At 60.3% G+C, this 57,196-nt stretch carries 54 protein-coding genes and 1 tRNA gene (2 of these 55 only partly in view); 35 read left to right on the top strand and 20 right to left on the bottom strand.

Features of this window, described 5'->3' with window-relative positions; translation table 11 throughout:
* The 14 genes from ATI02_RS28220 to ATI02_RS28285 all read left to right on the top strand — a co-directional run.
* Positions 1-869 carry the 3' portion of a baseplate assembly protein gene (locus ATI02_RS28220; protein WP_095189974.1) on the top strand. The gene continues 19 nt to the left of window position 1, outside the view, so 869 of the gene's 888 nt are visible here — the last part of the coding sequence; the start codon falls outside the window, past its left edge; it ends in the stop codon at positions 867-869.
* A gap of 1 nt (position 870) precedes the next feature.
* Complete coding sequence (locus tag ATI02_RS28225; protein ID WP_095189973.1) at positions 871-1,479, top strand: phage tail protein I; 609 nt, start codon at positions 871-873, stop codon at positions 1,477-1,479.
* The gene (locus tag ATI02_RS28230) at positions 1,472-3,040 is read left to right on the top strand and encodes a phage tail-collar fiber domain-containing protein (RefSeq protein WP_238156286.1); all 1,569 of its coding nucleotides are present in this window, start codon (positions 1,472-1,474) and stop codon (positions 3,038-3,040) included. Before ATI02_RS28225 ends, ATI02_RS28230 begins: the two co-directional genes overlap by 8 nt.
* A 10-nt stretch (positions 3,041-3,050) precedes the next feature.
* Entirely contained in the window at positions 3,051-3,479 is a 429-nt protein-coding gene (locus tag ATI02_RS28235) for a tail fiber assembly protein (protein ID WP_100847987.1), read from the top strand.
* Positions 3,480-3,582: 103 nt separating this feature from the next.
* Positions 3,583-4,749 (top strand): phage tail sheath subtilisin-like domain-containing protein, encoded by a 1,167-nt coding sequence (locus ATI02_RS28240; protein WP_100847988.1) that lies wholly within the window; start codon positions 3,583-3,585, stop codon positions 4,747-4,749.
* A gap of 13 nt (positions 4,750-4,762) precedes the next feature.
* Positions 4,763-5,266, top strand: coding sequence for a phage major tail tube protein (locus ATI02_RS28245; RefSeq protein ID WP_073473004.1), 504 nt, complete (start codon positions 4,763-4,765; stop codon positions 5,264-5,266).
* Positions 5,267-5,279: 13 nt separating this feature from the next.
* Complete coding sequence (locus ATI02_RS33155) at positions 5,280-5,879, top strand: phage tail assembly protein (RefSeq protein WP_100847989.1); 600 nt, start codon at positions 5,280-5,282, stop codon at positions 5,877-5,879.
* A 150-nt stretch (positions 5,880-6,029) separates the two neighbouring features.
* Positions 6,030-8,648, top strand: coding sequence for a phage tail tape measure protein (locus ATI02_RS28255; RefSeq protein WP_100847990.1), 2,619 nt, complete (start codon positions 6,030-6,032; stop codon positions 8,646-8,648).
* Positions 8,649-8,657: 9 nt separating this feature from the next.
* The gene (locus ATI02_RS28260) at positions 8,658-9,503 is read left to right on the top strand and encodes a phage tail protein (protein WP_100847991.1); all 846 of its coding nucleotides are present in this window, start codon (positions 8,658-8,660) and stop codon (positions 9,501-9,503) included.
* Positions 9,478-9,684, top strand: coding sequence for a tail protein X (locus ATI02_RS28265; RefSeq protein ID WP_100847413.1), 207 nt, complete (start codon positions 9,478-9,480; stop codon positions 9,682-9,684). Before ATI02_RS28260 ends, ATI02_RS28265 begins: the two co-directional genes overlap by 26 nt.
* Positions 9,685-9,775: 91 nt before the next feature.
* Positions 9,776-10,825, top strand: a complete 1,050-nt coding sequence (locus ATI02_RS28270) for a phage late control D family protein (RefSeq protein WP_100847992.1) — start codon at positions 9,776-9,778, stop codon at positions 10,823-10,825.
* 50 nt (positions 10,826-10,875) lie between these two features.
* Entirely contained in the window at positions 10,876-11,439 is a 564-nt protein-coding gene (locus ATI02_RS28275; RefSeq protein WP_100847993.1) for a glycoside hydrolase family 19 protein, read from the top strand.
* Entirely contained in the window at positions 11,421-11,963 is a 543-nt protein-coding gene (locus tag ATI02_RS28280; RefSeq protein WP_100847994.1) for a lysis system spanin subunit, read from the top strand. Before ATI02_RS28275 ends, ATI02_RS28280 begins: the two co-directional genes overlap by 19 nt.
* Positions 11,964-12,389: 426 nt before the next feature.
* A complete protein-coding gene (locus tag ATI02_RS28285; RefSeq protein WP_100847995.1) occupies positions 12,390-13,121 on the top strand; it encodes a hypothetical protein in 732 nt (243 codons plus the stop codon).
* A 125-nt stretch (positions 13,122-13,246) separates the two neighbouring features.
* On the opposite strand, the gene ATI02_RS28290 is transcribed toward ATI02_RS28285, so the two are convergent.
* From ATI02_RS28290 to ATI02_RS28300, 3 genes are all read right to left on the bottom strand, one after another.
* A complete protein-coding gene (locus ATI02_RS28290) occupies positions 13,247-13,465 on the bottom strand; it encodes a hypothetical protein (protein ID WP_100847996.1) in 219 nt (72 codons plus the stop codon).
* A 481-nt stretch (positions 13,466-13,946) separates the two neighbouring features.
* Positions 13,947-14,156, bottom strand: coding sequence for a hypothetical protein (locus tag ATI02_RS28295; protein WP_034156506.1), 210 nt, complete (start codon positions 14,154-14,156; stop codon positions 13,947-13,949).
* A 199-nt stretch (positions 14,157-14,355) separates the two neighbouring features.
* A tRNA-Ser gene (locus ATI02_RS28300) sits at positions 14,356-14,443 on the bottom strand.
* A gap of 122 nt (positions 14,444-14,565) precedes the next feature.
* Between ATI02_RS28300 and ATI02_RS28305 the strand changes: the two genes are divergently transcribed.
* A complete protein-coding gene (locus ATI02_RS28305; protein ID WP_007915443.1) occupies positions 14,566-15,237 on the top strand; it encodes a Bax inhibitor-1/YccA family protein in 672 nt (223 codons plus the stop codon).
* A 61-nt stretch (positions 15,238-15,298) separates the two neighbouring features.
* Here the strand turns inward: ATI02_RS28305 and ATI02_RS28310 are convergent, their stop codons facing one another.
* Together ATI02_RS28310 and ATI02_RS28315 are read right to left on the bottom strand one after the other, a co-directional pair.
* Positions 15,299-15,625, bottom strand: a complete 327-nt coding sequence (locus tag ATI02_RS28310) for a YceK/YidQ family lipoprotein (protein WP_100847997.1) — start codon at positions 15,623-15,625, stop codon at positions 15,299-15,301.
* A gap of 57 nt (positions 15,626-15,682) precedes the next feature.
* Positions 15,683-16,120: an Lrp/AsnC family transcriptional regulator gene (locus ATI02_RS28315; RefSeq protein WP_095189963.1), complete on the bottom strand. Its 438-nt coding sequence runs from the start codon at positions 16,118-16,120 to the stop codon at positions 15,683-15,685.
* Positions 16,121-16,258: 138 nt separating this feature from the next.
* On the opposite strand from ATI02_RS28315, the gene ATI02_RS28320 reads away from it, so the two are divergent.
* Positions 16,259-17,158 carry a DMT family transporter gene (locus tag ATI02_RS28320; RefSeq protein ID WP_100847998.1) on the top strand — a complete coding sequence of 300 codons (900 nt, stop codon included), beginning with the start codon at positions 16,259-16,261 and terminating at the stop codon, positions 17,156-17,158.
* Here ATI02_RS28320 and ATI02_RS28325 read toward each other — a convergent pair.
* The 3 genes from ATI02_RS28325 to ATI02_RS28335 all read right to left on the bottom strand — a co-directional run bounded on the left by ATI02_RS28325 (position 17,155) and on the right by ATI02_RS28335 (position 21,847).
* Positions 17,155-19,056: an acyltransferase family protein gene (locus ATI02_RS28325; protein WP_100847999.1), complete on the bottom strand. Its 1,902-nt coding sequence runs from the start codon at positions 19,054-19,056 to the stop codon at positions 17,155-17,157. The two genes, ATI02_RS28320 and ATI02_RS28325, sit on opposite strands and share 4 nt — an antisense overlap.
* A 78-nt stretch (positions 19,057-19,134) precedes the next feature.
* Positions 19,135-20,172, bottom strand: coding sequence for an FUSC family protein (locus ATI02_RS28330; RefSeq protein ID WP_192886598.1), 1,038 nt, complete (start codon positions 20,170-20,172; stop codon positions 19,135-19,137).
* 49 nt (positions 20,173-20,221) lie between these two features.
* Entirely contained in the window at positions 20,222-21,847 is a 1,626-nt protein-coding gene (locus ATI02_RS28335) for an NADP-dependent glyceraldehyde-3-phosphate dehydrogenase (RefSeq protein WP_100848000.1), read from the bottom strand.
* Between the two features lie 374 nt (positions 21,848-22,221).
* Here ATI02_RS28335 and ATI02_RS28340 point away from each other — a divergent pair, with 374 nt between their 5' ends.
* The 14 genes from ATI02_RS28340 (at position 22,222) to ATI02_RS28405 (ending at position 36,430) form a co-directional block, all read left to right on the top strand.
* Positions 22,222-22,575 (top strand): c-type cytochrome, encoded by a 354-nt coding sequence (locus ATI02_RS28340; protein ID WP_100848001.1) that lies wholly within the window; start codon positions 22,222-22,224, stop codon positions 22,573-22,575.
* 76 nt (positions 22,576-22,651) lie between these two features.
* Positions 22,652-23,980 carry a D-arabinono-1,4-lactone oxidase gene (locus tag ATI02_RS28345; RefSeq protein WP_167394925.1) on the top strand — a complete coding sequence of 443 codons (1,329 nt, stop codon included), beginning with the start codon at positions 22,652-22,654 and terminating at the stop codon, positions 23,978-23,980.
* Positions 23,980-25,263 (top strand): DSD1 family PLP-dependent enzyme, encoded by a 1,284-nt coding sequence (locus ATI02_RS28350; protein WP_100848003.1) that lies wholly within the window; start codon positions 23,980-23,982, stop codon positions 25,261-25,263. The genes ATI02_RS28345 and ATI02_RS28350 overlap by 1 nt, the downstream gene beginning before the upstream one ends.
* A gap of 272 nt (positions 25,264-25,535) precedes the next feature.
* Positions 25,536-26,147: a transposase gene (locus tag ATI02_RS33415; RefSeq protein WP_100848004.1), complete on the top strand. Its 612-nt coding sequence runs from the start codon at positions 25,536-25,538 to the stop codon at positions 26,145-26,147.
* 55 nt (positions 26,148-26,202) lie between these two features.
* Complete coding sequence (locus ATI02_RS28360) at positions 26,203-27,801, top strand: ShlB/FhaC/HecB family hemolysin secretion/activation protein (protein ID WP_100848005.1); 1,599 nt, start codon at positions 26,203-26,205, stop codon at positions 27,799-27,801.
* A 12-nt stretch (positions 27,802-27,813) separates the two neighbouring features.
* A complete protein-coding gene (locus ATI02_RS28365; protein ID WP_100848006.1) occupies positions 27,814-29,613 on the top strand; it encodes a DUF2341 domain-containing protein in 1,800 nt (599 codons plus the stop codon).
* An 11-nt stretch (positions 29,614-29,624) separates the two neighbouring features.
* Positions 29,625-30,050: an ExbD/TolR family protein gene (locus ATI02_RS28370; protein ID WP_003224462.1), complete on the top strand. Its 426-nt coding sequence runs from the start codon at positions 29,625-29,627 to the stop codon at positions 30,048-30,050.
* A gap of 3 nt (positions 30,051-30,053) precedes the next feature.
* Positions 30,054-30,752 (top strand): energy transducer TonB, encoded by a 699-nt coding sequence (locus ATI02_RS28375; RefSeq protein ID WP_100848007.1) that lies wholly within the window; start codon positions 30,054-30,056, stop codon positions 30,750-30,752.
* Positions 30,753-30,791: 39 nt separating this feature from the next.
* Positions 30,792-32,489: a putative porin gene (locus ATI02_RS28380; protein ID WP_095189952.1), complete on the top strand. Its 1,698-nt coding sequence runs from the start codon at positions 30,792-30,794 to the stop codon at positions 32,487-32,489.
* A gap of 18 nt (positions 32,490-32,507) precedes the next feature.
* On the top strand, positions 32,508-33,137 hold the full coding sequence (locus ATI02_RS28385) for a DNA repair protein (RefSeq protein WP_100848008.1): 630 nt from the start codon (positions 32,508-32,510) through the stop codon (positions 33,135-33,137).
* A gap of 29 nt (positions 33,138-33,166) precedes the next feature.
* The gene (locus ATI02_RS28390; protein WP_100848009.1) at positions 33,167-33,637 is read left to right on the top strand and encodes a YbjN domain-containing protein; all 471 of its coding nucleotides are present in this window, start codon (positions 33,167-33,169) and stop codon (positions 33,635-33,637) included.
* Complete coding sequence (locus ATI02_RS28395; RefSeq protein ID WP_100848010.1) at positions 33,634-34,581, top strand: peptidylprolyl isomerase; 948 nt, start codon at positions 33,634-33,636, stop codon at positions 34,579-34,581. The genes ATI02_RS28390 and ATI02_RS28395 overlap by 4 nt, the downstream gene beginning before the upstream one ends.
* Before the next feature lie 159 nt (positions 34,582-34,740).
* Complete coding sequence (locus ATI02_RS28400; RefSeq protein WP_095189948.1) at positions 34,741-35,721, top strand: LysR substrate-binding domain-containing protein; 981 nt, start codon at positions 34,741-34,743, stop codon at positions 35,719-35,721.
* A gap of 190 nt (positions 35,722-35,911) precedes the next feature.
* Positions 35,912-36,430 carry a GNAT family N-acetyltransferase gene (locus tag ATI02_RS28405; protein WP_095189947.1) on the top strand — a complete coding sequence of 173 codons (519 nt, stop codon included), beginning with the start codon at positions 35,912-35,914 and terminating at the stop codon, positions 36,428-36,430.
* A 1-nt stretch (position 36,431) separates the two neighbouring features.
* Here ATI02_RS28405 and ATI02_RS28410 read toward each other — a convergent pair whose 3' ends face one another.
* Positions 36,432-37,124 (bottom strand): aspartate/glutamate racemase family protein, encoded by a 693-nt coding sequence (locus ATI02_RS28410; RefSeq protein WP_100848011.1) that lies wholly within the window; start codon positions 37,122-37,124, stop codon positions 36,432-36,434.
* A 195-nt stretch (positions 37,125-37,319) separates the two neighbouring features.
* Here ATI02_RS28410 and ATI02_RS28415 point away from each other — a divergent pair, with 195 nt between their 5' ends.
* Positions 37,320-37,811 carry a hypothetical protein gene (locus ATI02_RS28415; RefSeq protein ID WP_095189945.1) on the top strand — a complete coding sequence of 164 codons (492 nt, stop codon included), beginning with the start codon at positions 37,320-37,322 and terminating at the stop codon, positions 37,809-37,811.
* A 116-nt stretch (positions 37,812-37,927) separates the two neighbouring features.
* On the opposite strand, the gene ATI02_RS28425 is transcribed toward ATI02_RS28415, so the two are convergent.
* Both ATI02_RS28425 and ccoN read right to left on the bottom strand, forming a co-directional pair.
* Positions 37,928-38,149 (bottom strand): CcoQ/FixQ family Cbb3-type cytochrome c oxidase assembly chaperone, encoded by a 222-nt coding sequence (locus ATI02_RS28425; RefSeq protein ID WP_095191670.1) that lies wholly within the window; start codon positions 38,147-38,149, stop codon positions 37,928-37,930.
* A gap of 15 nt (positions 38,150-38,164) precedes the next feature.
* The gene (gene ccoN, locus ATI02_RS28430; RefSeq protein ID WP_100848517.1) at positions 38,165-39,592 is read right to left on the bottom strand and encodes a cytochrome-c oxidase, cbb3-type subunit I; all 1,428 of its coding nucleotides are present in this window, start codon (positions 39,590-39,592) and stop codon (positions 38,165-38,167) included.
* A gap of 264 nt (positions 39,593-39,856) precedes the next feature.
* Between ccoN and ATI02_RS28440 the strand changes: the two genes are divergently transcribed.
* The 3 genes from ATI02_RS28440 to ATI02_RS28450 all read left to right on the top strand — a co-directional run bounded on the left by ATI02_RS28440 (position 39,857) and on the right by ATI02_RS28450 (position 43,134).
* On the top strand, positions 39,857-41,530 hold the full coding sequence (locus ATI02_RS28440; RefSeq protein ID WP_100848012.1) for a nitrite reductase NirA: 1,674 nt from the start codon (positions 39,857-39,859) through the stop codon (positions 41,528-41,530).
* The gene (locus ATI02_RS28445) at positions 41,527-42,006 is read left to right on the top strand and encodes a DUF934 domain-containing protein (RefSeq protein WP_100848013.1); all 480 of its coding nucleotides are present in this window, start codon (positions 41,527-41,529) and stop codon (positions 42,004-42,006) included. The genes ATI02_RS28440 and ATI02_RS28445 overlap by 4 nt, the downstream gene beginning before the upstream one ends.
* A 153-nt stretch (positions 42,007-42,159) precedes the next feature.
* Positions 42,160-43,134, top strand: coding sequence for a hypothetical protein (locus ATI02_RS28450; protein ID WP_100848014.1), 975 nt, complete (start codon positions 42,160-42,162; stop codon positions 43,132-43,134).
* 67 nt (positions 43,135-43,201) lie between these two features.
* On the opposite strand, the gene ATI02_RS28455 is transcribed toward ATI02_RS28450, so the two are convergent.
* Positions 43,202-45,562 (bottom strand): tetratricopeptide repeat protein, encoded by a 2,361-nt coding sequence (locus ATI02_RS28455; protein WP_100848015.1) that lies wholly within the window; start codon positions 45,560-45,562, stop codon positions 43,202-43,204.
* Positions 45,563-45,774: 212 nt separating this feature from the next.
* Between ATI02_RS28455 and ATI02_RS28460 the strand changes: the two genes are divergently transcribed.
* Positions 45,775-46,452, top strand: a complete 678-nt coding sequence (locus ATI02_RS28460; protein WP_095191675.1) for a DUF3313 domain-containing protein — start codon at positions 45,775-45,777, stop codon at positions 46,450-46,452.
* A 133-nt stretch (positions 46,453-46,585) separates the two neighbouring features.
* Here the strand turns inward: ATI02_RS28460 and ATI02_RS28465 are convergent, their stop codons facing one another.
* The 8 genes from ATI02_RS28465 to ATI02_RS28500 all read right to left on the bottom strand — a co-directional run.
* Positions 46,586-49,090, bottom strand: a complete 2,505-nt coding sequence (locus ATI02_RS28465; RefSeq protein ID WP_100848016.1) for a fused MFS/spermidine synthase — start codon at positions 49,088-49,090, stop codon at positions 46,586-46,588.
* 189 nt (positions 49,091-49,279) lie between these two features.
* On the bottom strand, positions 49,280-50,869 hold the full coding sequence (locus tag ATI02_RS28470; protein WP_095191677.1) for an arylsulfatase: 1,590 nt from the start codon (positions 50,867-50,869) through the stop codon (positions 49,280-49,282).
* 71 nt (positions 50,870-50,940) lie between these two features.
* Positions 50,941-51,963, bottom strand: coding sequence for an HAD family hydrolase (locus ATI02_RS28475; protein ID WP_100848017.1), 1,023 nt, complete (start codon positions 51,961-51,963; stop codon positions 50,941-50,943).
* On the bottom strand, positions 51,960-53,375 hold the full coding sequence (locus ATI02_RS28480) for a BatD family protein (protein WP_100848018.1): 1,416 nt from the start codon (positions 53,373-53,375) through the stop codon (positions 51,960-51,962). The genes ATI02_RS28475 and ATI02_RS28480 overlap by 4 nt, the downstream gene beginning before the upstream one ends.
* The gene (locus ATI02_RS28485) at positions 53,372-54,952 is read right to left on the bottom strand and encodes a VWA domain-containing protein (protein ID WP_100848019.1); all 1,581 of its coding nucleotides are present in this window, start codon (positions 54,950-54,952) and stop codon (positions 53,372-53,374) included. Before ATI02_RS28485 ends, ATI02_RS28480 begins: the two co-directional genes overlap by 4 nt.
* A 1-nt stretch (position 54,953) precedes the next feature.
* The gene (locus ATI02_RS28490) at positions 54,954-55,946 is read right to left on the bottom strand and encodes a vWA domain-containing protein (protein WP_100848020.1); all 993 of its coding nucleotides are present in this window, start codon (positions 55,944-55,946) and stop codon (positions 54,954-54,956) included.
* Positions 55,933-56,532, bottom strand: coding sequence for a DUF4381 domain-containing protein (locus tag ATI02_RS28495; RefSeq protein ID WP_100848021.1), 600 nt, complete (start codon positions 56,530-56,532; stop codon positions 55,933-55,935). The genes ATI02_RS28490 and ATI02_RS28495 overlap by 14 nt, the downstream gene beginning before the upstream one ends.
* On the bottom strand, positions 56,529-57,196 hold the 3' portion of the coding sequence (locus ATI02_RS28500; protein WP_100848022.1) for a DUF58 domain-containing protein. 268 nt of this gene lie beyond the right edge of the window; only the last 668 of its 936 coding nucleotides appear in the window; its start codon lies beyond the right edge, outside the window; it ends in the stop codon at positions 56,529-56,531. The genes ATI02_RS28495 and ATI02_RS28500 overlap by 4 nt, the downstream gene beginning before the upstream one ends.

The following is a 57,196-nucleotide window of genomic DNA, read 5'->3' on the forward strand; positions in this document are numbered from 1 at the left end:
CGGCGTTGCCGGCGCCGACCGTGCTGGAGCCGCTCGACTTCGAGGACACCTATCAAGACACGCTAGGGGTCTTTCGCGGATACATGGGCGACAACTGGACAGCCTCGTTGGAGAGTGATCCGGTGGTCAAAGTTCTGGAGACGGGCGCCTATATCAAGGTCGGAAACCGCGCCCGGGTCAACGACGCCGGCAAGGGTCTGCTGCTGGCGTACGCCATTCGAGGCGACCTCGATCACCTCGGGGCCAACGTCAATTTGAAGCGCCTGGTGATTCAGGCGGCGGATCTGCAAGCCGTGCCACCGGTGCCCGAGGTCAAGGAAGAAGACGACCCGTTTCGCGAGCGCATCCAGTTGGCCTATGAAGGCCTGACCACGGCCGGCCCGCGTAACAGCTACATCCTGCACGCGCGCAATGCTTCGGGGCTGGTGGCGGATGCGTCAGCCGAAAGCCCGGAGCCTTGTTACGTTACGGTAACGGTGCTGAGTTCTGAGGGTGATGGGCGCGGTGTGGCCAGTCCTGAGTTGTTGGCTACGGTGCGGGCTGAGCTAAACGACGACGACGTGCGTCCGGTCGGTGATCGGGTCACGGTCAAGAGTGCGGAAATCATTGATTACCGCATTGACGCCATTCTGCACATGGCCGGCGCCGGCCCCGAAATGGATGCCAGTTTGGCGGAAGCCAAAGCCCGGCTAGCGGCGTGGATCAATCCCCGCAAGCGCCTGGGCGTGGAGGTCGCACGTTCTGCGGTCGACGCTCAATTGCACGTTGCCGGCGTTTCCCGGGTGGAGTTGCCCGACTGGGTGGATCTGGCCCCGACGAAAGAGCAGGCGGCGTACTGCGTGGGCTACACCGTGACGATGGCGGGCTGACATGAAGAGCTTTCTGCCGATCAACAGCACGCAACTGGAACGGGCCATGGAGGCCGGTTTTTTCGAGAAAACGATTGTCCCACTACGCGACCTCTACAACGCCGATACCTGTCCGGTGCATCTGCTGCCGCATCTGGCCTGGGCGTGGTCGGTGGATCGCTGGGATTACCGCTGGACTGAAGCCACCAAGCGCGCCGCTATCAAGGCGTCGTATTACATCCACAAGCACAAGGGCACCATCGGCGCGCTGCGCCGGGTGGTCGAGCCGCTGGGCTATCTGATTGAGATTGTCGAGTGGTTCCAGACGGTGCCGGAGGGCGTGCCGGGCACCTTCGCGTTGAAGGTCGGCGTTCTCGATACCGGCATCACTGAGGAAATGTATCAGGAGCTAGAGCGCCTGATCGACGACGCCAAGCCCGTCACCCGGCACCTGACCGGGCTGGCGATCAGCCTGGAAACCCAAGGCAATTTAAACATCGCCGTGTCCCTCTACGAGGGCGACGAAATCGACGTTTACCCGCCCGTTATGCGTGACATCGAGGTCACCGGCAGCTTCGGCGTGGTCGGTCGCGAACACACCATAGACACCCTGGACGTTTATTATGATTGATGCGAATTCGCAGTTTTTCGCGATCCTCACGGACGTGGGGATGGCCAAGCAGGCGAACGCCGACGCGCTCGGCATTCCCTGGCTGATCACCCAGATGGGCGTGGGGGATGCCAATGGCACCGAGCCGATCCCGAGCGTGACACAGACAAAGCTGATCAGCGAGTGGCGCCGAAAGCCGCTGAATCAACTGAAGATCGATCCGGTCAACCCGGCAGTGATCATTGCTGAACAGATTATTCCGGCCGATGAGGGCGGTAAGTGGATTCGCGAAATCGGCCTATACGATGCGGACGGTGATCTGGTGGCGGTGGCCAACTGCGCGCCGAGCTTCAAGCCGTTGCTGTCGCAGGGTTCGGGCCGCACGCAAATCGTGCGGATTAATTTCGTCGTCACCAGCACCGGAAATATTCAGCTCAAGATCGATCCGGCGGTTGTTCTGGCCTCGCGGGCCTACGTCGACGCGGCGATTCTTGAAGTGCTGCCGAAGAACAAAGCGGCAGGCCAATACACTCGCGTCAAGGTCAATGATCGCGGGATTTTCGTCTCTGGTGATAACCCGGAAACACTCGCCGGGATGGGCATCAAGGACACTTACACCAAGACCGAAATCGAGGCGATGATTGCCCAGGCCTCGGCGCTGCCGGTCGGCGCAACGGTATCCTTTCCGCTGGACAAGATCGCGCCCGGCTTTCTGGAGCTGGACGGCAGCGTCAAGAGCATTGCCGTCTATCCCGATCTGGCGGCATTCCTCGGCACGGCGTTCAACAAGGGCGATGAAGGGGCCGGCAATTTCCGCCTGCCGGAATCACGCGGCGAGTTCCTGCGCGGCTGGGATCATGGGCGCGGGGTTGATCCAGGCCGAGCGATCGGCAGTTGGGCTGATGACTCGTTCAAGTCTCACACTCATGCGGCCACCAGAGCGGGCTTTATGTCGAATGAGTTTCCGAACTCGCAGGGCACTATGGGGACGGGCGGCAATGTCACGTATGCGGGTCAGGGGGTGCAGATGGCAGCCACCGCCGCAACTGGCGGAACTGAAACTCGTCCGCGCAGCGTAGCGGTGATGTGGTGCGTCAAGGCGTGGAACGCGCCGATCAATCAGGGAAACATCGACATTGCTGCGCTCGCGGCATTGGCGGCGCAGGCCACGGAAATCAAGCTCGGCACGGCCAAGATCGCCACGCAGGCGCTGACGGATGCCGGCGTTGATGACGCCACGATCGTTACGCCAAAAAAGCTACGAGCAGGCTTCTTGTCGAGCTTCACAGCCAACGGCTACTTGGCGTTCCCGTCGTGGTTGGGAGGGCTCGTTATCCAATTGGGTGGCTTGAGCGTTAACGGCACTGCGACTGTTCCGCTTCCCATGGCTTGGCCCGCCGCTAAATGCTTCGGTGTGTGGGGCACGGGACAGACGGGCGTTGATGGCGCATCGGGCGGTTCTGCATGGGTTGAGTCGGCTGTGGTGAGTAATTCACAGATATTTTTAAAGGTTGTCACGTCGAGTTCGTCGGGGAACGTCCAGGGAAGTCGGGGTGTTTCTTGGCTGGCCATCGGCAAATAAAGGAGTTGGCATGCGCTATTACAGTCCGACCACGGGCAGCACCTACCTAAAGGGAGTTCACGCGATGATCCCCGACGATGCGATCCCTATTACTGAGGAGCGCTATTTGTCGGTGATTGCTTGCCGAGTAGATGGGAAAGTTCGCAGTCATGACGCTGAGGGGTTGCCGATATTGATTGATCCGCCGCCGCCAACCGCCGAAACCCTTGAGGGGATCGAGCGGGCTTGGCGTGACGCTCAGTTGATGCAAACCGACAACCTGGTGATCCGTCACAGGGACGAACACGAGGACGGCAGTGCAACAACCCTTAGTGCTGAGCAATACGCCGAACTGCAAGCGTTCCGCCGTGCGCTTCGAAACTGGCCGGAGGGTGAAGAGTTCCCGCTTGTCGATCACCGTCCGGTAGTGCCTTCTTGGCTGGCCGGTCAGACCCAATAAACGCCCCGCACTGACGGGGCGTTTTCTTTTCCGTTACGCGTAACACGAACACCCTCACAGCCTCGCTTATGCGGGGCTTTTTCGTTTCTGGAGATTGGACTTTATGAGTTTCTTTCACGGCGTCACGACCACTGAAGTCAAGACGGGAGCGCGCACCATCTCGCTGCCGTCGTCTTCGATCATCGGTCTTTGCGACACCTTCACCCCGGGCATTCTTGGCGGCGGGACGGCCAAGGCCGGCGAGCTGAAGTTGATCACCACCGAGCGCGAAGCCATTGCAGCCTTTGGCCCTGACTCGGCAATCACCAAGGCCTGTAAGGCGATCTACGTCAAAGCCAAGGCGGTGATCGTCGCCATCGGCGTACCCAAGCTGGAAGACGCAGCGCTGCAAACCTCGGCGATCATCGGCGGCGAACTGCTCTCGGGTCAGCGTACCGGCCTGCAGGCGCTGCTCGACGGTAAAAGCCTGTTCAACGCACAGCCGCGGTTGTTGATCGCGCCGGGCCATACGGCGACGCAGGCGGTGGCTACGGCCATCGACAGCGTGGCACAGAAACTGCGCGCCATCGGCATCATCGACGGCCCGGGTACGACCGACGAGGCTGCTATTGCCTACGCCGAAAACTTCGGCAGTCGCAACTTGTTCATGGTCGACCCGGGCGTGAAGTACTGGGACACCGTCACCAGCACCACGGTCGACGCGCCTGGCTCGGCTTGGGCGGCAGGCCTGTTTGCCTGGACGGATGCTGAATACGGTTTCTGGGCATCGCCATCGAACAAGGAATTGACTGGCATCACCGGCACCGGCCGCGCTGTCGAGTACTTGGACGGCGACGAGACCTGCCGGGCCAACCTGCTCAATAACGCCAATATCACCACGATCATTCGCGACGACGGTTACCGCCTGTGGGGTAACCGAACGCTGTCGAGCGATCCGAAGTGGGCATTCGTTACCCGCGTTCGCACGCTGTTCATCCTCATGGACGCGGTGCAGGCCGGGCACAAGTGGGCCGTCGACCGTTCGATCACCAAGACCTACGTGACCGATGTCACCAACGGTCTGGATGCGTTCATGCGCGACCTGAAAGCCCAGGGCGCAATCATCAACTTTGAAGTGTTCCCCGACACCGAACTGAACACGGCCAGCCAGATTGCCCAGGGCAAGGTGTACTGGCGTATCCGTTTCACCGACGTGCCGCCGGCAGAAAACCCGAATTTCCTTTTCGAAGTCACCGATCAGTGGATGACCGAAGTGCTTGAAGCAGCCTAAGGGGGCGTAGCCAATGATTCCTCAGACTTTGTACAACACCAACCTGTTCGTCGACGGCGTGAACTTCTCCGGCGACGTGCCGAGCCTGACGCTGCCCAAGCTGACCACCAAGACTGACGAGTATCGAGGGGGCGGCATGGCCGGCCCCATCGAGATGGATCAGGGGCTTGAGAAAATGGAAGCCTCGTTTGTCACCAAAGGCGTGCGTCGTGAGTCGCTTAAATACTTCGGCCTGGCTGATGGCACGGCGTTTAACGCGACGTTCCGAGGTGCTTTTAAGGGCCAAAAGGGCGCGGTGACAGCGGTCGTTGCCACCCTGCGCGGTCGCCTCAAAGAGGTCGATCTCGGTGACTGGAAAGCCGGTGATGCTGCCGAGATCAAACACGCCGTTGCGGTCACCTACTACAAGCTCGAAATCGACGGGCGCCTGATGTACGAGATCGACATGGTTGCCGGCATTCAGGTGATCGACGGCAAAGACCAACTGCTCGAAGTGCGCCAGGCACTCGGCCTGTAAGGAATAGATTCAGATGACTCAAGCAATCGCTAAAAACCTGCCGGCCTGGCTGTCGCTCAGTTCAGTCGGTGCCGTCGTAACGCTGACCCGCCCAAGCCAAGCCAATAGCATCGACGTCGAGACGTTGAACCTGCGCAACCCGACCGTGCGTGAAGTGCGCGCGGCTGATCGTGCTGCCAACGGCGACGACGAACAGCGCGAACTGATGCTGTTCGCAGGTCTCGCCGAAGTCGGACTGAAGGATCTGGAAGGCCTCAAGCTGACGGATTATCGCCGCGTACAAACGGCGTATTCGCACCTGGTACCGAAAACTGATTATTCGGACTCGATGCCGGCGTGGTTGTCACTGACCACCGACCAGGTGCTGGTGACGCTGTCGTGCCCGAGCGAGATCAACGGCGTGACCGTCGACAAGCTGGCCTTGCGTTCGCCGACCGTGGGCGACGTGCGTGCCGCTAACCGTGAGGTGGGTGGCGACGATGAGCAGCGCGAGCTGGTGTTGTTTGCTGCGTTGTCCGGTGCGCCTGTCGCGGATCTGGAGGGGCTGAAGCTGGTGGATTTTAACCGCTTGCAGGCCGGCTATTTTCGCATGGACAACGACGACGGGCTTTAACCCCAGCGTTATCAAGTCGGCGGCGAAACGTCTGGCGGCGGAAACCGGATTTTCCGCCGCCGAGATCCAGTCGATGCCGTTTGCGGAAATGGTGTGGTGGCTCACGGATTGAGCCGCCATCGGTAGTGCTGGGCACATGAGGGCCATGACATGGCAAACAAACTCGCCCTCGGGCTGGTGATCGGCGGCGCCGTCAGTTCCACGGTCGGTGCCGCGTTCAAGGACGTGACCGGGCGCATCAAGCGCCTTGAGGCTGAAGGCAACAAAGCGCGCGTGCTGCAGCGCACGATTGGCGACACCATCCGCCTGCGCGAAGAATGGAAAAAGGCTCACGACACCGGCGCTGCCGGTGCGTCCAAATTACTCAGCCGTTTGAACTCGAACCTCGACAGCCTGAAAAAGCAGGGGGTCGAGGTCGGCCGGCTGGAAAAAGCCTATCGCTCGATGGGGCAGACGGCCAACAAAGCCGAGCTGAAAGCCAAGGGTCATCAGCAGATCGATTCTGGCGTAAAGGGCATGAAGGGCGCCGTCGGTGCTGCGGTCGTCGGTGTCGGTGCCATGGCGGTACCGGCCAAGGTCAGCGCTGATTTTGGCGCCATTGTGCGAGACATCGCGATCAAGGCCGGCATTGCCAACAAGCCGCAAGAGCAGGAGATGTCGCGCAAGATCATCGACACTTCACGCGACACCGGCATGGCGCGCAACGATGTGGCCGACGTGGTCAATCAGTTGGTCGGCGCCGGTATGGATCTGAGCAAGGCGCTGGAGTACGCGCCTGTCGCGGCCAAGTTTGTCGTGGGGCAGGGATCTAGCGGCGTCGACACGGCCAAAATGATCAATGCCCTGGGGCAGAACGCCAAGATCGCCGACCCCAAGCAGATGCAGCAGGCGCTGGAGGCGATCGCTTACCAAGGGCAGGCGGGCAGCTTTGAAGCGGCCGACATGGCCAAGTGGTTTCCGGAGCTGTTGGCCAACATGGCCAGCAACGGCATCACTGGCTTGGATGCGGTGACGCAATTGGGCGCGATGCTGCAGGTGCAGATGAAGCAGGCTGGCAGCTCGGACGAAGCGGCCAACAACCTGAAAAACTGGATGGGCAAAATCGGTTCGACCGATACGGTCAAGGCTTACGAAAAAGCCGGGATTGATTACAAGGGATCGATGCAGACCGGTTTGCAAAACGGTATGTCGACGCTTGAGACCAGCATGGCGCTGGCTCAGAAATACATTCAGGCGACCGATCCTAAGCGCGCGGCGGCCATGGCCGAAGCGATGTCAAAAATCAGCAAGGAAGCCAATCCAGAAAAGGCCAAGGCCATGATGGCCTCGCTGGAAGAATCCTTGCGCACCGGTGATCTGTTCGCCGACATGCAGGTCAAGGCGGCGCTGTCGGCCTACATGCAGAACAAGGCGCTGTACAGCCAGCTCAAAAACGATTCGCGCGAAGCGACCGGGATCCTCGACAAGAACCTCGCCGAGCGGCGCGAGTCGTCATCGCAGAAATGGGCGGAGATGGCCCAGTCGATGGATGACGCCATGCGCAGCATCGGCGATGCCCTGCGACCTGTGACAGACGTCGTCGCAGAGTCGTTGACCAAGGTTACTAAAGGCATCACGTCGCTGACGGATAGCGCGCCCGGGGTGGTTGCCGGTATCGCCACGGTCGGGGCGGGGCTGATCGCCTTAAAAGGTATCTTCAACACGATCAAGATCAGCAAGGGGCTGCTAAACCTTGCGCGTGGGGCGCGCGGTGGCAGGAATGGGAGCGAAGCCCCAAATAAGGACCCCGGAGAACTTGATCTGGTAGCGACTGGCCTAGATGTTGTTTCGCGGGTGAAGGAAGCGGCAACAGGCGGTGGCCTTGGTGCAGAAAGTGGTTCAGGTAACGACGGCGTCAAGAAGGTTTTCGTCGTCAATGCCGGCGCCATGGGTGGCGGTGTGGATGTGTCGGGCGAATCGCGCCGATGTGGACGTGGGTCAAGGCGCAGCGCTCGGCGCCGGTCGTTGCCGAGTTCGAGGGGGCCTCGCCCGTCTGTGCCTCGTCCCCCTGTTTCGATCCCATCGCCATCAGTCCCTTCCGTTCAAAGTGGGGCATTGTCCAAGCTCGGCGTCGTCGCAGGAACCGTCGGTAAGGTCGGCAAGGCGGCCAAGGTCATACCTGGCGGAACGCTGCTGGAATCCGGCGCGATGGCTTTTGAAACCTTTCAAAACGCCAAGACCAAGGACGAAAAAGCCGAGGGCTACGGTGCGGCCGCTGGCAACCTGGCCGGCACCATGGCCGGTGCAGCAGCAGGCGCCGCCATTGGTTCGGTTGTGCCGATCATCGGCACCGCGATCGGCGGCATGATCGGTGCTTACCTGGGCAGTCAGGGCGGTGCGGCGCTGGGCGGGTCGTTGGGTAAGTCGTTGTTCGGTGGCGAGGATGAAAAGCCCGAACAAATGGCAAAGGCGCCGGCTCCAGCCACGCCGCTTATGATGGCTTCAGCGGGCCAGCAAGGACCGGCGCTGGGGGATGTCGCGCGCTCGATGGCGGTGACGGCGCCGCTCAAGTCGGCGGCGCTGGCTATCCAGCCCAAGGAGCCGGCGAAGCCGGAACCGGCCAAGGTGGATCAAAAGTTTGAGTATTCGCTGAGCATGCCGGTCACGGTAGAGGGGGATGTGAAAGACCCTCAACGCCTGGCGCAGGATCTCATGCCGCACATGCAGCGAATGATGGCGGACGCGGCGAAGACTAACGCCGCCAAGCTGTACGACGAACCCCATGTGTAAGGAGGTCTCATGGCTTATATGGAGAGTATGCAATCAAGTCTGAAGTATCTGGTGGATGCGGCTGAAACCGGGCGGCGTAGCGCGGATGGCATGCTGTCCCCGGTCAATGGCGCGATCCGCGAACTGACCGGCGCCGCATCCGAACTGGAAAACATCCCGTTTGTTGGTCCGGCCATCGGCGCCAAACTTCAGCGAGTGATGCGTGGCGTCGACGCGGCTCAGGCCAAGGTCGGTCAGGTGGTAGCGGTGTACGGCCGCGCCACCCGGGCGGCGGCTGAAGTGCAGGATCGGCTGGGCACATTGAAGGAACAGGCGGGCAAGGCGGCCACGGCGATCAACAACGTCGCCGGCAAAGTCAGCCCGGCGCTGGCCAACATCGTGCCCACCAGTTCCTTTGCCGTGGATGCCACGCCGGCGCCGGAGGCGGTGAAGCCGTTCCCGCACCTGATGATCATTCAGCCGCGCGATCCCAAGATTGAGCCGTATTACTTCAACCTGGACACGGCAGCTTTCGACGAGCTGAGCCGTTCGACCGAATTCCGCTGGGCTTCGCAGGAGCGCTTGACGCGTAGGCCGGCGAAGCAGGCCATCGGTATGGGCGATGAAAAGTTGACGCTCAAGGGCACGATCTACCCGGGCTTCAAGGGCGGTTTAAAGCAGCTCGACACGCTGCGTTCCATCGGGGCCAGGCTTCAACCGCTGACCCTGACCACGGGCTATGGCGAGGTGATCGGGACGTGGTGCCTGAAAAACATCAATGAGGAACAGTCCGCGCTGCTGCACGGCGGGATTGCTCGTAAGCAGGGTTTCACTTTGGAGTTTGAGCGCTATGGCGACGACATGCAGGACGTCTGATGGAGACATGCTCGATGTCATTTGCAACAACGTTTACGGCCATCTGAATGGCAGCGTCGAGGCCGTGCTCGATGCCAATCAGGGGTTGGCTGATGAGCCTCAACCATTCCGGCTGGGCGTGATTATCGTCCTGCCGGATTTGCCCAGCCCAACCAGTGAAGGCGTCAGCTTGTGGGATTGACCTCTGCCGTCGCCGGCGCGGTGCCGCGTTACGCGTAACGACACCTTGTTTTCTGGCCCGCCTTGTGCGGGTTTTTTATTGGAAAAAATCCATGACTCCGATGTTTCGCATTGTCGCCGATGGGGCCGATGTCACGGCCAAGATCAATGATCGGCTGTTGTTACTGCGTACCTCTGACAAGCCGGGCATGGAGTCCGACGAGTTTGAGTTGCGTATCGACGACCGTGATGGTCAGGTGCAATTACCACGGCGTGGCAGCGCTATCGAGATTTACCTGGGCTATGCCGAAACGACCTTGGCGCGCATGGGCAGCTACACCGTGGACACCGTCGAGGTATCAGGCCCGCCGGACACCATCGTGATCAAGGGCAAGGCCAGCGACATGCGTGGCAGTGGCAAAACCATCCGTAGCGGAAGCTGGGAAAACGTGCCGCTGTCGAAGATCGTGGCCGACATTGCCGCGCGCAATGGCTGGCAATCGGTGTGTCCGGTGTCGACCAAAGTCGCGCGGGTGGATCAGCTCAATGAGTCCGATTTTAATTTCATCACCCGGCTGGCCAAACAGTACGACTGCACGGCCAAGGTTGCCGACGGCAAACTATTGGTGATGCCGCGCCAAGGTGGCCAGACGGCCAGCGGTAAGGCGTTTGGCGCTGTAACCCTGACCCGTCGCGACCTCAGCCGCTGGCAATTCAGCCTAGGCGATCGCAACTCCCACAAGGCGGTTGCGACCAAGCACCAGAACAAGAAGGACGGCAAGCTGGAGGTGGTCACCATCGACAACGATGACTCCCCGGACGGTCTGCCGGCGGTGCATACCGATCGCCATATCTACCCGAACAAGACCGCCGCCGAGGCGGCCGCCAAGGCCCGTCTGTCAGCGTTCAATCGCTCGACGGCCGATGTGCGGCTTGAGATGCCCGGCAGGACGGACATCTTTGCCGAGCGGCCGATTCTCGCCCAGGGCTTCAAGGAAGGGCTCGACGGTGAATATCTGGCGGACTCGGTGGAGCAGGTGTTCACCCAATCCGGCTGGTCGACGACCGTCGAATGCAATGCCGGCAAAGCTGGTAAATCCAAGGGCAAGAAAAAGAAAGAGGCTAAGCCACCGCTCAAGGTGGTGAACATCGAGAAGCAATAGCCGCATCCCATCGCCGTCTGAGTGCGTTTTTTTTATGTCTGGAGTTTGTAATGTCCATCACTGAACAACAGCTGCAAAGCATCATGCCCAACGCCCGCCGCCAAGCGGGCGTTTTTGTATCCGCCCTCAATGCGGCCATGGTCCACCGTCAGATCAACACGCCGAAACGCCAAGCTGCGTTTCTGGCGCAAGTCGGTCACGAGTCGGGCCAGTTGCAGTACGTTCGGGAACTGGGCGGCGACCAGTACCTGAGCAAATACGACACCGGTAACCTTGCTGCAAAACTGGGCAACACGCCGGCAGCGGATGGTGATGGCCAGCGCTATCGCGGTCGCGGCCTGATCCAGGTCACTGGCCACGACAACTACCTACGCTGCAGCTTGGCGCTGTTCGGTGACGAGCGATTGCTGCGCACGCCTGAACTGCTGGAGCTGCCGCAGTGGGCCGCCGAGTCGGCCGCATGGTTCTGGTCCGTGAACGGGCTGAACGCGCTGGCCGATCAAAATGAATTCAACACAATCACCCGCAGGATCAACGGCGGCCTCAATGGCCTGCAGGATCGGCTGGAGTTGTGGGGGCGGGCGAGGGCGGTGCTATGCGTTTCGGCGAACTGATCCCGGCGCCGTATCTGCTGTTGGTAAAAGGAGTGCTGCTGGTCGTCTTGGTCGGTGGTTCTGCGTCCATTACCTGGCAAGTACAGGATTGGCGTTACGGCAAACAGCTCGCAGAGCAGGCCCGACTCCACACCGAAACCCTCAACAAGTTGACCCAGGCCACGATTGCGCAGCAGCGTGCCGAACAGGACAAGCGCCTTGCGCTCGAGCAGCGCCTGGCAACCAGTGAACAAACCCATTATCGAGCCTTGAGTGATGTCCAACGTGATCAAGGTCGCCTGCGCGACCGTCTTGCCACTGCTGATCTGCGCCTGTCAGTCCTACTCGATGCCACCACCGGCGCCGGCAACGGATCGCTGTCAGCCTCCACCGCCACCGGCAGCGTGGTTCATGGCCCCACAAGAGCCGAACTTGACCCAGCGCATGCTCAACGAATTGTCGGCATCACCGATTACGGCGACCGAGGACTGATTGCACTCGCCGCCTGTCAGGCATACGCGAAAGAAGTCTCAACACCGAAGTAAAAAAAGGGCGGCCGGTCCAGATGCGTCAACATCCGGATCGACCGCCGTCCCTGCAGATAGTCCCTGCAAGTCCAGCCAAGGCTCTTGCTCCGTGCACAAATCGTGGCGAGCCTAGAACCTGTTTATCCGTACAGTAAAGATCTTGCTTTTTATGTCTACACCCACCCTGCTGTGACCATAGTTAGCTTATTTCTAAGCGCTTGACGATTAAGAGCGAAACAAGCCGCATTCTCGGGCGCTAAATAACGGAAGACCAATAACTTACGGTCGAAAAATAAAAAGGCTTTTAGCCATCACCCTTTAATAGCCAATAACTCTAAAAAATTGGAAGCACTTTCCTATATCGGATCTATTCTCGTAACGCGCAATGGAAGTATGGATATCTTGCGCACCAACTCATGCCATAAACTATTAAAGGACTACTCCATGGAAAGCTTCGCTATTGCGGCATCACAAATTAACTGGAACGGCGGTCAACGGATCACTTTAAATGCAGGTGATACGGCCACTTGCACGACGTTGCGTCCGGGGCAGATTTACGGAATTTTCATTTATAATTCCGCCGGCAGCGATAACAATGCAGCCGTAAATGTTGTATGGAGCAATAGCCAGCCTCCTGCAACCATCACTGTCCCCGGTACCACCGCCAATGCCGGCTTGGCATCGCTGGGATTCGTTTCCGGCACTGACACTCAGACAATCTCAGTTTCGTTGCCTAGTAACAGCGGCATTGCACAGGTTGAGGTGTGGTTGGGCAGTACCAGCATGCCAACGAATACGAGCGGACTAAATAACAACTCGTTGCAGGCTAACGGGGAGCAGTACCCGTTTAACAAATATAATCGCTACTATTCCGTGCCGCCTTCGAAATGGATGAATCTGACAATTGTTAGCAAAATCACACAGTTCATTTCGTGCCAGTTCCGCGAAGCCGCTGCAACCGTATTTGTTGTGAATGAAACGTCAAATGGCTTACTGGTCGGGCAAGTCACTAACATTGGACCTACTGCTTCGGAAAAAGGGGCAGTGACCATTGTTGCCACTCAGATTCAAAACATCAGTAATAACTTGCAGGGCGACGGTACTCAATGGGTCTGGATGGATGCAGATAGCCAGCAAGACTCAACGAGCGCCAGCATTTCATTACAATCCCTATAATCTATAGCAGACGAAGAGTAGAGCCGCGCAGGGCGCGGCTCTTTTTAGTTTCCCGTGTTCGTTTTTAAATCTAGATTATTGTCGGACAATTAAAGTCGGCACGGTTGGTGCCTTGACGCGACTCGCTAACAACTCCGTAACCGCATAATCGCATCCGTAATCGCTTTTGCATTCGTGTCCAAAGTTTCCAGAGCTGCAATTGCGTTACCAGCAACATTGTCTGCACCAGCCCCTGAAATCCAGTTGGTAATCTCTTCAATCGCCGCACCGAGAGCATGCTGGTTGTGCAAGAGCAACGTCAACGCATCAGCAGTGGCGATGTTGCCGTCTGAATTACTTAGCATGTGGATCATCCTTCAGCGAAAGGTTCGTAAAGCCTCATTCGTCCCGCCAGGACAGATTAGCCCAAGCAATCATTTATTGAGGGCTATTTCCGCCCTAAAATGCCGCATCTGTCCCATGTTGCCATTCTACAAACGTCAAAAACCACAAACCCCCGACTTTCTCTAGAAAAATAAGGGGATTGCGTTTTTAGAATTTGGCGGTGAAGGAGAGACTCGAAATCGCTACCTTTAAGGGCCTGTTGCCCACCTCCAAGTGAACGCCCAGCTCGCTCCATTGCTATCTGCTTTACATTATCGGCCGCTTTCGGCCGAGGCTGTGTAAAAACGTTTTTGAGCGCTTCAGGTGCTCAAAACCGCACTGGAAATCGCGTTTCTATGCGAAATCCACATCTGCAGACGTGCCGATAAATTTCAGATTTAACGTAGACGCGGACACTTCAATTTTGGCGAAGCGTTTTTACACACTCTGGGCCGATAACGGTCACTCGGGTGTCATCAAAACCGCAAGCGTCATCTTGATGAATTCCTCGTTCTTGTCTATTGCCCAGAGGGCGCCCCGGACGTTCTCAGCGACATCGGCCGACCCTCGCTGCTCAACCCAATTCGATAGCTCCATGATGGCGGCTTCGAGGGCGAGTTGGTTTTCGTTGATCTTGAAGAGCAGGGAAGGGAGCAGGTCTGAGTTGGGCATTTTGGTTTCCTTGGTAGCCAAAGAACCAGCGTAGCACCGTGTTACATGAAGAGTTTTTTAACGATCGGCAGGACGCCGGAGATGGCGAGTTTTGTAACGCGTTGCAAAAAGTTTTGTAACGCTTCGGAAAACGCCGCACAAATCTCAGATCCCAGAAACGACAAAGCCCTGAATAATCAGGGCTTTGTGGGTACAAATATGGCGGAGGCGATGGGATTCGAACTCATGGACCTGTTACAGTCGACGGTTTTCAAGACCGTTGCCTTAAACCACTCGGCCACACCTCCGTTGCGTTGCGGGCGCCATAATACCTGAATGAAACACACTGTCAAACTCTCTGCATGGCTTGTTACAGAGCGTCTGTTATGATCTTTGCGACTGAACGTTTCAAACCAACAGGAGTGTCGCCATGCGCGAACAGGATTACGCAGTTAATAACAGCGTGCAGGCTGAGCAGCTAGAGGTTAGCCGCGTCCTGCGCAACACTTATGGCCTACTGGCTCTGACCCTCGCATTCAGCGGCGTCATGGCTTTCGTCGCTCAGCAGATGCGTGTTGGCTACCCGAACATTTTCGTGGTGCTGATCGGCTTCTACGGGCTGTTCTTCCTCACCAACAAACTCCGTGATTCCGCGTGGGGCCTGGTGTCCGCTTTTGCGCTGACCGGTTTCATGGGTTTCCTGCTCGGCCCGATCCTCAACCGTTACCTGGGCATGCAGGGCGGCGCGGAAGTGGTCAGCTCGGCGTTCGCGATGACCGCGCTGGTGTTCGGTGGTCTTTCGGCCTACGTGCTGATCACCCGCAAGGACATGAGCTTCCTCGGTGGTTTCATCACCGCCGGTTTCTTCGTGTTGCTGGGTGCAACGCTGGCGAGCTTCTTCTTCCAGGTCAGCGGTCTGCAACTGGCGATCAGCGCAGGTTTCGTGCTGTTCTCGTCGGTCTGCATTCTGTTCCAGACCAGCGCCATCATTCATGGCGGCGAACGTAACTACATCATGGCGACCATCAGCCTGTATGTATCGATCTACAACCTGTTCATCAGCTTGTTGCAGATCTTCGGCATCATGAGCCGCGACGACTGATTACAGTCAGGGAAACAACAAAAAACCCGCTTAGGCGGGTTTTTTGTTGTCTGCGAGATGATCAATTGACGATGATGCTGCCATCAGCATGCTGTTTATAGATCGTATACGGCAGTAGAAGGGTATCGAGCACCCCGGAGGCGGCGGCATCGACCAGCATGCCGAAATTCGCGTTGTTGTATTCAAAGGCATCCACACCGTCGCGCAATTCTGCGTGCATCATGCAAAAGTCGAAAGTCACGCCGCTGTAGATCCGCGGGACGGCACCGCAGTAGGTTTTCTCCTCCCTGAGGATCTTCGCCGCCGCCTCATCACTCTGCATGACGGTCTGCACTGTCCCGCAACCGGCAAGCGCCAGGGCCGCCAGCAGCATTGCCTGAGTTTTCATACCGTCAATCCTTCGCCGGAAAAACCTCAATCTACGCCGAACGTGCAGAAAAAGCACTTATGCCATCGGCGGCAACCGGCGCTTGACCGGGGTCTTCTTGACGATCGCCGTATTGGTCTCGGCCAGCGTATTGAGGCGGTCGAGCAGGGTGTCGAGTTGTTCCATCGAGCGCACATGCAAGCGTGCGATGAAGCAGTCTTCACCGGTCACCTTGTCGCACTCGGTGAACTCGGGGATCGACAGGATCTGCCGCTCGACCTCTTGCAAACGCCCCGGCAGCGGCCGTATCCGGACGATAGCCTGTAACTGATAGCCGAAGCATTTCGGGTCGATCTCGACGGTGTAGCCCTTGAGCACCCCGCGCTCTTCGAGACGACGCAAACGCTCGGCCACGCTTGGCGAAGACAGGCCGCTGAGTTGCGCCAGTGCCTTGAGCGAGCGGCGTGAGTCTTCCATCAGCGCACTGATGAGAATCTGGTCGATATCGTCGGTCATGGGGCAACTCCAGTATTAGGCGATTGGCGGAAGTCACCCGCGATAAAAAAGGCAGAAATCGAGTTTAGCCTGCTTTTTGCGCTGGAGGCATGCAGCCTGCACTGGGCATACTTTTGTCACAAGTTCAGGAGAATGATGATGGACAAGACCCTGCGTCGCGGCTCGTTTGAAATGACTGCCGCCATGTTGATATCCGGGACGATCGGCTGGTTTGTGCTGGTCTCCGGGCAACCGGTGCTCGATGTGGTGTTCTGGCGCTGTGTGTTCGGCGCCGGGACGTTGCTGCTGATTTGCGCAGCATTCGGCTTTCTGCGTCCGGGCATTCTGACCCGCACGACGTTCCTGTTGGCGGTGCTCAGCGGGGTGGCCATTGTCGGCAACTGGGTACTGTTGTTCGCCTCGTATTCACGGGCTTCGATTGCCATCGGCACCGCGGTGTACAACGTCCAGCCGTTCATGCTGGTCGGTTTGGCGGCGCTGTTTCTTGGCGAGAAAATCACCCTGCAGAAGCTGTTCTGGCTGGTGATTTCCTTTCTCGGCATGCTGGCGATTGTCAGTGCCCATGGCGGGCAAGGCGAGGGTGGCGGCGACTACTTGCAGGGGATCGCTCTGGCACTGGGCGCGGCGCTTCTGTATGCCATCGCTGCGCTGATCATCAAGCGTCTGACCGGTACGCCGCCGCACCTGATCGCACTGGTTCAGGTCTGCACCGGGGTGCTGCTGCTCGCGCCGTTCGCGCACTTTCACGCGATGCCGCAGGCGCAGAGTGCCTGGTTCAGCCTGCTGACATTGGGCATCGTGCATACCGGCCTGATGTACGTGTTGCTCTACGGTGCCATTCAGAAACTGCCGACGGCACTGACCGGCGCGCTGTCATTCATCTACCCGATTGCCGCGATCTTCGTTGACTGGTTCGCCTTCGGCCATCGCCTCGAAACCCTGCAATGGGTTGGCGTGGCGGCGATCCTGCTGGCCACCGCCGGGATGCAACAGGGCTGGGGTTTGAAGGCGCGGGCCGCTGTAGCGGCGCGGCCCTAGATGGGCTTGATCAGGCCTTTGAACAGACCTTTGAGCTGCTGGTTACCCGCATCGACCAGATGATTGTCATCGAAGTACAGCGGTACACCGTCCCTGGAACCCATGCAGTTGCCGTTCGGGCACAGGTACGGCGTCGGGTCGATCACTGAAGCGTTGCAGCGCCGGGCGACCGTTTCAATGGTGTAGTTGGCGATCCTGTTGCGCTTCCCGTAATCGAGCAGCGAAATCGAAATGTCTGCCGTCTGCTGGAACAGGCGCTGGTTCAAGTTCAGGCCTTTATAGACGCTGAACGGCATTTCCGGAATTGGCTTGACGATATACACCGGATGATTTTCAGCGATCGCGCAGACGGTATTGGCGTACTCGGTGATGTAAGCATCGATAAACGCCGATTCGCCAACCAGCGGGCTGTCAGGGAAGTGAATGCGCCAAGGGTTGTTTCTGCTCGGGTCGGCATACAGCGCTGCGCGACTGAACAGCACCACCGGCACTTCCTGGAACGAGTCTTTCAGCACTTGCAGCTTTTCGTGGTTGAACGCGCGGCATTTGCTCTCCAGATCCTTGTCGCGCATGGCGAAGTTTTGCAAAGCCGGGCAACCGCCAAGCGACCAGGACAACGCGGCTTGCGGGTTATCGATTTGCACCGCCGCCGCCGTAGACTGGGCGTGGCTGTCGCCAAACAGAATCACCGAAACATCACCCGTCCCCAATTTGCAGTCCGCCGCTGCGTAGGCATTGGGGTAGCACTCTTGTGGATAGAGCTTGCTGGTGTACTCCGGTTGCCCAAGATCGACGAAGGCGAGGCGGGCGTCGGGGTATTTCTTCACCAGCGAGGCCGATAGGGCGGACAGCCCGATGACGGCCACGGTCCACGAAGCAAATTTGAGCAGTGTCCGCGGCGCCGTCGTGACTTTGCTGACTCTCGATTCGATAAGGTAGTACGAGAGGGCCCCGAGCACCAACGAAAGCACGATCGCGCCCAGCACATGAGGCCAACTGCTCAACAGACCGCACAGATACAAGAGCACCACCAGCGGCCAGTGCCACAGGTAAACCGAGTAAGAAATACTGCCGATAAATTGCATCGTGTGATTGCGGCTGAACACCGACTGCGTATTGCCGTAAATCACCAGCATCGTACCGAGGACCGGCAGCAGTGCGAGATAACCCGGCCACAGATCATCCTGCGAGAAACACAGCACACTGGTGAAAATCGCCAGCAGACCCAAACCCTCGCAGATCGAGCCGTTGCGGCTGCCCAGACGCAGCGGATACAGAAAAACCATCCCGCCGGCGATCATTTCCCAAGCGCGAGTGGGCAGCATGTAGAAGGCGAAGACCGGATGAGTCTTGCTCAGCACCACCGAGGCAGCGAACGACAACAAGGCCAGCGCTATCAGGGCAACCCGGGTTTTTTGCGCACCCAGGAATTTGTAGAAGCCCATGATCAGCACGGGATAGAGCAAATAGAACTGCCACTCGACCGACAGTGACCAGGTGTGCAACAACCAGTTTTCGTGCAGGGGGGCGTCGAAGTAGTTGCCGTCTTTGGCGAAGGTGAAGTTGGAGCTGAACAGCAAGCTGCTTTTGAGGGTTCTGATCGTCTCGCGGAAGTCTTCCAGCGGCAGGTACACATAGCCGAACATGAGCAGCACGATGCACAGGGTCAGCAGCGCCGGAATGATCCGTCTGGCCCGCGACGCGTAGAAACCTGGCAGGGAAAAGCGCTGTTGTTGCAGGCCGTTGAAGATGAGGCCGGTCATCAGAAAACCGGAAATGACGAAAAATACGTCAACGCCGGCAAATCCGCCGCCGAAACCCGGGATCTTGAAATGAAACAGCACCACCGAGAGCACGGCGAGCGCGCGTAACGCGTTGATATTCTTCCTGAACAGCATTTATGCATCCATGTCCACATCCGTTGTGGGCCGCATTGTAGTGATCATGTCGGCTTTGTTACATGGATTTTTTACTGCTCAGATGTTCCAGCGCGGCGCCGACTTGGCCAGGCGCTGGCGCATTTCGCCGATATTGGCCGCCAGTTGCCGGGTCAGCAATCGGTAACCGTCCAGCGCGTTATAGACCGGTGCATCAAGGCTGGCGTCGGCCAACTCCAGAGGCCGCTCCAACCGCTTGGAAGCACCGGATTTCAAGGCCCGCGCCATGCCGATCAGTTGCACGCGAATCAATCGGTGCTCGGCCTTCAACGCCGACTGCAGATGGGCCATGGCTTCGCGGTCGCTGGCATTCGGGCGAGTGTTGCCGAGGATCTCCAGCGTGCTGACGCACATGCGCAAGTTGCGTTGAATCGCATCCAGTTCCGTCATGGAAATCTTCACTTCCTTGGACACCGACGGCATCAGCGAGCGCAGTTGCACCATCACCGTGGAGACTCGCCCCATCAACTTCAAATGCTCATCGGCGCTGATCGCTTCGCCGCTGATGATCCGTCCATACAACGTGGCGCAGTCGCGCAGGGCGTCCGCCAGGTTGTAGCGCCACGAATACACCGCGTACAGCGGCAAGGCGAAGGAAAACGCCAGAGCCAGGGCGATGCCAATCAGGATATCGACTCCGCGCCACAAACCGTCAGTGATCGGGTTGTCGCCATGCCCGGCGACAATGAACACGGTGATGCCGGCGAGCAGGGCGGTATAACCGCCCTTGCCGATGGCGTGATAGGAAAAGAAGCCGCAAACCACGGCCATGGCGAAGTAGGTCAGCCACGGCATGCCGAGCAACGCCTGCTGCGCCACCAGCACCAGACCGACGCCCGCGCCAATCAGCGTGCCGGTGGCGCGTTCGGCGGCTTTCTTGCCGATGTTGCCGTGATGCTGCAAACCGCCGATCACCACCAGCATGGTCACCGACGCCCACTCGCCGTGGGGCAGGTTGATGCCGGTGGTCAGCACAATCGTTGCCAGCAACCCCAATGCCACCCGCACCGCATGGATCAATCGGGCGTGGCGGTAGCGCCGGTACGGGTCCAGCAGCGGACGCAGGATTCGGCGCAACAGCGGTGGCAGTCGGTGGGTGCTGAACGTACTCAGTGCAAGGCCCTCGTCAGAAAATGTAATCGGTGGTCAGGAAGCTCGAATCGCGCCCGCGAATGATCTCGCTGATCAGATCCTTGTTGCTGTCCTGGAATTTGGTCGCCACCAGGGTGCGGATCGAAAACACCCGCAATGCATCGTGTACCGACAGCGTGCCCTCAGCGGAGTTCTTGCGACCGTTGAACGGATACGTGTCCGGGCCGCGCTGGCACTGGGCATTGAGGTTGATCCGCCCGACCTGGTTGGCAAAGGTGTCGACGAGGCGGCCGACAGCTACCGGGTTGGTGCCGAAGATGCTCAACTGCTGGCCGAAGTCAGACTCCAGCACATAGTCGATCACGGTATCGAGGTGGCGGTACGGCACGATCGGCACCACTGGGCCAAACTGCTCTTCCTGATACACGCGCATCTGCGGATTCACCGGGTACAGCACCGCCGGATAAAAGAACGATTCGCGCGATTCACCGCCATTGGGGTTGATCACCTCAGCGCCCTTGCTGCGCGCATCGGCCACCAGCCCATGCAGATAGTCGACCTTGCCTGACTCCGGCAGCGGCGTCAGCGACACACCGCTGTCCCATGGCATGCCCGGTTTCAGCGTGGCCAGTCTGGCGTTGAATTTTTCGATGAAGCTATCAACCACATCCTCATGCACGAAGAGGATTTTCAGCGCGGTGCAGCGTTGGCCGTTGAACGACAGCGAGCCGGTGACGGCTTCGCTGACGGCGTTGTCCAGATCGACTTCCGGCAGGACGATACCCGGGTTCTTCGCGTCCAGGCCCAATGCGGCACGCAAGCGGTGCGGTTTGGGGTGCAACTTCTTCAGGTCGCTGGCGGCCTTGTTGGTGCCGATGAATGCAAAGATGTCGATCTTGCCGCTGGCCATCAGTGCGCTGACGGTTTCGCGGCCGCTGCCGTAGATCACGTTGATCACACCGGTCGGGAAGCTGTCGCGGAACGCTTCAAGCAATGGACGAATCAGCAACACGCCGAGCTTGGCCGGTTTGAACACCACGGTGTTGCCCATGATCAGCGCCGGGATCAGCGTGGTGAACGTCTCGTTCAGCGGATAGTTGTAAGGCCCCATGCACAGTGCCACGCCGAGCGGCACGCGGCGGATCTGCCCGAGGGTGTCCTGTTCCAGTTCGAAACGGCTGGAGCGGCGGTCGAGTTCTTTGAGGGCATTGATGGTGTCGACGATGTAGTCGCAGGTGCGATCGAACTCTTTTTCCGAGTCCTTGAGATTTTTGCCGATCTCCCACATCAGCAACTTGACCACCGCATCGCGCTGCTGGCGCATGCGGCCAAGGAACGCTTCGACGTGCTGGATACGCTCGGCCACACGCATGGTCGGCCACAGGCCCTGGCCACGGTCATAAGCGCGGACGGCGGCATCGAGGGCGGTGAGGGCGGTGTCGGCGTCGAGCAGCGGCGTGCTGCCGAGGATCACTTGTTCGTCGCCGTTGTCGCTGTGCAGATAGACAGGGCTGCGCACGGTGGCGAGCGGGCCGTCCCAGCGGCGCAACTGGCCGTCGACCAGATATTCGCGTTGTTCGATCTGGCCGTCGAGACGGTACTTTTCCGGGATGTCGCTGACAGAAGGGAACAGATTGCCAAGGATGTTTGCTGTGGTCATGTCGCTACCCCGTGTTGATGTCCGCGTGTAAATCAAAAAGTCTGTACAGGTTATACGCCTGAATGCGCCGGAATTTAAACCCGCAAATGTCACCCGAATGTCACGCAAAGGTGCAGAGCAGAGCAGCAGGAGTGACATGAATCTCATTGTGGGAGGGGGCTTGCTCCCGAAGACGGAGGGTCAGCAAGTCCATTTTTGGCTGGCACACCGCCTTCGGGAGCAAGCCCCCTCCCACAGTTGAATTGTGGAGGTTCGGAATTGTTCGGCTGGCCTCGTATGCCCCCCTCACTGTCCGGCAAAGCCCTCAGCCGTCTGGTGCGGCTGTCTTAAGGTGTGCTCACCACAATAAGCGCCATCCCCACGCGAGGATCGTTATGCGGGCAATCCGATTCACTATGTTGCTGGCGCTGGCCGTGGCGCTACCCGGCTGTGGCGACGAAACCCAAGCGCCGACAACAGCTGCCAACGCCACACCGTCCGATCCGGCACTGGCGCAGATCTACACCAACAGCTGCCAACTCTGCCACGCCAATCCCGCCGCCAACGCGCCGCTGACCGGTGACCGCAAAGCCTGGGCGCCGCGCATTCAGCAGGGCGCCGATACGCTACTCGACCACGCCATCAACGGTTACAACGGCATGCCGCCGATGGGCCAGTGCGTCGAGTGTTCGCAAGACCAGTTCCTGCAATTGATCGGCTTTATGGCCGACCAGCCTCTCCCACAATAAGGGTGCACGCATGACGATGGATCTGACACGGCGTCAGTTGTTGCAACGGGCGAGCATCATCGGCGCGTTCAGCGCATTGGCGAGCAACCCGGCCCTGGGTCAATTGATGCGCGCGCCACGGCTGATTCCCTGGCGCAACTGGTCGGGCGGACAAAGTTGCCTGCCAGCAGCGCGGCTGGCGCCGAAAAATCTGGATGAACTGACGACGGTGATTCGCCAGGCCCAGGGCAAGATTCGCCCGGTCGGTTCGGCGCATTCCTTCAGCGCTTTGGTGCCCACCGACGGCACGCTGTTATCCCTGAGCTATTTCAGCGGTCTGCTCGACCACGACGCGAAAACCCTGCAAGCCGCATTCGCCGCTGGCACACCGATGTCGCGCATGGGCGTGCCGCTCAAAGATGTCGGCCAGGCCCTGCAAAACATGGCGGATATCGATTACCAGACCCTCGCCGGGGCGATTGCCACCTCGACCCATGGCACCGGCAAAAACTTCCAGTCCTACTCGGCCCATGTCTGCGGCATGCAACTGGTGACCGCCAATGGCGACGTGCTCGACTGCGACAGCCAGCGCCATGCCGAGGTGTTCAACGCCGCTCGCGTCTCCCTGGGTGCGCTTGGCGTGGCGACAAAGATCCGCCTGCAAAACCGCCCGGCCTATCGCCTGCGCGAACGCCAATGGATCGCCAAGACCGAAGCGTTGCTGGAAGACCTCGATAACAACACCCGCGAAAACCAGCACTGGGAAATGCTCGTCGTCACCCATTCCGACTACGCCTTGTCCATCGCCCTCAACGAAACCGACGACCCGGCCACGCCGCCGATCAGCCCCGAAGAGGAGGGCGGCAACGAGTTCGTCACCCTGATCGAAAAGATCGACAAGTACGGCAGCGACTTTCCCGAGCTGCGCCGCACGCTGCTCAACAGCCTGCGCCATCTGGCGAGCTTCGATGAGCGGGTGGGCGACTCGTTCGACATCTACGCCAACGTGCGCACGGTGCGTTTCAACGAAATGGAGTATTCAGTGCCCGCCGAGCACGGCCCGGCCTGCCTGCGCGAGATTCTCAAGCTGATTCAGGATAAGGACCTGCGCACCTGGTTTCCCATCGAGTACCGCTACGTCAAGGCTGACGATATTCCGCTGAGCATGTTCGAGGGTCGCGATAGCTGTTCGATCTCGGTGCATCAGCATTATCAGATGGATCATCACAACTTCTTCGCCGCCGTCGAGCCAATCTTCTGGAAGTACAACGGGCGGCCGCACTGGGGCAAGTTGCACACGCTGAATGCGCGAACCCTGCAACCGCTGTACCCGCGCTGGCGCGAATTTATCGATGTGCGCCAGGCGCTGGACCCCAGTGGACGGTTTCTCAATGCGCATCTGTCGTCGATTCTGGGGGTGAACTGATGGCGGTCAACCGACGTAATTTCCTCCTCGGCACGTTGGGTGTCGGCGCTGTATTGGTGGGCGTTGGCGCATGGCTAAGGCCGGGTGATCGCGGCGCGCCGTATAACGAATACTTCCGCGCGCTGAACCGGGAACTGAAGGAAAAAGGCCCGATGCGCCCGGTGCTGCTGATCGACCTGGATCGCCTCGATCACAACATCGATGTGGTGATGCAATCGGTGAAGCGCAGCGCCAAGCAGTTGCGGCTGGTAGAGAAGTCTCTACCGTCGCCGGGGTTGTTGAGCTACATCGCGCAACGTGCCGGGACGCAGAAGTTGATGTCGTTCCATCAGCCTTTTCTCAATCACGATGCACAAGTGTTTTCACAGTCGGACATCCTGCTCGGCAAGCCGCTGCCGGTGCGTTCGGCAGAGCTGTTCTACGAAAGCCACAAAGGCCCGTTTGATCCGGCAAAGCAACTGCAATGGCTGCTCGACGGCCCTGAACGGTTGCAGCAATACCTCGCGCTGGCTAAGGGGTTGGGCACGCGGATGCGCATCAACATTGAACTGGATGTGGGCCTGCATCGTGGCGGCGTGAGTGACGTTGAAGCGCTAGGGCAGATGCTCACGTTGATCAACGCCAACCCGCAGCATCTGGAGTTTGCCGGGTTCATGGGCTACGACCCGTTCGTGGGCATGGGCGTACCGGGGATTCTGGGTTCGCCCGAAGAGCTGTTTGCCAAGGTCATGGTGATTTATCAGCGCTGCGTTGATTTCACCCGGCAGCAGTTCCCGGCGTTGTGGCACGACGGCCTGTGCCTGAACACCGCCGGCAGCCCGAGTTATCGCATTCATGAAAACGAACAGCTGAGCACGGAAGTCTCGGTGGGCACGGCGATGCTCAAGCCGACTCACTATGATTTGCCGTCGCTGGTCGAGCACGTGCCGGCAGCCTACATCGCCACGCCGGTGTTGAAGAGCACGGGCGCGGTGAACATCCCGGCGCTGGATGACAAGTCGAAACTGTTTTCCTGGTGGGATCAAAATCAGCGCCAGACGTTTTTCATCTACGGCGGCAACTGGATGGCGGAGTTCGAATCGCCGTCGGGGTTGCAGAGCAACGGGGTGTATGGCCGTAGCTCGAATCAGGAGATGGTCAATGGCTCGAAAAATGTGGGCCTGACCGTGGAAGATCAGGTCTTCCTGCGCCCGACCCAGACCGAAGCGGTGCTGCTGCAATTCGGTGATTTGCTGGCGGTGCGTGGCGGCAAGATCGTCGATACCTGGCCGGTCTATACCTGACCCCAACCCACCGTAAATCTCCCTGTGGGAGCGAGCCTGCTCGCGAAAGCGTCCTGTCAGTCACCCTCTACTTGACTGGCACACCGTATTCGCGAGCCTGCTCGCTCCCACAGGTTTAGTGTCGTCTGTTAAATCTCGAGCAATCCTGTAATGAAGCTTTTATGACAAAAGTTCGGTAGCACATCGCCAGTCCGGTCATGCCTATGTAACGCGCTTGAGGGGCCCAACGGGGCGCTTTTCACAAGCCGAGGCGGGACGCCGGGAGTGAGGCAATGGGGACTATGGAACGCTACTCGAAAGTGGGCATGCAGGAACTCGATCAACGCCTGTCGAAGATCGTCGAAGCCGCGCGCAAGAAGCCGGTTTCGGTGTATCGCTACGGCGCGCCGTGGGTCTGGATCGTCTCGCAGGATGACTGGCAGGGCGCCTTGAAAGAGGTCTCCAGCTACATTCCGCCGGGCCATTCGCTGGTCTTGCTGCGCCCGCAGATCGACGACTTGCTCGACGCCCACCGCGACCTTCTGCACAACCTCAACGCCGAACCCGGCCGGCTGATCCCGGCGCAAACGGTCATGCACATCCTGCTTCTGCAACTGCTGTATTCGGTGCCCAGTGAGCAGCAGCTCTACGAACAGCTCAGTTACAACCTGCTGTTCCGCTGGTTCGTTGGCCTGGGCCTGCATCAGAAAGTCTGGAGCTTCAACGCCCTCAGTCGCGACATCGCCACGCTGCTCAACAACCCGCAGGCGGTGCAACTCATTCAAAAAATCATCGGCGAAGTGTTCTGCGGTGCCTTGCTGCAAATGCCCGAGTTCTCCTTGAACTTCGCGCTATTGCACACGTGGCTCGGCAAACACGCCTGCGCTTCGACAGCCAGCAACTGACGCAACACACAAGGTGCACAAGCGCCAACAGGTCAACGCGAATTCAGGGGGTAGTGTGGAACCGATTTTCAAGTCACGGCTGGCGCTGTGGGGCTGGCTGCTGGTGACGGCGGGCGTGCAGCCGGCATTGGCCGAGGAGGCCACCGAAAACGCAGCGGCGCAGCGTCTGGTCGACGTCAACGAATACTTTGTGCGCGGCAACAGCGTGCTCGATGCCCGGGCGATTGAAGAAGCGGTGTACCCGTTTCTCGGCCCGCAAAAAGGCATGAACGATATCGAAGGCGCCCGGGATGCCTTGCAGAAGGCCTATCAGCAGCGTGGCTATCAATCGGTGTTCGTCGAACTGCCAGAGCAAGCCGTGGCGGACGGCATCGTCTATCTGCAAGTCAGCGAAACCAAGGTCGGCCGGGTGCGCGTGGTCGGCGCCAAACACTATTCGCCGCTGGACATCCGCGACGAAGTGCCGGCGCTCAAGGAAGGCGAGGTACCGGACTTCGCCAAGGTTCAGGGCGAACTGGCGCAACTCAACAAAACCCCGGGCCGCCAGGTCATGCCGCTGGTGCGCGAAGGTCAGCGCCCCGGCACCATGGACGTCGATTTGCAGGTTGAAGACCAGAGCCCGTGGACCGCCAGCGTCGGCCTCAACAACGATTACAGCGCCGATACCGAAAAACTGCGTGCCGTCACCAGCCTTGGTTACAACAACCTCTGGCAACTCGGCCACAGCCTTTCCCTGACTTACTTCACCGCGCCACAGGACACCGACAACGCCAAGGTCTGGTCCGGTTCCTACACCGCGCCACTCACGGATCGCTGGAGCGTGCAGTTCTCCGGTTACCAGTCCGACAGCAACGTCGCGACCATCGGCGGCAGCAACGTGCTGGGCAAGGGCCATTCCTACGGCGTGTCGGCGATCTACACGCTGCCGTCCAGCGGCAGTTGGTCGAACTCGCTGTCGGCCGGCATCGACTTCAAGGACTTTGACGAACGCCTGACGCTGTCCGGCGAAAGCGACAAAGTCCCGTTGCAATACGCGCCATTCACCTTCGCCTACAACGGCTATCGCTACACCGAAAAGAGCCAGCTCGGCCTCGGCCTGAGCCTGGTCGCCGCCACACGCAGCCTCTTCGGCTACGGCAGTTCCGACGAAGACTTCGACTACAAACGCTACCGCGCCAAGCCGAGTTTCGCCGTGCTCAAGGGCGACACGAATTTCACCTGGACCTTCGCCAACGACTGGCAGAGCGCGAGCAAAGCCGCGTTCCAGTTGGCCTCGGGGCCACTGGTCTCCAATGAACAATTCTCCGCCGGCGGCGCGACCTCAGTACGCGGCTATCTGGCCGCCGAACGCACGGGTGATGACGGCTACTTGCTGAGCCAGGAACTGCGCACGCCATCGCTGGCCAAGTACGCCGGCACGTGGATGCAGGACTGGCGTTTCTACGCCTTCGCTGAGGGCGCGCGGTTGTACCTGCGCGACGAACTGCCGGATCAGGACGCCAATTACGCCCTGGCCAGTGTCGGCCTCGGCACCCGCGCCAGCCTGAGCAAATGGCTGTCCGGCAGCCTCGACTGGGGCTATCCGCTACTCGAAGGGCCGAACACCTCGAGACAGGAATCGCGCCTGCACTTCAACCTTCAAGCCACTTTCTAAAGGAGCACGTACATGCAGCGCCTCTTCCTTTCGTTGTTGATCTGCCTGGGCTTCGTGCTCCCGGCCACGGCTCAGGCCTGGTGGCAGGACGACTGGCATTACCGCAAACAGATCGCCGTCGACACCACGCCGCAAGGCGCAGCAATCAATCAGGCCCTGGGCCGCACCGCGCTGCTGGTGCGTCTGCACACCGGCAACTTCACCTTCGACGGCGTCAAGGAAGACGGCTCGGACCTGCGCTTTGTCAGCGCCGATGACAAGACCGTGCTCAATCACCAGATCGAAAGCTTCGATGCGCTGATGGGCATGGCGCTGATCTGGGTCGATGTACCGAATGTCGAGGGCGGTCAGCGCCAAGACATCTGGATGTATTACGGCAACCAGAAAGCTCCGGCCACCGGCAACGGTCAACTGACCTTCGATCCGAATTACACCGCGCTGTATCACTTCGACGGCGCCACCGGCACCCCGGCCAAAGACACCACCGCCTACGGCAACACCGCGCAAAGCGCGACCGGCGCGGCGATTGACGGCGTAGTCGGGCGGGCCTTGCAGTTCACCGGCCAACCACTGCTGTTGCCGGCCAGTCTGTCGTTGCAGCACAACGCTGGCAGCGCATTCACCTTCAGTGCCTGGCTGCGCCTGGATCAGGCCAATGGCGAACAACTGATTCTGGCCCGCCGGGAAGGCGCCAACAGTCTGCTGGTCGGCGTCAATCAAGGCGTGCCGTTCGTGGAAATCGACGGCCAGCGCGCGGTCGCCACGCAACCGCTCAATCCGGGCCAATGGCAACACGTCGCGCTGACCGCCGAAGGCTCCAAAGTCACCCTGTACATCAATGGCCGCGAAGGCACGACACTGGCGGTCGCGATGCCCGCGTTCAACTCGGTCATGGCCATCGGCGCGGATCTTTCCGCCAGTGCCTTGCAGCCATTCGTGGGCGCCATCGACGAACTGCGTCTGTCGAAAGTCGCCCGTCCTGCGCCGCTGATCCTGGCCGATGCCACCTCGCAAGGTGCCGAGTCGAAACTGGTGGCTTACGGCGTTGATGAAGAACAGTCCGGTTACGGCTTCGGCAGCCTCGGCTTCCTGCTCAATGCTGTGCCAGTGGACGCCTGGGTGATCATCGCCGTGCTGGTGCTGATGATGTTCCAGTCGTGGATCATCATGCTGCGCAAGAACCGCACGCTCGGTCGCGTCAGCAAGGCCAACGAAGCCTTCCGCGAGCAGTTCGCCAAGGTCGGCACGCGTCTGGAAATGTTCGCTGACGACGCGCAACTCGCTCAGCGCCTGCAACATTCGTCGCTGTGGCGCCTGTATCTGGTGGCGGTGAAAGAGATCCGCACCCGCCGCGAGCAGGGCGCCGATACCTCCTCGGTTTCCGCTGCAACCATCGAAGCCATTCGTTGCTCGATGGACGGCGTGCGCACCCGGGAAAACCAGGCCCTCAGCTCGAAACTCTCGACCCTGTCCAACGCCATCGCCGGCGGCCCGTATATCGGCCTGCTCGGCACCGTGCTGGGGATCATGGTGGTGTTCCTCGGCACTGCGATGGCCGGCGACGTCAACATCAATGCGATCGCCCCCGGCATGGCCGCGGCGTTGCTGGCCACGGCGATGGGCCTGTTCGTCGCGATCCCGGCGCTGTTTGGCTACAACCGCCTGATCACCCGCAACAAGGAAGTCAGCGCCGACATGCGCGTGTTCGTCGACGAGTTCATCACCCGTCTGGCGGAGATGCACGGCGAGAGCCAGTTCAGTGAGGCGGCGCATCAGCGCGGCCATCACGCCAACCACTCCGTACCGGCCTGAGGAGCACTGACATGGCGTCCGTAAATGCCTCCCACGACGATGACGAAGACGCAGCGGTGGACAGCATCAACATCACCCCGCTGGTGGATGTGCTGATGGTGGTGCTGGTGATGTTCATCCTCACTGCCACCGCGCAGGTCTCCGGGATCCAGATCAACTTGCCCAAGGCCAGCGCTTCAGTGTCCTTGTCCGAAGCCAAGACCAAGGCGATTTCGGTCAACGATGGCGGGCAAGTGTTCCTCGATGCCTACCCGGTGACGCTGGCCGAACTGGAAGAACGCCTGCGCATCGAGAAGGCGCAGAGCCCGGACTTCCCGGTGATCGTGCGCGGCGATGCGACGGTGCAATACCAGAAAGTCATCGAAGTGCTGGATCTGCTGCGCCGGCTCGAACTGTCCCAGGTCGGTCTTGTGACCGGCAAACCGACGCAGGGCTGAGTGATGACCGCACAACTCCCGATCGAGCCGCTGCCGGTGAAGCCGTCGCCACTGCGCTTTGTGAAGTGGGGCGCCGGGCTGCTGCTCGGTGCCATCGCCGCGTGGTTCCTCTGGCAGTGGGCCAACGACATGAGTGGCGTGCGCCGCGAAGCACCGAAAGTGCCGACGATCATTCCGTTGCCGCCACCGCCGCCACCCGAGAAGCCGCCAGAGCCGGAAACCCCGGTGGAAGAAAAAGTCGTCGAGCCCGAGCCAACGCCCGAACCCGAAGAGGTCAAGCCCGAAGAAGAGGCGCCGCCATCGCCGGCGGACGATCTGGCCAACCCGATGCAAATGGACGGCGATGCGCAGTCCGGCAACGACGCCTTCAACATCGGCGCGGGCAAGGGCGGCGGCATGGCCGGCGCTGGGGGCGGGCGCTTGGGTAACGGCACGTACAGCCAGTTCCTCGCGTTCACCTTTCAGAAGCTGCTGCGCGAGAACCCCGAGCTGCGCAACCTCGCTTTCACCCTGCAGGCCGATGTCTGGCTGAGCAGCGTCGGTGAGATCACCCGGGTCGAGCTGATCAAGTCCAGTGGCAACCCGCAAATCGATACCCAGGTTCTGGCGGCACTGCGCAACGCGCCGCACTTAAGTGAACGGCCACCGGCCTCCATGACTTTGCCTGTACGCCTGTCCCTGCAAGGGCGGCGTCCGGGTTAACCGAATTCTTAGATTTTTGCCAAAAGGAGTTGTGTGCAGATGATTTCCAACGTGAGTCGATTGTCCCTGGCGGCCGGCATGGTCATCGCGACCCTGGTCGGTCAGGCCGCAGCGGCGCCTGCGCCCTCGGAGAACGCCACGATCAATCTGATCCGCTTGCTGGTCGAGCAGGGCATTCTGAAGCAGGACAAGGCTGACGCCCTGATCGCTCAAGCGCAGAACGAAGCGGCGCAGGCCAAACAGGCTGCCGCAACCACGGCGGTGGCGGCAGGCCCCGTTGCAGCGCCGGGCGATGTGCGCGTGCAATACGTGCCGGCGGCGGTGCGCGACCAGATCCGCGATCAGGTCAAAGCTGAAGTCATGGCCACCGCCAAGCAAGAAAACTGGGCCGCGCCCAACACCTTCCCGGACTGGGCCTCGCGCATCAGCTTTGACGGTGATATTCGTCTGCGTGACGAATCGCGCTACTACTCGGGCAGCAACAGCAACGAAATCGTCGATTTTGCCAAACTCAACAACAACGGCCCCTACGACGTGAACCCCAACAGCAGCACCAACCTGCCGCCGTTGCTCAACACCCGCGAAGACCGCGAAAACCTGTTCCGTCTGCGCGCACGGCTGGGCATGAAAGCCGTTATTTCGCCGGAATGGACCGCCGGCATCCGCATCGGTACCGGCTCCGACAACAACCCGGTGTCGACCACGCAGAACCTCGGCGGCGGTTTCGCCAAGAAAGACATCTGGCTCGATCAGGGTTACCTGAACTGGAAACCCACGGATGAGCTGACCCTGACCGGTGGCCGCTTCGCCAACCCGTTCATGTCCACCGACATGCTGTATTCCAACGACCTGAACTTCGACGGCGTCGCGGCGATTTTCGACCACAAACTCAATCGTGATTGGGGCGTGTTCGGTACCGTCGGCGCATTCCCGGTGGACTACACCAACGACACCGCCAGCAGCAACGGTTTTGACAAGGAAGAGAGCGACAACAAATGGCTGTACGGCGCGCAGATCGGCGCCAAGTGGGCAATCAACAGCAACAACCGTTTGAAGGGCGCACTGGCTTACTACCGTTTCGACGACATCGAAGGCCAGCGCTCCAGCCCTTGCACTCCGTGGGCCGGTGCCCCGGGTTGCGACAGCGATGGCAGCCGCGCGGCGTTCATGCAGAAGGGCAACAGCGTGTTCCTGCTGCGTGACATCACGCCAAACCCGCTCAACCCGACGACTACGCCGCAGCCGCAATTTGTCGGCCTCGCCTCCGAATTCAACTTGCTCGACCTGAACATGGTCTGGGATGCCGACCTGCCGGAAGACTTCAAGCTGCGCAGCCAGGGCAACTACATCCACAACCTCGGTTACGACGAAGGCGATATGCGCAAGCGTTCGGCCGGACAGGTCGTCAACAACCTCAACAGCAATGGCGATATCGAAAGCGGCGCCAATGCGTGGATGGTGCAGTTCACCCTCGGCAATGCGCTGGACCTGAAGAAGCAGGGCGACTGGAATATGTTTGCCGGCTACAAGTACATCCAGCCGGATGCCTTGCCGGACGGCTTCAACGACTCGTCGTTCCACCTCGGCGGCACCAACGCCAAGGGCTATTTCATCGGCGGCAACTACGGCCTGGCGAAGAACGTTTATGCGACGGGTCGCTGGATGAGCACGGAAGCGGTGTACGGCGCACCGTTCGACATCGACGTCATGCAGCTTGAGATCAACACGCGCTTCTAAGGCGCCGGGAGAACGATCATGCACGCACGAGTTTTACTGCTGGGGCTGAGTTTGTTCATCGCCCAGAACGCTAGCGCCGAAGGCATGGAAGAACGCCTGCGTACCCAGTTGCGCAGCACCACTCAGCAGTTGCAGGCCCTGCAAAGCCAGCAGGCCCAGGCCAGCGCCGCGCAACTGGCGGCGCAGAACGAGGTCAAGGCCGCGCAGGCGCAAATCAAGCAATTGAGCGCCGAACTGGCCAAGGCCAAAGGCGTCGCCGAGCAACTGGCCGGGCAACAACAGAGCCTGCACAGCCAGGCTCTGGCGCAAGTCGCGGCCAGCGCTGAGCAGACCGGCAAGTTCAAAAAGGCCTATGACGAGTTGCTGGTCATGGCCCGTGCCAAAGAGGCAGAACGGTCTAAGCTTCAAGCGCAATTGGCTGAACGTGACACACAAGTGCAGCAATGTTCAGTCAAGAATCAGCAGATGTACGGCGTCGCCAAACAGATCCTCAGCGCCTACGAAACCATCGATGTGGCCGAGGTGATGAAGATTCGCCAGCCCTTCGCGGGCAGCGCCCGGGTCAAGTTCGATGAACTGGCCCAGGGGTTCGGCGACGAGCTCTACAAGACTCAATTCGACGCGCCGCAAGCCGCGCTCTCGCACTGATTAAAAGCCTGATAAACAAGGAAGAAACAATGACTCAATTGATCAGCCACGTTTCCCCGCAATCGTTGACCGACGTCCTGCAAGCCGCCGGTTATCGCGTCAACCAGACCGAACAGAACGGCATCGTCCAGTTGCTCAGCGCCAGCCAGGGCATTGGCTACGCCGTGCGCTTCGGCAACCCGGCGGTGGAGCAGGGCAGCTATGTCGATTTCACTTTCAGCTGTGCGCTGCGGGTGCAGGGTGAATTACCGCAGGGTGTGGCCGAGCAGTGGAACGCGACCCGTCGTTTTGCCCGCTTGTCGTTGCAGGGCGAGTTTCTGGTGATGGAGATGGACGTGGTGCTGGCCGCCGGCGTCAGCAACGATCACCTGCGCGGCAACCTGGAATTGTGGGATCGCCTGTTGCAGGAGTTCATCGTTTACCTGCGTGACTTCAGTCAGGCCGCACAAGCCTCATCGGCAAATGTGGCCGTTGCCGAGCAAGAGGAAGTCGCGCTGTGAAAAAGCCTGCCATGGTGATCGGCGCTGGAGCAGTGGCGCTGTTGGTGGTAGCCGTGGCGCTGGTGGTGCGGCCGGGCAGTGACCCGGTCGCCGCCCAGCAATCGTCGCCAGTGGCGGCGGTTGCTGGCGGGCCAGCGGTGGCGCGGTTGGGTAATCAGCAGGTGTCGCCGCAGGAGTTGCAGGCGTTACTGTCGACCGTCGCGCCTGAAGCCCGTGAACAACTGCGCGCTAATCGTGAAGCGCTGGAACGCTGGATTCGCACGCGACTGGCGGAAAAAGCCGTGTTGGAGCAGGCCGATGCGCAGGGTTGGGCGCAGCGTCCGGACGTTGCGCGGCAGACTCGCGCGGCGACTGAGCAGATTGTTTTTCGCGATTACCTGCGCGCCGTCAGCGAGGTGCCGGCGGATTACCCGAGTGCGGCCGATTTGCACAAAGCCTATGACGCCGGCAAGGCGAATTGGCAGACCCCGGCGTTGTACCGGGTCAGCCAGATTTTTCTTGGGGTGAACGAGCCGCAGAACCTTGAAGCCGTACGCAAGCAGGCAGCGGATTTGAGCAAGAAGGCGCAGGCCACACCGGAGGACTTTGCCGCACTGGCGAGCCAGTATTCGCAGGACCGCGTCACCGCCGAGCGCGGCGGCGATAGCGGCCTGCAACCGTTGCAGCAGCTGGTGCCGGAGGTGCGCGGTGCGGTGGCACGGCTCAAGGTTGGCAGCGTGTCTGAGCCGGTGCAGAGCGCGGCCGGGTTTCATGTCATCAAGCTCACCGAGCAGCAACCGGCGCGTACCGCGACGCTGGATGAATTGCGCGATCAACTGACCCAGGCCTTGCGGGCCCAGCGTCAGGAGCAAATTGCCCAGGCGTATCTGGACGGCATGCTCAATACCGCGACGTTGAGTATTGATGGGGCAGAACTGAACAAAGTCCTCGAGGAAAAACAATAGTCCTGATGCAGCGCAAATCCCCTGTGGGAGCGGGCTTGCTCGCGAAAGCGTCGGTCAATCCAATATCGTTGGTACCTGACGCACCGCATTCGCGAGCAGGCTCGCTCCCACATTTAAACCTAGGCGTTTTCCAGTACAAAGATCGACAGGGAGTCATCGATGTCATTCACCGAATCCGCAGGACGACAGGGCGGCGCCGAGTTTCGCTGGGCGCAGGACGCCAGCGAACCCTGGCTGTCACACGCCGCGACCATCGACGCCGAGGTCGCGCAGTACTTTCTGGTCAGTGCCCGTTGCGGTTGCTTTATGCAAGCAGCGCGCAGCCTGAACGTGCGTTCGACCCTGTTGCGCAAACAATTGGCGCAGCTTGAGCAGGCACTCCAGCATTCCCTGTTCAGCTTTCAGGGCAGCGCCTTGAGCCTGACCCGCGAAGGTCAGCAGTTGCAGGCAAAACTGCTCGCCCTGGCCAACGAGCGCAAACTACCGGTGGTTGAACAGCCGCTGATCCGCCTGGCCGTCGCCGAATCGATCCTGCACGACATCCTTGGCCGCGACCTGATTGCGCTACTGCGCCGCAATGCCAGCGTACGCCTGGAAATCATCGCCCTTGACAGCGAACTGTCGCTGCGTGCGGTCAGCGCTGACGTCGTCCTGTGGCTGGCCCACGGCGAGACGCCGCTGCCCGGCCCGGCCTTCGCCACCAATCCACCGCAGCCCTTGGCGAGCCTTGACTACTTGCCACACATCGCCAAACGCTACTCCCGCGTCACCGCACGCCCTGACAGCCCCGACGACCTTGCGGATTTCATGCTGGTGCAATGGCAACACGATCGGCAGATCGACAGCTTCCGCCCGTGGAATGAACTGGTCGAGCAACGTCTGGCCGGCGTGGTGCAGATGCAATCTTATGACCTGATGCTGGAAATGATCCGCTGCAGTGCGTGCATCGGTTTGCTGCCGGCGTACATGAGCCGCTACGACCGCGGACTGGTGGCGTTGCCGGGTTTGTTCAGCGAACCGATGCAGCTTAAGGCATGGCTGGCGGTGAACATCGAGTCGCAACATATCGCCGAAGTGCAAACCTTGGTGGAACTGATTCACCACACGTTCAACGAACGCCAGGAATGGTTTCAGCACTGAGCCCATTTCCTCCTGAAACCCGAATCCCCTGTGGGAGGGGGCTTGCTCCCGAATGCGCTGGACCATTCAAGGATGAGGGGGCTGACCCACTGCTTTGGGGAGCAAGCCCCCTCCCACATATTGATCTCGCCAGATTCGAGGTTTGCGGTTTAGAGTGGTCGGCCACACATCGATCCAGGACGGATCTGCCATGCCCGAGCACAACCCCACCATTGATCTCGAACGTTTCAACGATTCCCACGTCGAGGCTGTCACCGCGCTGTACAACGACCCGGCCGTGGCCCGCCAGGTGCTGCAGATGCCGTTTCAGTCCGTCGAGGTCTGGCGTCAACGGGTGATGGCGGATAGCGAGCGGGCGTTGAAACTGGTGGCGCTGCATCAGGGCGAGGTGATCGGCCATTTGGGCCTGGAGCACTATTCACGGATTCGCCGCAGCCACGCCGGCAGCTTCGGCATGGGCGTGGCGGTGGCCTGGCAGGGCAAAGGCGTGGGTTCAACGTTGCTGGCGGCGGCGCTGGATGTCGCCGACAACTGGATGAACCTGCACCGTGTCGAACTGACGGTGTATGCCGATAACGAAGCGGCCATCGCTTTGTACCGCAAGTTCGGGTTTGAAGACGAAGGGCTGTTTCGCGACTACGCGGTGCGCGACGGGCAATGGGTCGACACCCTGAGCATGGCCCGCCTGCGCCGCCCGCCTAAAGCCTGACTCAGTCACCCAGCGCGAAGGCCACCGCCGACTGCGCATGCAGTTCGGTGGTGTCGAGCAAGGGCAGGGTGCTGTGTTCGGGTTTGATCAGCAGGCCGATTTCCGTGCAGCCAAGAATGATCGCCTGGGCGCCGCGCGCGGTCAGGGATTCGATTACTTGCTGGTAAATCTTGCGCGACGATTCGCTGATCACTCCGACACAGAGTTCGTCGTAGATGATCCGGTGTACTTCCTTGCGCTCTGTTTCGTCCGGCACTAACACGGTCAAACCCTTGGCGACCAGGCGTTGCTTGAGGAAATCCTGTTCCATGGTGAATGCGGTGCCGAGCAATCCGACCGTGCGTGCATCTATGTTCAGAGCCGCCTGTGCGGCCGGTTCGGCAATGTGCAAAAACGCAATGCTGATCGCCGCCTGAATCTGCTCGGCAACCTTGTGCATGGTGTTGGTACACAGCACCACGCATTCGGCGCCGCCGGCTTCGAGCCTGCGCGCCGCATCCACCAGGATCGCCGCCGCATCGTCCCAGCGCCCGGCGTGCTGGGCCTGTTCGACGGGGCCGAAGTCGACGCTGTACATCAGCACCTGCGCCGAGCGCAATGGGCCGAGGCGATCACGCACCTGTTGATTGATGATTCGATAGTATTCGGCGCTGGACTCCCAGCTCATGCCGCCGATCAGACCGATGATGCGCATTGGGTTTTCCCTGGTTATGAAGGTTGGGCTGCGACAGAGTGTCCATTTGTTCAAGGGCGCATGCCAGTGCAAAGCCAACTGTACCGTCGATCCTTGTGCAAAGTGTCCCGGTGTCGGCTTTCGAGGATAAACGTACGGCAGCGCTTCGATCTGTCACTATCGACTATCGCAGGCTCTCTCCCGAGGAACGTACCGATGAACGACGTACAACAGCTGGGCGAAATGCTTCGTCACTATGCCGAGAGTGAGGCGCACAAGAAGCAATTGTTCGAAACGCAGTCGCAGGCGTGGGCAGCCCGCATTACCGAATTGTTCGGGCAGATCCAGCAATGGCTGGAACCGGTGCAGGCACCGAATCTGCTGGAGGTCAGCCGTGAGGCGTATGTCGCCTTCGGTCCGAGCACGCCGGTCGAGACTTCGACCTTCAAGACCGAGAAGCTGACGATCGTGATTGCCGGCAAACCGGTGGAGTTCGTGCCGGATGTGATGGGCAGCGCGGGGCAGATTTCACTGGCGGTGATGGGTTTGACGGCGGCGCGCTACGGCAGTATTTCGCTGGTGGGGTTGCCGAGCGGTGAGTGGCAGTGGCGCAAGACCAATGGTTTGAAGGATCCGGATACGTTTGCCTTCGACGCAAACTTCCTCGCTCAACAGTTGCAGAGCCTGATCCCTCGCGACCGTACCTGAGCCCCCAAGAAAACACGCATTCCCCCTGTAGGAGCTGCCGCAGGCTGCGATCTTTTGATCTGTTTTTTTAAACGCGAGATCAAAAGATCGCAGCCTGCGGCAGCTCCTACAGGAGGTTACATCTCCAGATTGACCCACCCCGGCTTCGCCACCTCCGGCGCCACCGCTTTCACGGTTTTGCCAGTAGCCAACTCAACCCGCCGCGCCACCTCCGGATCATCGGCAAACGGCGTAAGGCTCGCATCATCCAGGCTCTCGGCAGTCTCATGCCGCAAGCAGTACTCCACCGCCAGCCACAAAAACACCACGCCCAACCCATTCAATAAGATATCGAACATCACGGGCTCCCTGCCTCAGGCGATCTGCGCTTCACTGCGCGCCAGCGCTACGTCGGCAACCCGCACCGTGCGCCACACGTTGTAGGCCATCAACAGCATGCCGCTGAGGAAAAACACCCCGCCGGCAAAGCGCACGATGAACCCCGGATGACTGGCTTGCAGCGCTTCGACGAACGAATAGGTCAGCGTGCCGTCCTCGTTGATCGCCCGCCACATCAGGCCTTGCGTGATGCCGTTGACCCACATCGACGCGATGTAAAGCACGGTGCCGATGGTCGCCAGCCAGAAGTGCAGGTTGATCAGCGGCGTGCTGTACATCTGCTCGCGGCCGAAGACTTTCGGCACCATGTGATAGGTCGCGCCAAATGTGATCATCGCCACCCAGCCCAGCGCCCCGGCGTGTACGTGGCCAATGGTCCAATCGGTGTAGTGGGAGAGGGCGTTGACGGTCTTGATCGCCATCATCGGTCCTTCGAAGGTCGACATGCCGTAGAACGCCAGCGACAGGACCAGGAAGCGCAAGATCGGATCGGTACGCAACTTATGCCAGGCGCCCGAGAGCGTCATCATGCCGTTGATCATGCCGCCCCAGCTCGGCGCCAGCAGGATCAGCGACATCGCCATGCCGAGTGACTGCGCCCAGTCCGGCAACGCGGTGTAGTGCAAATGGTGCGGGCCGGCCCAGATGTACAGGGTGATCAGCGCCCAGAAATGCACGATCGACAGGCGATACGAGTACACCGGCCGGTTGACCTGTTTCGGCACGAAGTAATACATCATCCCGAGGAACCCGGTGGTCAGGAAGAACCCCACCGCATTATGCCCGTACCACCACTGCACCATGGCGTCGGTGGCCCCGGAATACACCGGATAGGACTTGAACCAGTCCACCGGAATCGACAGGTGATTGACCACGTGCAGCATGGCGATCACCAGAATGAACGCACCAAAAAACCAGTTGCCGACGTAAATGTGTTTGGTTTTGCGCTGCACCACGGTGGTGAAGAACACAATGGCGTACGCGACCCAGACCACGGCCATCCACACCGCGCCGGAGAATTCGATCTCGGCATATTCCTTGGTGGTGGTGTAACCCAGCGGCAGGGTGATCAGCATGACCACGATCACCGATTGCCAGCCCCAGAAAGTGAACGCGGCGAGTTTGTCCGAGTACAGCCGCACCTGGCAGGTGCGTTGCACGGCGTAGTAACTGGCAGCGAATTGCGCGCTGCCGGCGAAACCGAAAATCACCAGACTGGTGTGCAGTGGTCGCAAGCGGCCGAAGGTTGTCCATTGCAGGTCCAGATTCATCTCTGGCCAAACCAGTTGCGAGGCGATCCATACCCCCATCGCCATCCCGACGACACCCCAGAAAACCGTCGCGATAACGAATTGGCGGACGACCTTGTAGTTATAGGCCTGTCCGATTGTTGCTGTGCTCATGGTCAGTTCATCCACGGTTGCAAAGTCTTGCCAGGCCACCCGGTCTGGCATGGGTTGCACTGTAGGAATAACGCCAGAAACAAAACAGGCTCAGGAAAATTTCATTTATACGGATCAGATGGAAGTGCTGCCTGCGGCGTTCTGCCGCGCCCTGATATGGTTTTTATACGTTCAGGTGAATCTGTAACGAACTGCGCCGTTCGGCCATAGTCAGGGAAAATCCACAGTTTGATCTGTGATCAATCCTGATGAGGTGGCAGCAGCATGTATCAATACGACGATTACGACCGCGCTCTGGTGTTCGAGCGCGTTGCGCAATTCCGCGATCAGGTCGAGCGCTTCATGGCGGGCGAGTTGAGTGAAGAGGAGTTCCTGCCGCTGCGTCTGCAAAACGGTCTGTACATGCAAAAGCACGCCTACATGCTGCGTGTGGCCATTCCCTACGGCACGCTCAGTGCCGAGCAAATGCGTACGCTGGCGAGCATCGCCAGCGATTACGACCGTGGTTACGGTCACTTCACCACGCGGCAGAACATGCAGTTCAACTGGATCGAACTGGCCCAGGTGCCGGATATCCTTGACCGCCTGGCGCAGGTCAACATGCATGCGATCCAGACCTCCGGTAATTGCGTGCGCAACATCACCACCGAAGCGTTCGCCGGGGTCGCAGCGGACGAGATGATCGACCCGCGTCCGTTGGCGGAGATCCTGCGGCAATGGTCGACGATCAACCCGGAATTCCTGTTCCTGCCGCGCAAATTCAAGATCGCCATCTGCTCGGCGAAGCAGGATCGCGCAGCAATCATGATGCATGACATCGGCCTCTACCTTTATCCAGGTCATAGCGGGCAAATGCTGTTGCGGGTGATTGTCGGCGGCGGTTTGGGGCGCACCCCCATCCTGGGTCTGCAGATCCGCGAAGGCTTGCCGTGGCAGCATTTGTTGTCCTACGTCGAGGCGGTGCTGCGCGTGTACAACCGCCATGGCCGGCGCGACAACAAGTACAAGGCGCGGATCAAGATTCTGGTCAAGGCGCTGGGGATCGAGGCGTTCGCCAAAGAGGTCGAAGAGGAATGGCAGCACCACAAGGACGGCCCGGCGCAACTGACCGATGCCGAGTATGAGCGGGTCGCCAGTGCGTTCGTGCCGCCGATCTATCACACGTTGCCCGACACCGATCTGGACTTCGGCACCCGCCTGGCCGAGAGCCCGGCCTTCGCCCGTTGGGTTGCGCGCAATGTACAACCGCACAAGAAACCGGGGTACACCAGCGTTGTGCTGTCGACCAAACCGGGCCTGGCCGCACCGCCGGGCGATGTCACGGGGGGGCAGATGCTGGCGGTGGCCGATTGGTCGGAGCGTTTCGGTTTTGGCGAAATCCGCATTGCCCACGAGCAGAACATCGTCCTGCCGGATGTGCCGAAAGCCGATCTGTATGCGCTGTGGCAATTGGCGTGTGAGCGAGGTCTTGGCAGTGCCAACATCGGCCTGCTGACCGACATCATTGCCTGCCCCGGTGGCGATTTCTGCGCACTGGCCAACGCCAAGTCGATCCCGATTGCCCAGGCGATTCAGGCGCGTTTCGACAATCTCGATTACCTGCATGATCTTGGTGACATCAGCTTGAATATCTCCGGCTGCATGAACGCTTGCGGCCACCACCACATCGGCAATATCGGCATCCTTGGCGTCGACAAGAACGGCAGCGAGTGGTACCAGATCACCCTCGGTGGCGCGCAAGGCAAGCACAGCGCGCTGGGCAAGGTCATCGGCCCGTCATTCAGCGCCGCCGAAGTGCCGCAGGTGATCGAGCGGATCATTGGCACCTTCGTGCGCTACCGCGAGAGTGAGGAATTGTTTGTCGACACGCTGGCGCGAATCGGCCTGGAGCCGTTCAAGGAGCGCGTGTATCCGAAAGCGCTGGAGGTCTCGGCATGAACAATCTGCTGCGGCTGGAGCAGGGGGTGGCGCGCATTGAAAGGGCTGATCCGTGGATGCTGGTTCGCGAGCCGTCGACGCCAAGGCCTGCAGGGTTGTTGATTCTGCCGCTGGCCCATTGGCTGCAATCGCCGTCGACCCACGCGGTGTGGCTTGGGCCGGACGATGAGGTCGAAAGCCTGGTGCCGTGGCTGGCGTCGCTGCCGCTGATCGCGCTGGACTTCCCCAGCTTTCGCGACGGCCGCGCCTACAGTCAGGCGTATCTGCTGCGTAGCCGTTTCGGCTGGGCAGGGGAGTTGCGCGCGATTGGCGATGTGTTGCGTGATCAACTCAGCCATATGCGCCAATGCGGGTTCGACAGTTTTGCCGTGCGTGAGGACAAGTCGGCGGAGGATGCGCTGAAGGGACTGGCCGGGATGAGCGTGTTGTATGGGCGCTCGGTGATCGAACCACGCCCGTTGTTCCGTCGGCGCTGACGATCTTTTGATCTTGCTTTTACCACCGGGGAAACCCTTAGAACCTTGGCCAATCGGGCATTTTTCCTTGGGTCGATGCTGGCCTTTTGGTAGAGTCGCGCTCGCCAGCGGGTTTTCGGCTGGCCGATGGAACCGAAGAAGGGAGTCTGATCAGTGAGTCCGGGCAAGAAAATCCTGGGCCTCACCGCGTTGCTTTTGATGCTGACGCTGTGGGCCAGTTACTTTTATGTATTCAAGGAAAACCGCGACGGCCAGCTCGGCGGTGTCGGCGAAAGCACGGCGTGGTGCGGTACTCCGCCGTCCACCGAAGCGGCGTTGCTGGGCAAGGACCAACTGACCTTGCGCGTGACCAATAACCTGCGCGGCGAGTTCATGCTCAGCGGTTCTCTGGTGGTCTCCGAACGCACCTTCAACCGTTATGACCTGAGCCGCAACGAACTGCGCCTGCGTCTGGAGCCGTTGCAGTGGTCCTACGGCGCTACGCCGATCTTCCTTGAACAGGTCAAGGTTCAACCACTGAGCCGCAACCTCTCGGCCACCAACAAAAGCGCCTACGCCGAACTTGAACCTCGTCCGATCGGCGTTCAGGGCCAGGTCACCGAGTTTCCCTTCGACACTTACCGCTACGGCTACAAACCGGTGCTCTATTACCTCAAGGGCAGCGAGCGCATCGACCTGCGCTTCAAGAACATCACCACGTTGATGGAGATGTCCAACACCTTCACGCCGATCCAGAAGTACAACCGCGTCGACTATATCAACGAGAAAAACTCGATGATTCGCGACGATGACTACAAGGCCTACGGCCCGCACGAATGCGCATTCAGTGTCGAACGCAAGGGCTCGTTCAAGGTTGTGGTGCTGTCGCTGCTGCTGGTGCTGTGCCTGCCGCTGTTGCTGGTGTTCTACCGCAATGAGCCGGGAATCGATTTCCTCGCCACGCTGGTGGGTGTTGCCGTGGTGCGGGTGCTGCTGATCGGGCCGGTGCAGGACTTCCAGCTGTACAACATCGACTTCCTGTTTGGAGCGGCGATTTTGCTGGTGGGCACGGTGTCGCTGATCAAGGCGATGCGGATCAACAGTCGGCGTGAGATGGCGCTGAGAAGTGGCGAAACTTCCTCCTGGTAACACACTACCCCCTGTAGGAGCTGCCGAAGGCTCGGGCCGCGATCGGAGTCATTGCGGCCCAAAGGGGCTATTTCAGCTCCGGATCCCCCATATTCATCTTCTTCCACCCCTGCAACAGCACCTGCGCCTTGGGCTCCTGCCCACTGTCGAGATACCACTGAATCAGCGACAACCGCGCATTGCGGTTCGCCGGTTGTACCTTGAGCAGGCCTTCCAGCACCGCACACGCCTCATCAACCTTGCCACTTTCATGCAACGCCACCGCCAGCACATAACCGTACTGAGCGTTCTGCGGCTCCAGTTGCGCGGCTTTTTTCAGCGGTGACATGGCCTCGGCCGCCTTGCCCGCGCGGATCAGCGCCAGACCTTGGGTGTGCTGCAACAGCGCCGCGTCCGGATGCTGCTTGAGGCTGTCATCCAGCAGGGTCTGCGCCTCCTGGCCACGACCATTGGCTTCCAGCCATTGCACCAGCGTGACCAGCGCCGGGTAGAAGTCCGGATCGCGTTTGAGTGCCGAACGCAACAGACCTTCGACGTCCGAACCACGGCCACTGGCCTGATACAACATCGCCAGATTCAGATTGGCCTCGGCACGCTCCAGCAGACTCTTCTGCACCGCTTCGTACTCGGCAATCGCCGCATCCCAATTGGCTTGCGCCGCACCGAGCCCGTTATTGCGCGCAACACTCAACAGATCCCGCGCGGCAACGATGCGCACGGCTTTCACCGGATCGCCCAGCAACGGCGCCAACAACGGCGCGCGCTCCGGCGGCGGCAGGAATGCACTGATCGCCCGCACGGCACTTTCGCGCACCTGAGGCGCCGGGTTCTTCAGATCTTGCGTGGCCAGCTTCAAGGCCTGTTCGCTCGGATACAGCGGCAACTGCGCGAGCAAGGTCGCGCGTTGGATCGCTGGCAGGTTGCTGCGCTGCAACTGCTCGTACAGCGCATCAGCAGCCCCCGGCTGGCCATTGCGGATCAGCCACAGGCTTTCGTCATAACGCGGTGCCTGCGGTGTAGAGGACGCACTCCACAACTTGAACTGCGCGGTGACCTTGTCGCCAGCCTTGCCCCGATGACAGTTCAGGCAGGCATCCGGTGTGCCGAGTTTCTGCGCACGCTCAGGGTTGGGAATGCTGAAGCTGTGGTCATGGCGCAAGTCGTTGCCCATGTAGAATTTGCCGGGCATGTGACAATCCACGCATTGCGAACCGGGCTGACCCGGTGTGTGGCGAGTGTGTTCGAAGGAATCGTAGTTCTTCGCTTGCAGGCCCTTGCCATCAACGCCCTCGACCGACGTCTTGCCGGCAGTGTTGTGGCATTGCAGGCACACCGCATTGCCCGGCGCCTTCAGTTCGGTGCTGTGCGGGTTGTGGCAATTGCTGCAACGCACGCCCTTGTCAAACATTTTGCTTTGCAGGAACGAGCCGTGTTCGAAGACCTCATCCTTGATCTTGCCGTCCAGCGCATACAGTTCACGGGTGAGGGTGCTCGGCAAGTAATCGTCCATCAAACGCTTGCCGACGGTATAGCCATCGCCCAAAGGCGCACGACGCGCGTGGCAGCGGGCGCAGGTTTCGATCTCGACGGTGGCGTTCTTGTCCTTGAGATCGACATCGAAACCCTGATGGATCAGATCAGTTTTTTTCTGCGTCCATTCCAAGTGATTTGATGCCGGCCCGTGACACGCCTGGCAACCGACGCCGAGGCTGTTCCACTGACTGTTGAAGGTATTGCTAGACGCATCGAAATTGCGCTTGAACCCGGTGGTGTGACACTCGACGCACATGAAGTTGGCGTTCTGGCTCGGCTTGCTCCAGTGCAACGGATTCTTGAAGTTGACGCCCTGGCCGGGGTAGAGGTGAAACCAGCGGTTTTTCTCTGTATCCCAGGCCACGCCGAGCGCCTGCAAGCGACCTTCGCCGACCTCGATCAGGTATTGCTGCAACGGCGCGATGCCAAAGGTGTAGGCGACTTTGAAATCGGCATTCTTGCCATCGATACCGGGCGTATTAACCCAGAACTCGTCGCCCTTGCGCGCGAAGCGTGTGGTCTCGTTTTCGGCTTTGAAGGTGACGTTGTTGAAGTCGCCGAGCATCGTTTCAGCGTTCGCCGGTTGCATCGCCAATTGGTGATGCGAGCCTTGCCAGTCCTTGACCTGTTCTGTGTGGCAGCCTTGGCATTGTTGCTCATCGACCATCGTTGCCGCTTTGCTCGCCAGAGCGTGTTGCGGTTTGGCGGGCGCCGCGACAGGCGCGCTGATCGGCGCCGGCTTCAGCGGTGCCGATGCAGGCTTGAACAGAAACCAGCCGATGCCCGCTACGACGGCGAGCAGCACGGCGATGGTGATTGGGAACAGGTACTTTGAAATGGAAGGTTGCGTCGAATCAGGGTCAGGTTGTGCTGTTTTATTTTTATGCTTGGGCATTGCGACTTCCGTAGTCCAGGTGCATTTGCCGTCTGGCGTGCGTTCAAGCTCGGTGCAGCTTTGCCGGATGCTCGGCGTCTGTCAAATGACGCTTGTGATCCGCCGCGCAGCCCTGCGTGAATATTGTGCTTTGCCATCGCAATTACTGCGGTTTTAGCTATACCTGTAATTCCCCCGGGCAAAGTTTTTGGCCTTCTGACAGGAGTTACAGCATGAAGCTAGCAGTGATGATGGGCACGCTGTGCATTGCCACCGTCGCAATGGTGGGTTGTTCCAGCAAAACCGTCGACCCGAAAGAGTACTCAGGCTTTCTCAAAGACTACAGCCAGCTCAAGGAGGCCAAATCCCCGTCCGGTGCCGAAGTGATGCGCTGGATCGATCCAAAGGTCGACATCAAGAAATTCAACAGTGTGTACATCGAGCCGACTCAGCTTTACCCGAAACCGCAACCGAGCGCGAAGATCTCGCAACAAACCCTCAATGGCATCACCTCCTACTACGATCAGGCGCTCAAACGTGAGATCGGTAAAGACTTGCCGCTTGCCACCGGCCCGGGCCCAGGCGTGATTGTGGTGCGTGCGGCGATCACCGCCGTCAGCAGCTCGACCGAAGGCCTGCACGCGTATGAAGTGATTCCGATCGCCCTGGTCGCCGCTGCGGTCAGCACCGCCAGCGGTATCCGCGATCAGGAAACCACTCTGGCTACCGAAGCGGTGTTCCTCGATGGCGCCAGCAACAAAGTGATCGCGCAAGTAGTACGCAAAGGCACCGGCAAGCCGTTGGAAAATGACTCGCAGGCGATGTCGGCCAATGACGTCAAACCTGTGATCGATGGCTGGGCATCGGACCTGCGTCAGTCGTATCTCAAGTTGAAGTCCGGGTCCAAATAATTCAGCGCGGTTGATGGCCCCATCGCGGGCAAGCCCGCTCCCACAGGGTTCGGCGTTGTGAATACGATTGTTGACTCACATCGATCCCTGTGGGAGCGGGCTTGCCCGCGATGGCATTTGCTCAGGCGCTACATCATTGTCCGATAAACCAACGGAAATACGGATTTCCTCCATCCCAACGCATCACCTTGCGCATATCCCGCCCCCACGCGTCCCGATCTCCTTCATAGGCATGTAGACTCGCCCGATAGAACTGCATCAAGCGCTGGCGATGGGTTTCCATGCGCTCATTGAACCCGGCATCGGCATTCACCAGCGGCGGCGGCTGATACAGGTCCAGCAGCGCCGGCAACACCCGGGTGATCTCCTTGCTGCGCACCCACGGTGCATATTCGATCCGAGGCTGATCGTCGGTCACCGCAGGCGCATCGGCGGCAAAGCGTTCAAGCCCGGCGCGATCGGTCACCCAGGTCGCGAGCAGGGCGGCGGCTGAACCGATGCCGACATCCTGCAAGGTGCTGCGCACGCTGTCCTGCTGGAATCTCTCGGTGATTTTCGCCGCGTCCAGGGGCATCGGTTGCAGCGAGCCCACCAGCAACATCTCGTGGAATTCGCTGGTCCACAGGGAGGCGTAAGGGAACACATCAAGGAAACTGCGCACCAGTGAGCGCGAGTCGTCGATGTTCTGCGTCGGCAATGGCAGCCACTGCGCGACGATGCCCTGTTTCTCCAGGCGACTCGCCGCCAATTGATAGAAATCCCGCGAATACAGATTGACCACGCCGGCCGCAGAGGGCGGTGGCGGTTCGAGAGTGATCAGGTCATAGGTTTGCGCGCTGCGCAGCAATTCCTGGCGTCCGTCACGCAGACGCACATCGACGCCGGGATCGCTGGCGGCGTTGAAGTTGCCCTTGAACAGCGGCGCGGCTTTGACCACCGCCGGCAACAGTTCGGCGACCACCCGGTGTTCCAGCCCCGGATAGCGCAGCAGGGCGCCAGCGGTGATGCCGGTGCCGAAGCCGATGACCAGCGTCGAGCGCGGTTCGCTGCTGTGGATCAGCAGCGGCAACAGCGCCTGAATGCGCATATAACGCAGGGAGGGCATCGCATCGCCGGTGTTCGACACGCCTTGAATGTACAAACGGTGGAAGGTGTTCTCGCCACGCCCTTGCGCCACCACCGCCACAGTGCCACCGCGACCTTCTTCGTAGAATGCGAGCGTGCCGTTGCGTGCGCCGGGCAACAGGCTGGCGAGTTTGTTGACCGGGGTGGACACCGCCAAAACAACTGACAACAACCCAAGGGCAACCACGGCCTGGCGCCGGCCTTTCTTCACATGATGGCCCTTGCGCACCGCAAAGTAGCCGATGCCGGCGGCGATGATCGCCAGCAGCCCCAAAGTGCGCACCAGCCCCAGCAACGGAATCAGCAGGAAGCCGCAGAGCATCACCCCGACAATCCCGCCCAAGGTATTGAACGCCACCACGGCGCCGACATCACGGCCGACGCGCGCCTGACCGACACTCAGACGCAGCGCCAGTGGAAACGCGGCACCGAGCAACAGCGTCGGCACAAACACGATGCTCAATGCTGCCACTGCAAAGCGTGCACTCATGCCGGCCAACTCACTGGCGCCCAGGCTCAACAGCCACATTTCCACCTGACTTTGCGCGATCACCAGCCAGCGCCCGAGCACGGCGATTTCCAGCAAGGCGACCAGCCCTGCGCCGGCTATCAGCAAACCGAACACGCCCCACGGATCACGGATGCGTTCGACCCGGCGAGCGAGCAGGGCGCTGCCCAGAAACAGCCCGGTCAGATAGGTCGCCAGCACCACGGCAAACGCGTAGGTGCGAGTGCTCATGAACTGCACGATCGATTGCGACCAGACCACTTCATAGCCCAGTGCCACGCCACCGACGATGGAATACAGCCACAGCGCCGAACGGTCCGCAGCTTTTTCCGCGTGACGTTTGACGATGGTGGTGACCGGGGCATGATGTTGCCGGGCAAACCACAGCGCGCCGACGGCGGCCAGCAGATTGAGCATCGCGGCAAACAAGGCACTGCCACGTACACCGAGACTGGCGATCAACACGAGCGCGGCGAGCAGGGTGCCGACAATCGCGCCCAAGGTGTTCGCCGCATACAACTGACCGCCGGCCTTGCCCGGATCGGCGGCGAGCGAACGCACCAGCACCGGCAGGGTGCCGCCCATTAACACCGCCGGCAGGCCGACCAATGCGAACGGCAATATCCACGCGAGCAGGCCGACATGCTCTTGCAGCCAGGCAAACGGACTGGCCGCCAGGCTCATGGCCACGGTCGCGCTGACGCCGAGAATCGCCACCAGCACTTCCAGCCCGGCATACAGCAGAACCGGTTGTTGCAAGCGATCAGCCCAGCGCCCGAACAGCCAGCCACCGAGGGCCAGTCCTGCGAAAAACGCACTGATACCGGTGGTGATCGCATAGACCTCGACCCCGACCACCAGCGACAGTTGCTTGATCCACAGCACTTGATAGACCAGCGCCGCCGCGCCGGAGATGCACAGCAGCAGGGCGGGGATGAGCAGTGCTTGGGAGGTGGTGTGCGAAGCGGGTATGGCCGATGGCTTGCTGGCGATACGTGAGGACATGCGGAGACCTTAATTCAAGAGTAACCGTGACTGTGCGGGCCCCTTCGCGAGCAGGCTCGCTCCCACAGGGGATGCGTGGCGTACACAATTCCATTGTGGGAGCGAGCCTGCTCGCGAAGGGGGCCGACACGGTCCCAAGTCAAAAAACAGGGCCGCCCGCCGGTGGGGGCGGGCGGCAGTCTTGCGGTGTTACTGGGCAGCCGGAGCCGCTTTCATTTTTTCTTCAATCTTCGCGTCCACTGCAGCACGGATCTGGTCGATGCTGAAGCTCGCCGGTTTTTGGCTGGGCGGGAATTCGATGAAGGTCTGCAGAAAACGCGCAGCCTTGGTCGTTGCCACCGCGACGAGGTAAACGTTCTTGGTCGACCAGTCGTAGTATTGATCCGAGACCACGTCGGCGCGCTCATACGGGTCCATTCTCAAGTTGAATATTTTAGGTACACGCAACGGCGTGAACGGGTTGCTCCATACGGCGAAGCCACCCGGTGCACGCTGCTCGGCGAATACGGCTTTCCAGTTGCCAAAGCGCATCGAAACCAGCATGCCGTCGTCGTTGAAGTAGTAGAACTCCTTGCGCTCACCATTGGGTTTTTGACCGGTCAGGTAAGGCAACTGGTTGTAACCGTCCAGATGCACTTTGAAAGAGTTGCCACCGCTGGTCGGCGCCCAGCCCTTGAGCAGCTTGTTTGCTACATCGGTGTCGCCTGCGGCGGCCAACAGGGTCGGGAACCAGTCCAGGCCCGAGAACATCTCGTTGGAGACTTCACCGGCCTTGATCTTGCCGGGCCAGCGGACCATCGCCGGAACCCGGTACGCGCCTTCCCAGTTGGAATTTTTCTCGTTGCGGAATGGCGTGGTCGCCGCGTCCGGCCAGGAGAACTGGTTAGGGCCGTTGTCGGTGGTGTAGACCACAATGGTGTTGTCGGTGATTTTCAGGTCGTCGAGGGTTTTCAGCAGTTTGCCGACGTCGCCGTCATGCTCAAGCATGCCGTCTGCATACTCGTTGCCGGGCATGCCGCTCTGGCCTTTCATCGAGTCACGCACGTGGGTGAACAGGTGCATGCGGGTCGTGTTCATCCAGACAAAAAACGGCTTGTCAGCCTTGGCTTGTTTCTCGATGAACGCCTGCGCCGCCGCCGTGGTTTCGTCGTCGATGGTTTCCATGCGCTTGGTGGTCAGCGCGCCGGTGTCTTCGATCTTGCCGTCGGCAAAACTGTGAATGACGCCACGTGGCGAGTTGGCCTTGACGAAGTCCGGATCATCCTTGGGCCAATAGGGGCGCTCAGGTTCCTCTTCGGCGTTGAGGTGATAGAGGTTGCCGAAGAACTCATCGAAACCGTGGTTGGTCGGCAGGTATTCGTCCTTGTCCCCAAGGTGGTTTTTGCCAAACTGCCCGGTGGCGTAACCCTGCGATTTGAGCGCCTGGGCGATGGTGATATCGCGCTTTTGCAAGCCGACAGTCGCGCCCGGTGCGCCGACTTTCGACAGGCCGGTACGCAGCGGCGTCTGACCGGTGATGAACGAGGATCGGCCGGCGGTGCAGCTGTTCTCCGCGTAGTAGTCGGTGAACATCATGCCTTCTTTGGCGATGCGGTCGATGTTCGGGGTCTTGTAGCCCACCACCCCCATCGAATAAGCGCTGATGTTGGTCTGGCCGATGTCATCGCCGAAGATTACGAGAATATTGGGTTTTTCAGCCGCCGTGGCCGTAGCCGACAGCGCCAGGACCGAGGTCGCCACGAAGGCGAGTTTCGGTAGCCATTTGCGTATGCGAGTCATCTGACTTGCTCCTTTTCGCGGGGGGTCGTTTATTGCGACTAACGTTTATTGCAGCCCTGCAGCACGCTTTCTTATTGCACTTGCCCGGTGACCGTTGGCTCGAACGGGTAGATCCGACGCCACTCCGACGCCATGTCGACCACGGTCCAGCCACGGGAATTGGCTTCGTCCAGGGCCTTGTCGAGCCGGCCGATATCGGATTTTCGGTCGTACGCCCATTCGCGTTTGGCGTCGGTGTGATGCACCAGACCCATAAAGCGTTTGCCGGGACCAGCGGCTGTCCATTGCAGCATCTGCAGGTCGCCGTCGGAGTTGCCGAAGGCGAGGATCGGCCGTTTGCCGATCACCGCGTCGATGCTTTCCGGTTTGCCAGGGCCGTCGTCGTTATGCGCCAGTTTCGCTGTGCGCACGATCGAGGCCTTGCCGTCCTTGTATTGGAATGAAGTGATGAACGTGGTGCCGATTACCTGTTCCGGCGGTATGCCGTAGACCTTCTCGGCGAAGGCGCGCATGAACCCGGTGTCGCCGCCGGAGACGATGTAGGTCTTGAAGTCCTGTTTGCGCAGGTAGTCGAGCATCTCCAGCATCGGCTGGAAGATCATCTCGGTGTACGGCTTGCCCGTTTTTGGATGGCGCGCCTGACTGAGCCAGGTCTTGGCGTAATCATCGAAGGCTTCGGTGGTCATGCCGGTGTGGGTGGCGCCGAAAATCTTCAGCAAGCCGTCCATGCCCGCCGCAGCGAGGGCTTTGTGGTCGCTCTCCAGAACCGCTTTGAACGGCTGGGTGGTTTTCCATTCCGGATGCTGCGCGGCGGTGCGCTTGACCTCATCGAAGGCGAACAGCAATTCGAAATACGCCGGTTGTTCACTCCACAACGTACCGTCGTTGTCGAACACGGCGATGCGGTCGCCCGGTTTGACGAAGTCCTTGCTGGTCTGGTCGGTCACCGTTTGGACGAATTCGATAATGCTGCGCTTCGCCGGGCCGTCATTCCAAGACGGCAGCGGCTCGTTGGCCTGGGCGAGCAGCGGCAGGGCAAGGCCAAACAACAAAGCCAGTGAGAAACGTTGGCGGTGCAGGAGCGCAGTCGTCATGGGAAATCCTTCTCGTGAACGGGGTTGAGCGGACGCAGGGCCGGTGCCGGTTTTGCTTGCTGCTGTTCGGCCTGACTGTGAAGCGTAGACAATGATTCGCGCAGTTGAACGAGTGTTTGTTCGGTGCTCGGCTGACGCCCGTAAAGCCCGCGCAACAGGCCTTGCAGGCGCGGGCCGGCATCGACCAGTTTCAGACCCAGCCGACTACGGCGCAGCCACAGGTACAGCGCGCTCAATTGAGGAGGGCGGGCTTGCAGTTGTGCATCGATTTGTTGCCAGGCGAAGGCGGGCGATTGCTGCCACGCCCGTTGTTGCGCCTGCCGGCGCGCTTGCCGGTTTTTTCTGGCGCGGATGAGTGCAGGACGCAACAGATAAGCGGCGCCGACGACTGCCGCGAACAAGCTCAGCCACCAAAGCCGATGCGTGGAAAAATGCAGGCGATTCTGGCCCAGTTGCTTGAGGTCTTCGCTGATCGAGAAGACCGGTTTGTAGGCGCTGCTGGTCATTGCCTCAAACGTCACCGCCGGCACCTGCGCAGTGCGCGATTGGCGAGTACTGGCGTCCCACCACTTCACGTCAATGGCCGGCAAGGTGTGCGAACCGGCCTTGTCGATGCGGTAGGTGACGCTGTCGATGCGCTGACCGCCGAGGATGTCGCCGCGACCGTCGTCCAGAGAGGTGACTTGCGGGGTTTTGGTATAGCGGCTTAGCCCGGGAACATCACCGAGCGTTGGAATCGGCAGGGCCATCGCCAGTGCGCCGTCCGCTTGCAGGGTCAGTTGGCGGGTGAGGCTGTCACCGACTTTCAACGGGCTCGCCGAATGGGTGATGCTCTGAGTGAACCGCAAACCGCTGGCAATCAACGGCGTTTCCCCCGGTTTGAAACCCGGCGGCTGGGCGGCGCTGAATTGCACCGGTTGGCTTTGCGCACTGATTTCGCGGGTGGCCTGCCCGGGCGTGGCGAGCACGGTCAGCGCCGGGATGTCGAACCTGCGTGCGACGTTCGGGGTGATCAGGTAGCTGTAACGCAAACCGCTGAAGGACTGGCCGTCGATGGTTTGATTGAGGTGCTGGGCCTGACCGTCGGGCGGCATGACCAGGGCGCCGTCGAGTTTCAGGTCGGGCAGGGTGGCAGCGCTGGTGAACCAGGTGTCGGTGAGGACGTCGATTTGCAGTTCGATCAGGCCGCCGACCATGGCGCCCTCGGCGGGTTGCAGGTGGGCCTGGACTTGGAGTTGGGGTTCGGTGGCGAAAGCATTGAGGCTGAGCAGACTGAACAGCAGTAAGGTGCCGGCAGTTGTGGCGATTGAATGGGCCTCTTCGCGAGCAGGCTCGCTCCCACATGGGGGCTGTGTACGGCGCAGATCCTCTGTGGGAGCGAGCCTGCTCGCGAAGGCCACGACTCGGTTCATGGCCTGGCTCCCTGCTGATCCTGCAAGCTGAACTTCTGCTTGAGAAACGTCGCCGGCGAGGTGGTCAGGTTCTGCAACCACAAGGCATCGGACGCGGCCTGCTCAGTCTCCATGGCTTTGCTCTGGCCCTTGCCCGGTGCCTTGTCGAATTTCACCTCGTCGGGTTTGGTCTGCGGGGCGTTTTTCTCCGCGCTTTCAGTGTCCTTGAGCAACGCCTGCGCCAGCGCCAGATTGGCCGTGGCCTCGGGGAACTGCGGTTGCAGTTTCAAGGCCTGGGTATAGGCGGCAATGGCTTCATCGAACTTGAAGCGACGCACGTAAATATTGCCCAGATAGAAATAGGCCTGCGGCGTGTCCAGCCGCGCAAACGTCGCCAGCGCCAGGTCGTAATCAGCCGCGTGATACGCCGCGATACCTTTCCAGTACGGGTCGACAAACAGCGCGGCAGCCTGCGGCAGGTGCTGGTGTTCGAAGGCCCAGCGGCCCTGCTGATCGCGGGTGAAAAAGGCGTCGGTCAGGGCGTTGGCCTGCGCGGGTGCCGCAGGCCAACCCAAGCCAATCGCCAGTGCAAGCGCAGGCATCCAGTTGACGCTCCAACTCTTGCGCACACTGAACAGCGCCAACAGCAACAGCGGCCAGCACAGCCAGTAGCCGGTGTCTTTCCAGTGCAGTTCGCGCTGCTCGGCGCTGGCACTCTGGAAATGCTGCTGCGCGTGCAGTTCGATCCAGTCCAGATCGTCCTCATTGAGCGTCAGGCTGCCCAAGGGCGCATCGAGTGCAGAGGCCAGTTGCTTGAGCGCCGCCTGATCGAAACTGCCCAGTGCCGGGCGCCCGTCGGCATCCGTGCGCGGCTGGCGGTTGGCATCGTGGATGACTCCGCCATCCTCACTGCCAACCGCCAATACCAGCACTTGCAACGGACTGTCGCCCACCCGCTTGTCGAGGCCGTCGAGTTGTGTGGTGTCGGCGCCGTCGGTGATCAGCAGCAAACTGCCGGGTGTTTTTTCGGCGCTGAGCAAACGTTTCGCCTGATCGATCACCGCGCCGACGTCTTTGCCCGGTTTGTCGATCAATCCGCTGCCCAAGGCTTGAATGAAGGTGTCGAGCAGCGCCGCATCGTCGGTCGGCGGCAACACCATATGCGCGCTCCCGGCGTAGGCGATCAGCGCAGTACGGGCACCGGCGCGGCGCTTGATCAGGTTGTGCAGTGTGTGTTTCGTCGCTTCCAGTCGGCTCGGCTGCACATCGCTGGCATCCATCGACGGCGACAGGTCTACAGCGACAATCAACGGCGCACGATTCTCGAGAAAATCCGGTCGATCCTGTTCCCAGGTCGGCCCGGCGGCGGCGAGTGCACCGAGGATCAACAGCGCGCATAGCAGATGCACCGGGCGCAGGCGTTGATGGTCTTGCGGGGTGACCAGCAAATGCGGCAACAGGTGTTCGGCGATATTGCCGCGCAGGCGTCGTTGCAGGTCGCGACCGCGACGCCAAAGCAGCGGCAGCACGGCGCCGAACAGGGCGAGAAACAGCCATAGCGGACGCAGGAAATGGAAGTCGCTGAGATTGATCTCCATCTCAGGCCTCCTGTCGCTGACGAGCGAATGCCAGACGGACCCGCAGCAGCGCGCCGAGGTGATACAGGGCCAGCAGGGCCATCGCCGCACCCAGCGGCCAGTAAAACAACTCGCGTTGCGGTTGATGGCTGAGGGTGTTCACCTGGTGCGGGGTGAGGCGATCAAGAGTGCTGTAGACCTGATCCAGCGCAGTGCGGTCTTCGGCGCGGAAGAACTGGCCACCGGTGGTTTTGGCGATCTGCTCCAGCGCCGACAGGTTGACCTTGGCTTCGCCGGACGCGCTCGGGTCGCCGATACCGATGGTGTGAATGATCACACCTTTGTTGGCGGCCATTTCTGCGGCGTGATCCGGAGTGATTGCGCTGCTGGTGTCGTTGCCATCGGTGAGCAGGATAAGGACTTTTTCCTGCTCGTGGGCCTGATCCAGCAGCTTCAGGCTCAAGCCGATGGCATCGCCGATGGCCGTGTTGGGCCCGGCCATGCCGATGCCGGTGTCGGCCAGCAATAGCGAGAGACTGGCGTGATCGAGGGTCAGCGGTGCCTGCGGATAGGCGCCGCTGCCGAACACGATCAGGCCGAGGCGGTCATCCTTGCGCTTGTCGATAAAGCCTTGAACCACCTCTTTGACGGCGGCGAGGCGATTGATTTTTGCGCCACTGGCGTTGGTGAAATCTTCGGTTTCCATCGATTGCGAGAGGTCGATGGCGAGCATCAGGTCGCGCACCGGTTGTTGTCGTTCGATGGGCTTTTCAACGAACACCGGGCGAGCGGTGGCCAGCAGAATTAATGCCCAGACGAGTACGTTCAACAGCAATTGCCAATGATTGCGTCGGCTGCCGACGATGCCCGGCGCCTCACCGACGGCCCGGCTCATCGCAGCGAAAAACGGCACGCGCACGGCGCTGCGGGCCTCGTTGTAGGCGGGCAGATAACGGTAAGCCAGCCAAGGTAATGGCAACAGGAGCAATAGCCACGGGTAATCAAGCTGCCACATGGTGATGCTCCATCCAGTATTGGCAGGTATCGAACAGGGCCTGACGTTGCGGCGCGGGGAGGGCACGCAGGGTGGCGTCGGGGGCGTAGGCGAGTTGCGCGAGTTGTTTGCTGAAATCGGCCGGTAGCAGTTTCTTACAGTGTTGCTGCAAAAAGACTTGCCAATCCTCCCGCCCAAGCGTCGCGATCCCCTGTGGGAGCGAGCCTGCTCGCGAAGGCGGTGGCCCAGACACCATAGATGTTGAATGTGCCGGCCTCTTCGCGAGCAGGCTCGCTCCCACATTGATCGGGTTCCAGTTTGGGGATTGTGTGGGCATCGACAGGGCGACGCGTTTGAGCAGTTCCGGCAATTCACGCAAGGCATTGAGGTCATCACTGCGACCACGCAATTGCGCCAGACGCGCCAGGCCCTCACGCCGATAAGCGTCCCTGCGCCATTGCCGGTAACGCCGAATCCCGATCAACAACGCGGCCAATATCAGTAGGGCGAGCAACACCCACCAACCCCACGTCTGCGGCGCATAACTGACCGGCTCGGGCAGGCCCAGCTCTTTGAGCTGTTCAATACTCGGGATATTCGGGTTCATCGCCGTGCCCCGGCACTTTTACCCAGCTCGGCACGCAGTTGCGCATGGGCCTCTTCGGCGGTGCTGAACATCATCAGCGGCACCTGACTGCGGCGCAGCAGGGTCGCAACGTCCTGCAGCCGACCGCTGAGAAAGTCCCCCAGCGGTTGGTGCACGTTGCGTTTTTCCACCGCCAGTTCCACTTGCAACTCGCCTTGGGTGACCAGCAGCCGACCATTGCTCGGCAGCTTCATCGCCAGCGGGTCGTAGACCTGCAGCGCAATCACATCGTTGTGCGCCGACAATTGCCGCATCAGTTGCAGGGTTCGTTCGCCAGCCCCGGCAAAGTCGCTGACGATGCAGATCAAATGGTCGTGACCGGCCAGGGCAAGGCAGCGTTGCAAGACCTTGTCCAGTTGGTCCTCGTCTTCAGCGTCAGGGTTGGCCGCGTTCAGCGCCTGATTCTGTTCGGCGATACGGCTGAGCAATGCCTCCACGCGCTTACGGCTGCGCAGCGGCGCAATGCTGTCGATGCGCTGATCGTTGAACACCAGCCCGCCAACCCGGTCGCCGGCGTTGAACACCATCCACGCCGCCAGTGCCGCAAGTTCGGCGCCGAGGGCGGATTTGAAGCTGCGTTGCGAGCCGAAGAACATCGACATGCGCTGGTCGACGACGATCAATG

The sequence above is a fragment of the Pseudomonas baetica genome, assembly GCF_002813455.1.
Classification (GTDB): domain Bacteria; phylum Pseudomonadota; class Gammaproteobacteria; order Pseudomonadales; family Pseudomonadaceae; genus Aquipseudomonas; species Aquipseudomonas baetica.

Coding starts and splice junctions, on each gene's coding strand:
- ATI02_RS28225 (WP_095189973.1), top strand. CDS start 871: ATGAAGAGCTTTCTGCCGATCAACAGCACGCAACTGGAACGGGCCATG.
- ATI02_RS28230 (WP_238156286.1), top strand. CDS start 1,472: ATGATTGATGCGAATTCGCAGTTTTTCGCGATCCTCACGGACGTGGGG.
- ATI02_RS28235 (WP_100847987.1), top strand. CDS start 3,051: ATGCGCTATTACAGTCCGACCACGGGCAGCACCTACCTAAAGGGAGTT.
- ATI02_RS28240 (WP_100847988.1), top strand. CDS start 3,583: ATGAGTTTCTTTCACGGCGTCACGACCACTGAAGTCAAGACGGGAGCG.
- ATI02_RS28245 (WP_073473004.1), top strand. CDS start 4,763: ATGATTCCTCAGACTTTGTACAACACCAACCTGTTCGTCGACGGCGTG.
- ATI02_RS33155 (WP_100847989.1), top strand. CDS start 5,280: ATGACTCAAGCAATCGCTAAAAACCTGCCGGCCTGGCTGTCGCTCAGT.
- ATI02_RS28255 (WP_100847990.1), top strand. CDS start 6,030: ATGGCAAACAAACTCGCCCTCGGGCTGGTGATCGGCGGCGCCGTCAGT.
- ATI02_RS28260 (WP_100847991.1), top strand. CDS start 8,658: ATGGCTTATATGGAGAGTATGCAATCAAGTCTGAAGTATCTGGTGGAT.
- ATI02_RS28265 (WP_100847413.1), top strand. CDS start 9,478: ATGGCGACGACATGCAGGACGTCTGATGGAGACATGCTCGATGTCATT.
- ATI02_RS28270 (WP_100847992.1), top strand. CDS start 9,776: ATGACTCCGATGTTTCGCATTGTCGCCGATGGGGCCGATGTCACGGCC.
- ATI02_RS28275 (WP_100847993.1), top strand. CDS start 10,876: ATGTCCATCACTGAACAACAGCTGCAAAGCATCATGCCCAACGCCCGC.
- ATI02_RS28280 (WP_100847994.1), top strand. CDS start 11,421: ATGCGTTTCGGCGAACTGATCCCGGCGCCGTATCTGCTGTTGGTAAAA.
- ATI02_RS28285 (WP_100847995.1), top strand. CDS start 12,390: ATGGAAAGCTTCGCTATTGCGGCATCACAAATTAACTGGAACGGCGGT.
- ATI02_RS28290 (WP_100847996.1), bottom strand. CDS start 13,465: ATGCTAAGTAATTCAGACGGCAACATCGCCACTGCTGATGCGTTGACG.
- ATI02_RS28295 (WP_034156506.1), bottom strand. CDS start 14,156: ATGCCCAACTCAGACCTGCTCCCTTCCCTGCTCTTCAAGATCAACGAA.
- ATI02_RS28305 (WP_007915443.1), top strand. CDS start 14,566: ATGCGCGAACAGGATTACGCAGTTAATAACAGCGTGCAGGCTGAGCAG.
- ATI02_RS28310 (WP_100847997.1), bottom strand. CDS start 15,625: ATGAAAACTCAGGCAATGCTGCTGGCGGCCCTGGCGCTTGCCGGTTGC.
- ATI02_RS28315 (WP_095189963.1), bottom strand. CDS start 16,120: ATGACCGACGATATCGACCAGATTCTCATCAGTGCGCTGATGGAAGAC.
- ATI02_RS28320 (WP_100847998.1), top strand. CDS start 16,259: ATGGACAAGACCCTGCGTCGCGGCTCGTTTGAAATGACTGCCGCCATG.
- ATI02_RS28325 (WP_100847999.1), bottom strand. CDS start 19,056: ATGCTGTTCAGGAAGAATATCAACGCGTTACGCGCGCTCGCCGTGCTC.
- ATI02_RS28335 (WP_100848000.1), bottom strand. CDS start 21,847: ATGACCACAGCAAACATCCTTGGCAATCTGTTCCCTTCTGTCAGCGAC.
- ATI02_RS28340 (WP_100848001.1), top strand. CDS start 22,222: ATGCGGGCAATCCGATTCACTATGTTGCTGGCGCTGGCCGTGGCGCTA.
- ATI02_RS28350 (WP_100848003.1), top strand. CDS start 23,980: ATGGCGGTCAACCGACGTAATTTCCTCCTCGGCACGTTGGGTGTCGGC.
- ATI02_RS33415 (WP_100848004.1), top strand. CDS start 25,536: ATGGGGACTATGGAACGCTACTCGAAAGTGGGCATGCAGGAACTCGAT.
- ATI02_RS28365 (WP_100848006.1), top strand. CDS start 27,814: ATGCAGCGCCTCTTCCTTTCGTTGTTGATCTGCCTGGGCTTCGTGCTC.
- ATI02_RS28370 (WP_003224462.1), top strand. CDS start 29,625: ATGGCGTCCGTAAATGCCTCCCACGACGATGACGAAGACGCAGCGGTG.
- ATI02_RS28375 (WP_100848007.1), top strand. CDS start 30,054: ATGACCGCACAACTCCCGATCGAGCCGCTGCCGGTGAAGCCGTCGCCA.
- ATI02_RS28380 (WP_095189952.1), top strand. CDS start 30,792: ATGATTTCCAACGTGAGTCGATTGTCCCTGGCGGCCGGCATGGTCATC.
- ATI02_RS28385 (WP_100848008.1), top strand. CDS start 32,508: ATGCACGCACGAGTTTTACTGCTGGGGCTGAGTTTGTTCATCGCCCAG.
- ATI02_RS28390 (WP_100848009.1), top strand. CDS start 33,167: ATGACTCAATTGATCAGCCACGTTTCCCCGCAATCGTTGACCGACGTC.
- ATI02_RS28400 (WP_095189948.1), top strand. CDS start 34,741: ATGTCATTCACCGAATCCGCAGGACGACAGGGCGGCGCCGAGTTTCGC.
- ATI02_RS28405 (WP_095189947.1), top strand. CDS start 35,912: ATGCCCGAGCACAACCCCACCATTGATCTCGAACGTTTCAACGATTCC.
- ATI02_RS28410 (WP_100848011.1), bottom strand. CDS start 37,124: ATGCGCATCATCGGTCTGATCGGCGGCATGAGCTGGGAGTCCAGCGCC.
- ATI02_RS28415 (WP_095189945.1), top strand. CDS start 37,320: ATGAACGACGTACAACAGCTGGGCGAAATGCTTCGTCACTATGCCGAG.
- ATI02_RS28425 (WP_095191670.1), bottom strand. CDS start 38,149: ATGTTCGATATCTTATTGAATGGGTTGGGCGTGGTGTTTTTGTGGCTG.
- ccoN (WP_100848517.1), bottom strand. CDS start 39,592: ATGAGCACAGCAACAATCGGACAGGCCTATAACTACAAGGTCGTCCGC.
- ATI02_RS28440 (WP_100848012.1), top strand. CDS start 39,857: ATGTATCAATACGACGATTACGACCGCGCTCTGGTGTTCGAGCGCGTT.
- ATI02_RS28445 (WP_100848013.1), top strand. CDS start 41,527: ATGAACAATCTGCTGCGGCTGGAGCAGGGGGTGGCGCGCATTGAAAGG.
- ATI02_RS28455 (WP_100848015.1), bottom strand. CDS start 45,562: ATGCCCAAGCATAAAAATAAAACAGCACAACCTGACCCTGATTCGACG.
- ATI02_RS28460 (WP_095191675.1), top strand. CDS start 45,775: ATGAAGCTAGCAGTGATGATGGGCACGCTGTGCATTGCCACCGTCGCA.
- ATI02_RS28465 (WP_100848016.1), bottom strand. CDS start 49,090: ATGTCCTCACGTATCGCCAGCAAGCCATCGGCCATACCCGCTTCGCAC.
- ATI02_RS28470 (WP_095191677.1), bottom strand. CDS start 50,869: ATGACTCGCATACGCAAATGGCTACCGAAACTCGCCTTCGTGGCGACC.
- ATI02_RS28475 (WP_100848017.1), bottom strand. CDS start 51,963: ATGACGACTGCGCTCCTGCACCGCCAACGTTTCTCACTGGCTTTGTTG.
- ATI02_RS28480 (WP_100848018.1), bottom strand. CDS start 53,375: ATGAACCGAGTCGTGGCCTTCGCGAGCAGGCTCGCTCCCACAGAGGAT.
- ATI02_RS28485 (WP_100848019.1), bottom strand. CDS start 54,952: ATGGAGATCAATCTCAGCGACTTCCATTTCCTGCGTCCGCTATGGCTG.
- ATI02_RS28490 (WP_100848020.1), bottom strand. CDS start 55,946: ATGTGGCAGCTTGATTACCCGTGGCTATTGCTCCTGTTGCCATTACCT.
- ATI02_RS28495 (WP_100848021.1), bottom strand. CDS start 56,532: ATGAACCCGAATATCCCGAGTATTGAACAGCTCAAAGAGCTGGGCCTG.